This is a genomic window from Pseudomonas triclosanedens (genome assembly GCF_026686735.1).
Lineage (GTDB): Bacteria > Pseudomonadota > Gammaproteobacteria > Pseudomonadales > Pseudomonadaceae > Pseudomonas > Pseudomonas triclosanedens.
Genome location: NZ_CP113432.1, coordinates 3,432,126 through 3,486,641, shown reverse-complemented (window position 1 = coordinate 3,486,641; position 54,516 = coordinate 3,432,126). Strand labels below are relative to the sequence as shown.

Here is a 54,516-nt window from a genome sequence, read left to right as displayed (position 1 = left end):
CATGGAAGTAGTTTTCGTCCAGCAGTTCGGCGCGGCAGTAGTTCAGCACCTCCGCATGGACGACGCGGCTTTCCAGCGCAGCCTTGAGTCGTCCCGCACGGGCGCGCGCGGCATCGAGCGTCGTGGCCTTGTCCGCGTGCCCGACCTTGCCGTCGTCGCGCACGTAGAAGCCGGAGAAGGCAAGGACGACATTGAGTTCGTCGCGCCGCCAGGAGAACGTCGCGGGATCGCGGGCATAGTTCACCGGGTTCATCGCGCGATTGATGAACATGATGAGATGGTTGCCGACCTGGTGCTGGTTCTGTGCGCCGGCCAGCGCATTGAACAATCGCTTCCACTTGGTCATGCCGGGCGACGTGTCGGCAATCCCGATTTCTTGCAGCAGGCGCTCGATCTGCGTGCCGCTTAGGCCGCGTTCGGTATCGGCAAGGACGCGGCAGGCGGCTTCAAGATGCTGTGAGCTGAAAGGGTCGATTCGCGTCGCCAATGCCTGTCTCCCTAACCAGGCATCAGATGATGGCCTGCAAGCCCTTGTCGGCGATGACGTTGAGCAGTTTGAGCGCTGGCCCCGTGGGATGTGTTTCGCCTTGCTCCCACTTGCGCACGGTCGAGGCCGACGTGTGCAAATGAAGGGCGAACACCGGCTGGCTGAACTTCAAGGCTTCGCGCAGGCGCTTGATGTCGGCAGCACTGAACTCCCGCACCGGGGGCGGGCAGATCGCGTCGAACTCGCGCATTGTCACCTTGCTGATCGCTCCCGCTTCGTGGAGCGCAGCCAGGTCGCCACGCAGGGATTCAATGATCTTGCTCACAATGCACCTCCAATAACACGCCCGAGTGCAACGCCTTCGACAAAGCCTCGGCGGACAGTTCCAGGAACACCTTACCGGCGAATTGCAGCGCCTTCTTCTCGTCCTGCGTGATATTCGCCTTGTCGCTCTTGGGGAACCCATGCAGGAATACGTAGCGGCTGCCGATCCGGGCCGACAGCAGGGTGCGGTAGCCGCCGCTCTTGCCGCCGCCGGATCGGGCAACCCGCTTCTTGTAGAGGAAGCCGCCCAAGTCCGCGTCAATCAGACCGCTTTCCATCTCCTGAACCGCCTTGCACAAGGCAGCATCAGGCAGCTTTTCGCCCGCCTGCCACCGTGCAAAGTCCTTCCGCTTGAGGACGCGGGTCATCTTGACCCCAAAACTATACCCGTAACGGGCATACTTTTCCAGCCCCCAGTGCGATGCGCGGGCGGGGAGGGCTGCTGAGCCGATTGGCGTAACGGCGACACGGCAATCAGGGCCGACATGCCGAGGCACTGGTCACCGATCATGCGGTCACCTCTTTGGGTTCTTGCCGCGTGCCGACGACCGACTTGCGCCGGCTGGCTACCAACTCGGCTGCCTTACGCACCGGGTCGTCCTCGGTGTGGACGTAGCGCATGAACATCGCCACGGTCTTGTGCGCGGTTAGCGCCATGCCGACCTTGACGGGGATGCCGGAATTGGCAATGTCGGTCGCTGAGCGGTGGCGGATGCCGTGGGTGCCAACCTTCGGCACGCCGGCGCGATCAAGGATTCGGCGCCACGCCTGATAGTAGGAATGGGGGCCGAGCGGCTTGTCATGGTCGAGGATGGCCGGGCATACGTAGGGCGAATTGCCGTAGCGAGGTGCATTCGTCAGCAACCGGCGGGCTTCCTCGCTCAACGGCTTGGACATATCGCCCGTTTTGCTGTCCGGCCAGACAACCCGGCCGTTGGGCAAGTCGAGCCAATTCCACTGCAACAGCAGGATTTCCGACATGCGGGCCGCGAACTCGAATTGCAGCCGGACGGCCAGCAGATAGATGGGATGTTCCAGGCCCTCGGCTTCGGCTTTGTCCAAGTAGGCGAACAGGCTGACCATCTGCTCGTCGGTGATAAGGCGGGTCGAACCTTTCTCCGGGTACTTGGGTACGTGACGGCAAGGATTGGAGCCATCGGGCCGGTAGCCCCACAGTTCGGCCAGGTTGAACATCTTGCGGACGAGCGACAGTACGCGGTTTGCCTGCGTGGGGGACCTCTCCATGCGCTTCATCAGCGCGGTGATGTCGTGGCGCGTGACCTCGTGAACCTTCTTGCTGCCGAAGGCTGGGATGACGAAGTTGTCGATCTGGTACTGGTAGCCGGCCTGGGTGCTGGGCTTGTTGTGCAGTTTGGAGTGGTCATCCATGAACCGGCCGCACAGTTCCTTGACCGTCGGCGCCTTGCGGGCTTCGGCCTTGTCGAGTCCGGGATCGCCCCCGCGCCGGACTTCGGCCAGCCAGTCTTGGGCCAGCGACCGGGCCTGTTCGACCGTCAGCTCGCCGAACTGGCCGAGTGCCGGCTTGCGCCGCACGCCGGAGTTCGTGCGGTATTGAACCATGAAGACCTTGCGGCCCGTTGGTGTTATCTTGCACAAGAAGCCCGGAACGAGCGTATCCCGGAGTTCCACATCGCAGGTTTGCGCCTGCGCCGTGTCAACGACGGACTTGGTGAGTTTGATCTTCGCCATGAGGTGCTCCTGAAAGGCCCCGATTCCAGGGGCCGGCTAGGAGCCAGGCGGAGGGGAACCGGAGCGGTTTGCATCGCGCACCGGGATATGATGGAAGGCACTGGCCTCGGGGAAAACCTGCTACAGCAAGCCTCATCCAAGTCCATCGTTAGCCCGGTGCGGATGCCATGCTCTGGCTTAAAATCTCTCGTCCGTAAGGGCGTGCCGGTTCGATCCCGGCTCCGGGCACCACCTCCAAATCCATGGTTTACGAATTTTATTGTGGGCTCAATAATTTCCGCAATCTGAAGATTTTTCCGCATTTCCTATCGAGTAAGCTTCTCACTTGTCCTTCCTGGCGCGAATGTACTTTCCGTCTGATCTCCCCGACATGACCGAGTTGGTCACGAGCCTGCCGAACTTCGCTGCTCGATTCCGCTTTGCCGGTACCAGCCTTCGCTCGAAAGTCACGGAGCTGCAAGGCTGACTTCTCGACTCCAGCAGCCTCCACGGCAGCGTCGAAACGCCCCCTTGCGTCGCGAAGCCGGATCTCTGTCACGTCATAGACAGCCTTGTATAGAGAATCCTCTATGCAGATGTGTCGCCCGCTCTCGGTGTTGCCCTTAGTACCTCATCGAGCCGGCACTGGCTGTTGGATGTGGTCCGCTTTCTCGAAGCCGCTCGTCGCTCTAAGGCAAGGGAGTCGCGGAAATGCGACCTGAGTTGGATGGCCGCGCTGCGGACGGCGGATAAAATTTGCGCCGCACACATCTGCGGTACATGCAATGATCAGGATCATTAAACTTCGAGAGCTACGCGTGGAAACTGAGCGCAGCCTTGCTCGCTCGCTCACCGACACTGAAGAACTGGCTCTGCATGAGCTCATCTATGGCGTCGCTGAAGAGAGAGCTGCTCCTTTCAGCGCACAAGACTCTTCGTTCGCCCGCCGGGCTTTATTGCGAGCTTGAATCCACTTGCTGCTGCGTAGTGGCGCAATGACATGGGGCTGGTCCAGGTCTGCGTCGTTGGTTGCATGAGTTAGTTGGCGGCCCACTGCGCTGGCATCGTCAGGATTGAGTTTGGCTTATAGACGGTGCGTTCCCTTTCTTTTGGTTGGGCGCATATCGAGCTTGCCGCTGTAATTGATATGGATCAAGCGACCTGGAGGGTGGCTGTACAAGGTAGGAAGCGGGCCAACAAGAACAACAGGAGACCCGCCCATGCCGACTACCCAAAACGTTCGTTCGGAATCGCTGCCTGAGGATTTCCGCCGTCTAATAGCGCCGCCCAAGGTGGCTTGGCCAACCCTGCTTTTGTTCGTCATGGCTGTCAGCGCTTATGTCTGCGGTTTCTGGGGCGGCAGCCAGGGCTGGTTACCTGCACCGTTAGCCATCCTGCTCAACGCCTTGGCGGTATTCTGGTTCTTCACGGTGATACACGATGCCTCGCACAATGCCTTGAGCCGCCATCGTTGGTTCAACGACCTGATTGGGCGTATCGCCCTCCTGACCTTCTCGTTTTTGCCGGTATACCGCGCGTTCCGCTTCATTCATATGCAGCATCACCGTTTCGCCAACCAGCCTGTGAACGATCCGGACAAGTGGTGCGGTAGTGGACCGAACTGGGCGCTGCCGTTGCGCTGGGCAACACTCGATGTCAACTACTACGTCTGGTACGTCAGGCGCATGGGTGATCGCCCGCGCAGCGAAATCATCGACACTTTGGCGACCGCGCTGTTCGCCTTACTGACCCTGGGCATCCTGATCGACCTGGGGTACGGCCGGCAGTTGTTGTTGTTCTGGTTTATCCCTTCGCGTATCACCATCACCTTTCTTGCTCTGGCCTTCGACTACTGGCCGCATTCACCGTATCTCGCTACCCAGAGTGAGAACCCCTACCAGGCGTCGAGCAACCGACTTGGTCTGGAGTGGTTGCTTACGCCGCTGTTGCTGTCGCAGAACTACCACTTGGTGCATCACCTCTATCCGCTCGCCCCCTTCTACCGCTACCGGCGCATCTGGAAGGCCCGCGAAGGTTTCCATCTTGCTCAGAGGCCGCTATTGGTCAGTCCGCTGGGGCGCAGGCTGATGGATGTGAATCGCCCTTAGCTCCCCAATACCTCCGGGCTTCATTCAAAATGGGGCTCATTGGGCGTGCCTTTGCGTCGCCCCTGAGGCTTGGGCTCTACACAAACCCCAGGAGCGGCGGCAAGAAGAGAGCGATCAGCAAGCTGGGCTGCGGAGGAACTGGCGCACGTCGCTGAGGCGATTACTAATTCATCGCGTTTCTGCGTTCGCTGGATTCTTCGTATTGCCGGCATTTCTCTTCTGCGCTAGCGAACGCCTGATCGGGTGTTTGATCGCCGTGGTAGCCGAAGCGGACGAAGTACCTGACTACGACCTGAGTATCTGTGTCGAGTTTGGCGCTGCCATCATGAAGGGCCGATATTGCCTGCTGTTCGGTCTTTCCCTGGTCTCTGTACATTGCGCCGGCACGGGCAAACAAACCGATACCAGTGCAGAAGTCAGATGCCTGGACGCTAGCGGCAAGAGTCATGAGCAGGAGCAACGCTGTGAGCTTCTTCATGCGCCCTCACTAAGCCTGCGGTTGCGTGCTTGCTATGAGTATGGAGCCTGTACCGGCCTTTTGCTCACTTCGTGGGGGAGCAATATGGGCCCAATCAAGTTTCGCTTCGACTATCTGGCTCACGGCTTTTGCACGCATCTTCTTGGTGTTGTTGGCACAAGGCCGGCAACGAGACTCCCTAGTCTGCGTAAGTTGCCTGAGGGGGCAGGTGCAGGGCTGAGCTCTGATTGTGCGGGTGAAGACCTTGTTGCCTTTTCCCCCGCTCGAATATCGACTCGTAATTCCCAGGTGGCTCGATACTGGGTTTCGGCTACCGCGACGTGATAGATTCCGCCCGGTCTATGACTGGAAGGGATGCCCATGTTTAAAGTTCTTGCAGCTCAGCTCGCGATTGTCGCGATGCTCTCCGGATGTGCTGGCACTGAATTTTCTTACGATCAGGCTCGGAGGGTTTCGGTAGGAATGACTGAGGCGGAGGTCGTGGCGATCATGGGGCCGCCTTACTCCGTCGTTTCGCGTGGGGATGGGCAGATGTGGGTGTGGAGCCACGCGAACGGGTTGACCGGGTCCAGTCGGGCTGTCTCGTTTAAGATGCAGGATGGGCGCGTTGCGGAAGTACCAAATATCCCGACCAGCTTCGAGTAATGTCTTGCTGAAAAAACCGTCTTCGGACGGTTTTTTTACGCCAGGAAGAAAGCGAATATTCGCCCAGGCTGGCTCTATTGGTCGAAGACTAGGACCGCCTCGACTTCGTCTCCGTAATGGTCGCCGGTAAGAACAAAGCCCAGGCGGTTGTAGAAGCGCTGGGGGCTACCGTCGCCCAGACCGTAGCTCGTGTATAGCTCACTAACACCTTGACCTTTTAGGTCATGGACAAGTTGTTCAATCGCCTGCTTGCCGAACCCCATGCCCTGGTACGGCCCGGCGATCATGAAGCGCCACAGGTAGTGGCCGGGACAATCGATGCCGTCGTCCCAGTCCGCGCCGATATGCAGCATGATGAAACCCACTAGCGCTTCGTCTGCATAAATGGCGCGAAACCAGGCGTTCTCGGAGAAGTGCGCCTCGGCAATTGAGGTGCCGTTGTCAGCGACCATGCCGCGCTGGGCGTGCGAGAGTGTTTCGCTAAGTTCGCAGACTTCGCAGACGGTGAGGGCGGAAATGCGGCGGAAAGTGATCTGCGCGCCACGAGTCGGAGCTGTTGCGTCCATGCTGGTTCCTTGGGCTGGTTCTTCGTGTCGGTTCAATCATGCCGTGGATTGAGCCTTCCAGCAGGGGGCAACTGTTACCGGATTGTGCCGCCGCCGACTAGAAATCGCCTAACGCTGCAAGCTCTCTGGTCGGCGGCTGTCGATTCGTCTCAGGCGCTCAGTTGAGCCTGCGCCTGCAGCTTCAAGCCTGCGCGCACGATGCGGCGCTTGCGCAGCGGTTCGGACGACTCATGGAAGTTCTGTAGCTGCACAGCATCCTTGAAGTGGTCAGCGTCCGTTTCCTGTAGCGGGCCGTATTCGGTGGCAAGATCTCTGCGAATTCGATTGATTAGGTTCTCCAGCATCCGAGCGTCGTACTGTTCCTGGGGGCGGATGACTCGGCATGTCATCTGTTCACCGGCTGGGTTGCTCAGAGTCATGATCAGGTTGCCGTCTGGCCGCGAACTGAACCCCACCTCGTACTCCGGGAATTGGCGGCGGAGGTATTGAGCGGCGGGAAGTCGTTCGATTTTCATGGAGGCATCCTCGGCGGTGAGTAGTGAATCCTTTCCTACTACTTGCAGAGTACGTACCAAAATGGTGGAAATTTAAATTCCTTTAATATCAGTTAGTTGCAGTATTTTTTTCGATACGGGTGCGATGCATCCTGCACGATGCGCCGAGTCCCGCCTTGCAATTTGCAAGACATTGCTCTCAATGGGTAATCGGCTCGTTGTGTTCTGTCGGGCCGGCCTTCGCCCTGGTTTTCTGTAGCCTCGCACGGCGCATTGGGACTCGCAGGATCGCCCAGAGAGTCACCAATGCCAGCAGCAACCAACCAAGAATCATGAGAGTCACAAAAGTACCCGGATTCATATCGAACATCCTCGCCCCTGGGTAAGGGTAGACCACCTGGTGTTGCACCGCGTCCTTCCGGTTGAGTGGAGGACGCGTCGAAGGTTCCTGGAAATAGCTTGAAAGCTGCCCGGCTACCTGTTATCTGTATGTATATACAGTATCGAGGTGGACCATGCACCAGGTAAACCAACAGCTATGTGGCGCCGCACTTGCTCACCCCCAGTGGATGCCCTCCCATACCTACATAGTTCGTGCAGATGGCGATGAAATGACGGGCTTGGGAATTTGGCGCAATGACTTGCTTCTGGTTGATCGCTCCGAACTGGCGGTTGAGGGGGAGGTCGTTGTTGCGGAGCTCAATGGCCGGGCCTTGATACGGCGGCTGGCGGTGCTCGACGGCACATACGTATTGTTGTCAGGGAGTGATCGTTTCCCGCCTATCAAGGTTGGCGATGGCGATGAGCTCACTATATGGGGAGTGGTGCGACGCCGCCTGGCGGGTGAGGGCATCGATATGCTGTCCGCCTGAGCGGCAGCGTGCTGACTTTTTGCCAGCAGTGGCGAACTCGGCGTTTCGGAGATTGTCAGATACGCTGTCGCTGGCCTATGTCGCTTTTTCGCAAACGTTCGTAGGAGTGTGGATCGCCCACAGGCCGGGGCATTGTAAGGAGGCTGCAGCCTGATTAGACTGCGCGCAACTCGCACCCCTGTCCCTCTCGAAGGACTCTCATGATCAAGAAATGTCTGTTCCCGGCCGCTGGCTACGGCACTCGCTTCCTCCCGGCCACCAAGGCCATGCCCAAGGAAATGCTGCCGGTGGTCAACAAACCACTGATCCAGTACGCGGTGGAAGAGGCGCTGGAAGCCGGCCTCTCCGAGATTGGCATCGTGACCGGCCGTGGTAAGCGTTCGCTGGAAGACCACTTCGACATCAGCTATGAGCTGGAACACCAGATTCGCAACACCGACAAGGAAAAGTACCTTGTCGGCATCCGTCGCCTGATCGACGAATGCACTTTCTCCTATACCCGCCAGATCGAGATGAAAGGTCTTGGCCACGCCATCCTGACCGGCCGCCCGTTGATCGGCGACGAGCCGTTCGCCGTGGTGCTGGCTGATGACCTGTGCCTCAACCTGGAAGGCGACAGCGTCCTGAAACAGATGGTCAAGCTGTACAACCAGTTCCGCTGCTCGATCGTGGCGATTCAGGAAGTGCCGCCGGAAGAGACCAACAAGTACGGCGTCATCGCCGGTGAGATGATCCGTGACGACATCTACCGCGTGAACACGATGGTCGAGAAGCCGAAGCCGGAAGAGGCTCCGTCGAACCTGGCGATCATTGGCCGCTACATCCTGACTCCCGATATCTTCGATCTGATCGAACAAACCGAGCCGGGCAAGGGTGGTGAGATCCAGATTACCGATGCTCTGATGAAGCAGGCTCAGGACGGTTGCGTACTGGCTTACAAATTCAAGGGCCAGCGCTTTGATTGCGGTAGCGCCGAGGGTTACATCGAAGCAACCAACTATTGCTACGAGCACCTCTACAAGACTGGCAAGGCCTGGTAACTCCAAGCCTAACCGGTTCCACGAAGAAGCCACCTGCGGGTGGCTTCTTCGTTTCCGGCAGCATAACGGCCATCTGGGTACCTGGTAGCGAGGTTTTCACGTGGATGGCGGGATCGGCATTGCCTCCGAGCCTGGCCCCAGTGGCTGGCCATAGCTGAATTCCACGTAGTTCCCTGCCGGGTCGCGTAAGCCGCAGTAATAGCCAACTGGATATGGCTCATCGCGCGGCGCCCAGACCAGGCATCCGATTGCACGCGCTTCCTGCGCGATGAGGTCGATTTCTTCGCGGCTGGAGACCGCGAAACCGAAGTGGCTGTAGTCGTCGTCGGCAAGGTGGCGTAGTTCGCCGCCGGGCATGATGACGAAAATGAAGCTGTGCTCCTTGCCTGGCTCGGCCATCCACACGATGCGTGACCCCTTGCCTTCGCGCTGGTGGATGATGCGCATGCCGCAGAAGCGTTCGTAGAAGGCAATGCAGGCATCCAGGTCGGGAACATGCAGGGCCAGATGGGTGAGGTTCGGTTGCATGGCAAATACCTCTTTCGATTCCTGGCGGGCTACGTTAGGCCGTATAAAGTATGCTGCCAGGTACATCTACGCGGAGAAACATGATGTCTTTCGATTTTGACCTGTTCGTAATCGGTGCCGGCTCCGGCGGTGTGCGCGCCGCCCGTTTTGCTGCAGGTTTCGGTGCGAAGGTCGGTATCGCGGAGAGCCGCTACCTGGGGGGTACCTGCGTCAACGTTGGCTGCGTACCCAAGAAGCTGCTGGTCTACGGTGCTCACTTCCATGAGGATTTCGAACAGTCGGCGGGGTTCGGTTGGACTTACGAGGACGTGAAGTTCGATTGGCCGACGCTGATCTCCAACAAGAATCGGGAAATTCACCGTCTCAATGGCATCTACCGCAATCTGCTGGTTAACAGCGGCGTCACGCTGCTGGAAGGCCATGCGCAACTGCGTGGTGCGCATGCGGTCGAGGTCGACGGACAGCGCTTCACGGCCAAGCATATTCTGATTGCCACTGGTGGTTGGCCGCAGTTGCCGGACATCCCCGGAAAGGAGCATGCCATCACTTCCAACGAGGCGTTCTTCCTCGATCAACTGCCACGCCGCGTGCTGGTGGTGGGTGGTGGCTACATTTCCGTCGAGTTCGCTTCGATCTTCCACGGGCTTGGGGCGGAAACGACCCTGCTGTATCGTCGCGAACTTTTTCTGCGTGGCTTCGACCGCAGCGTTCGTGAACACTTGCGTGGCGAGCTGTCCAGGAAGGGCGTGAACCTGCAGTTCAATGCCGACATTGCGCGTATCGACAAGCAGGCAGACGGCACTCTGTCCGCCACCCTCAGGGATGGCAGAGCGCTTGAGGCCGATTGTGTGTTCTACGCCACCGGTCGCCGCCCGATGCTGGATAATCTAGGGCTGGAGAGTGTTTCAGTGGAGCTGGATGAACGTGGCTTCATCAAGGTCGACGAAACGTATCGCACCAGCGAGCAGTCCATCCACGCCATCGGCGATGTTATCGGCAGGGTACAACTGACCCCGGTTGCCCTGGCCGAAGGCATGGCGCTGGCGCGGCACCTGTTCCGTCCGGACGAATACCGCCCGGTGGATTACAGGCTTATCCCCACTGCGGTATTCAGCCTGCCGAACATTGGCACCGTAGGGCTGAGCGAAGATGAGGCCCGTAGCGCCGGGCATAGGGTCAAGATATTCGAGAGCCGCTTCCGTCCGATGAAGTTGACTCTGACCGAGAGCCAGGAGCGGACGCTGATGAAGCTGGTTGTCGATGCCGACAGCGACAAGGTCCTGGGGTGTCACATGGTTGGTCCTGACGCCGGAGAGATTCTTCAGGGGATCGCCGTTGCGCTTAAGGCGGGAGCAACCAAGCAGGTATTCGACGAGACCATCGGCATCCACCCGACGGCCGCCGAAGAGTTCGTTACCCTGCGCACGCCGGTTGGCGCCTGACGCTTCTGGCTGGAATCAAAAAGCCGGTGCAATGCACCGGCTTTTTGATTCTGGGGGCCACTGTCAGTTGGCGCGCTCCAGACTGTTGTCCTGGGAGTCGTCGTTGCGCTGGGAATAACGCTGGGCGAGTACCGCGCAGACCATGAGCTGTATCTGGTGGAACAACATCAGTGGCAGCAGAATTACACCGACGGTGCTGGTGGCGAATAGTACGGAGGCCATAGGCACGCCGGTGGCCAGGCTCTTCTTCGAACCGCAGAAGACAATGGTGATGCGATCTTCCAGGGAAAAGCCCAGGTAGCGTCCGAGCAGATTGGTAGCCAGAAGCGCCAGCGCCAGCAGGATGCAGCAGGCGACTACCAGTCCGGCCAGGGCCGGCATTGGAATCTGGTGCCACAGCCCCTGAATGACTGCCGCGCTGAATGCGGTATATACCACCAGCAGAATCGAGCCCTGGTCCACGTAGCGCAGCACCGATTTGTTGCGCTCGACCCAGGCGCCGAGCCAAGAGCGCAGAAGTTGCCCCGCGATGAAGGGCACCAGCAGTTGCAGGGTGATCTTGCCGATCGCATCGAGGGTCGAGATGCCGGTATCTCCGTGGGTCCCAATCAGCAACTGGACCAGCAGAGGCGTCAGGAATACGCCGAGCAGGCTCGAAGCGGATGCGCTGCAGATCGCTGCTGGAACGTTGCCGCGTGCCAGTGAGGTGAACGCGATGGAGGACTGCACGGTGGCCGGCAGGGCGCAGAGGTAGAGCATGCCCAGGTACAGCTCCGGCGTGACGAGCGGCGATAGTACCGGCTTGAGCAGCAGGCCGAGGATCGGGAACAGCACGAAGGTGCAGGCGAACACCAGCAAGTGCAGGCGCCAGTGAGTCGCACCGGCGATGATGGCCTGACGCGACAGCTTGGCGCCGTGCAGGAAGAACAGCAGAGCGATGCCCAGGTTGGTGATCCAGCCAAAGATCACTGCGGTGGTTCCCTCGCAGGGCAGGAGACTGGCGACTGTCACGGTAGCAATCAGCGCCAGCGTGAAGTTGTCGGGGAGCAGGCGTGGGCGGGCCATGAGCATCTCTCGTCTTGTTGGAATGGGGGCCGTGATGGAAACCGGCACCTCGGCACTCTAACGGCGAGGTTGCTTTCCGGCTAACGAGAGAGAGCCAGCTTATGTCGCTGAACGGACAGTGTGCCGCTCGCTGACCTGCAATTCGACCGAGCAGACGTTGACCATCGAACGCATTCGCTCGGCGATCAGCTCTACACGATGCCTGGGCAGACTGGTGAGCCGAAGGTGAATCCGCAGACCGTCATTCTGGCGTTGCGCAAGAACCTCCGTGGGAATCTGGCCTTGCAAGGCGAACAGGTTGAGCATGCGGCAGAGCACATCGGCATCGGTTTCCGTGGTCACCTGATACCTGGCATCCACTGCCTGGGCGGCTGGCAGTGGACGGCAGCAAGCAGTGGCTTCTTCGGCGAGCGGAGCGACGCGGGCGGGGAGGGTCATGGGAGCGATTGCCTTCGGAGGGGAGTACGAAAAGTTTGCTCCGCAGGCGGGGAATTTATTTGCCTATCTGAAGGTGGAAAAAGGAATTTTGGGAATAGAATTTCCGTAAATGTTTTATTTGGAGCATAAATAATGCCCGTTCCCCTGGATTCTTATGATCGGCAAATCCTTGCCTTGCTGCAGGAGGAGGCGACGCTCTCCACGGCGGAGATCGCCGAACGTATCGGGCTTTCACAGTCGCCCTGTTGGCGACGGATACAGCGGCTGAAAGACGAGGGGGTGATCCGCAGGCAGGTGACGCTGCTGGATCGAAAGAAGATCGGCCTCAATACGCAGGTGTTCGCCCAGGTAAAGCTCAATGCCCACGGTCGAAATCATCTGACCGATTTTGCCCAGGCCATCGGCGAGTTTCCCGAAGTGTTGGAGTGCCATGTCCTCATGGGAGCGGTGGACTTCATGCTGCGCATCGTCACTGAGGACGTGGAGGCATATGAGCGTTTCTTCTTCGAGAAGCTGTCACAAGTGCCGGGCGTCCAGGAAATCAACTCGATCGTCGCACTCTCGGAGATAAAGTCTACGACGACCTTGCCGTTGCCCCGTGGTTGAGGGAGGGTGCCGGCATCAATCGGTGTGGCCGGCACCGCCAGCGGTCATACGCCGCCCAGGAAGTCCGTCTTGCCGACTTCGACGCCGTTGTGGCGGAGGATGTCGTAGGCCGTGGTGATGTGGAAGTAGAAGTTGGGATTGGCGAAACCGAGCAGGAAGTCGCTGCCCTTGAAGGTGACTTCGCGGCCGCGCAGTTGCAGTTCGATTGTGCGGTTCTCGGCCCCGGTGAATTGGTCTTCCTTGAGGCTCTTGAGGAACTCGATGGTCTTGGCGATGCGCGCCTGCAATTGCTCGAAGGTGGTTTCGTCATCCGGGAAGCCCGGTACGTCGACTCCCGCCAGGCGAGCACCACAGCCCTTGGCTGAGTCGCTGGCGATCTGCACCTGACGGGCCAGGGGGAACATGTCGGGGGCGAGGCGTGCGTTGATCAGGACAGAAGGATCGATGGACTTCGCTTCGGCGTGGGCGGCGGCCTTGGCGAGGATTGCCGACAGATTGCCAAGCATACGAATGAAGACCGGAATTGAAGCCTGGTAGATCGACAGGGACATGCTACGTACTCCAGATGAAAAGTGGGACGGCCTCGGCGGCCGTTGCCGGAGTCTAGTGCCAAGCCGCGTCGGCGTCGCCTGGCTTCAGCGCCCGACGACGGTGGGGCAACGCGACTTGTCCACTTCGCCGACGTGGGGGTTGCCCCAACCCATGACGCAGCCAACCATCTGGTTGCGCTGGCGCTCCCAGGCTTCCACCGGGTACTGCTTGCTCCAGGCGCTGAACAACTGTTGGTCCTGCTTCGACAGCTTCAGCCCGTAGCGTTCGCTCATGTAGAAGTAGGTGCGGGCGATCATCCCGCGAATCTGCGGGCGTGGCATCGCCTTGCGCGCCTTGAAGTCCACCACCATCGGACATGCGCCGTACTGCGACGGCGGCTGAGATAGCCAGCCGAAGCTGTAGTTCGCACGGTCGCCGTTAACCTCGCCGATGCTTGGTACCAGATTGTGCAAGTCCGCCTCCGCCTTCTGGTAAACGCGGTCGTTGCGCGAGCAATTGCTGCGGCCACCGCTCTGCCAGCATTGGCGCTGATGGCCGATCACCCAGGCCGGGACGATATGCTCCCACTCGATGCGGCTGGCGCGTTGGGCGTTCTTGCGCGGCGAGTAGCCACAACTGGCCAGGTCCACCTTGTTGCCGCTGTAGCGGCAACCGCAGTAGAACTCTACCGATTGGCGGGCATACAGTTTTCGGCCGATTTTCTTGGCTTCTTCGAAGGTACGGGGAGCTGCGGCGGAGGCCGACAGCGGTACGGAAAACAGCAGGAGCAGGGAAAGGCAACGTCTAAACATAAGAATTTACTTACGTGAAACGTTGCATCTTACTGATTGAAAAAGAGTTGCCAATCGTGGCAATCGAATGGCAATTCCAGGCTCCAGCGTTTCGGAGCGACTGGTATGCTGCCTGTAAGCCAGCCTTGGAGGTCCGGCCATGAAAAGGCCAAGCTGCCTGTTGGCAGCGTTATGCTGCGTGATCGCGGTGCCTGCCGGAGCGCAGAAGTTTTCCGCCCAGGAACAGCCGCGGCCGCAGCCGCAACAGTGGGAGACCCGGCAGTCGCCGCCGATGATCCAGCGGAACTATGTCAGCCCCGGTGCAAGCGGAAGCGTCGGCGGCTCGTCGAACTGGCAGCGTTATGACGGCTACGGCGGAACCCAGATCCAGCGCGGCTACGGCGAATCCCGTTCCGGAACGGTGATCATCGATCAGTCTGGCGGCGGCATTCGGCAAAGCACCGCGTACCCCAACGGCGCGGTATATCCACGAACGGGCCCGTAAGCCTTCAGTCGGTGCGGTCGCTTCGGGTCAGGCGGGATCTGCGCAATCCACCGTGGCTATAGAACAACCCGGTGTCGCCGCGCCAGTGGAAGAGGGTGGCGAGAAAGGCGGAACTGATACGACCGACATCCCAACTGCGCAACTTGCGGTATGCCCAGCGCCAACTGTCGGCATTCGATGAATCGCCCATGGAATCGTCCTTGATTCGGAAAGCGGAAGTGTCAGGGACATTAGTGCGCGAGCGGTGGCTCCGCAAGTCTCTGCTCCCGCGCACAGTGCGCGGGCGCGATCAATTGATTGCAGCTTCCTCGACGTACTCCTTGAGCCAGCGCAGTACCTCCACTGCATCCCAACGGCTGGGATCGAACATCGCATAGGCCTGCCCCTGGTAGCCAACCACGTCCAGCGGGCGGTGATAGCCGGCGCGCTGCATCAGCGCCTCAATCTCGGCGAAGCAGACATTGAAATGCGTACGGCTGAATGGCGTCTTGCCTTCGGTAACCAGCCCTTCGAGGAGCAGCTCATCGACGGCTTCGCGCACTTCTTCGGTGGCCATGTGATTCACGGTGTACTTCAGTTGGTGGATACTCACCATCGTTCTGCTCCTCAGATGGGATTCGTCCTCGGCGTCCTACAGTGCCTTTCGTCGCCATTGATCGAATCTTCTCAAAATACTGTATGTATGAACAGTGTTTCGTGATTACTATTGCTTCGCTGTCTGACCGAATCCATGAAGGCCCGCCAGACGCCTACACGGCGCCGGGCCTCGTCGACGAAGAGGAGCGTGAAGCGATGCTGGGGAAATTTATGGTGTGCGCGATGCTGGCGATGCTGGTGGGCTGTGCCGAGCCTCAGGCCGAGGTACCCAAGGCCAACGGCGCCTATCTGATCATCGAAGGAAACGAGGCTTGGGCGGTGCTGATCGCCGATGGCAAGCGCATCGAGGAGCGGGGCACGGTGCATGACGCAATCCGCCTGCCCAAGGCGCGTTCCAGCATTGCAGCCAGCTACGTTATCGATACGCCCAATTGCGGCCGTTTGCAGTGGCTGACCGAGGCGGAAGGCGACTCGATGGTGCGCCTGACATCGGGTGGCGACGACCAGGATATGTCGGCCTGCCGGATCAGCGATGGCCTCAGCCGAGCCTGGACAGCGCTGGATTATTCGAGCTGATCGTATACCGTTGAATGACGGAATTTGTTGCAATTGCTGACAGCTTTTTCACGTTTTTTTCACAAGATCGGAGGGAGTATGAATCCAGCTAAGGGATTAGCTCCCCAATGAAAAAGCCCGCATCGGAGCGGGCTTTTTTATGCCTCGAATTTGCCCGGACTCGCCTGAGTAGACGCTTGGGTCTATGGTGAAAGACTTGTCTGCGAGACCGTTCGGGGAGGAGGCATGCGAGCTCTGAGTGAAGCGATCTGGACGGCACTGGGTGGTGACGTGGATCGTCTGCAACATTTGGGCTTCCGTGGCGAAGGAAGCTTGCCATCGGCCTTCCGGGTGAGCGATCTGGCGGCGGCGAGTATCGCGTCGGCCGGGCTTGCGCTCAGCGAATGGCTTGAGTCCTCTGCAGCGCTCTCGCCACCCGTGGTGGTGGATCGACGCCTTGCATCCTTCTGGTTCTCTACCTCCCTGCGTGCGCAGGGATGGGCGCCCCCAGGAATGTGGGACACGATTGCCGGTGATTACCGAGCGAGCAATGGCTGGATTCGCCTGCATACCAATGCGCCGCATCATCGCGCGGCGGCATTGTCTATCCTGGGGGTGAGGGCCGAGCGGGACCTGGTTGCGGCTGCCGTCGCCGATTGGTCTGCCGATGCGCTGGAGCAGGCGGTGGTAGCAACTGGCGGGTGTGCTGCGCGCATGGTGTCGCAGGATGAATGGCTGCGGCACCCGCAAGGTATCGCCGTTGCGTCGGAGCCACTGGTATGGCGGGATGAGTTCCCCGGTGCGCCTTCGCCGAAGTGGCCGGTGCACCGCGAGCGGCCGCTGGCGGGTATTCGCGTGCTTGACCTGACGCGAGTACTGGCCGGCCCGGTCGCCACGCGTTTCCTGGCTGGCTTCGGTGCGGAAGTCCTGCGCATCGATCCTCCGGATTGGGACGAGCCCGGCGTGGTGCCGGAGGTAACCTTGGGCAAGCGCTGCGCGCGCCTGGATCTCAGGAGTCCCGATGACCGCGAGCGATTCCTGCTCTTGCTGGCATCCGCCGATGTACTGGTACATGGCTATCGCGCCGATGCGCTGGAGCGCCTGGGGTTTGGCTCAGACGTTCGCCGCGCGCTGGCGCCCGGCCTGGTCGATGTCAGCCTGAACGCTTACGGCTGGTCAGGCCCCTGGCAGGCGCGACGCGGCTTCGACAGCCTGGTGCAGATGAGCGTCGGCATTGCCGACGGCGGGCGGCACTGGCGCGGCGAAGATAAACCGATACCGTTGCCAGTGCAGGCGCTGGATCACGCCACCGGCTACCTGCTCGCCGCTGCAGCCTTGCGGGGGTTGGCGCTGCGTCGTCTGCGCGGCGCGGGAAGCCGCTGGCGTCTGTCGCTGGCGCGTACCGCGCGGTTGCTCGTGGATGCGGGCGGGCAAGCGCCCGACATGATCGATCTGGCGGCGGAGAGCACTGCCGATCTCGCGCCGGGCGTCGAGTCGACGCCCTGGGGCCCGGCGCGACGGCTGCAGCCGCCGCTCAGACTGGCCGGATCGCCGATGTACTGGGACCTGCCAGCGACGGAACTGGGCTCGTCACTGGCCTTGTGGTAGCAAGGCAGGTTCAGTCCCGCGCGACCTGGAACGCCTCGCCGGTGGCGAAGAATGCGCCGCCAGCCTGGTAGTGGATGGTGCGCAAGTCGTCGTTCGGGAAGTGCCAGCGGCCATTGGAGAAGGCGCGTTCGTCGGCATAGGCGGCCACGACTTCGGCGATGAAAAGGTCGTAGGACTGCTGGTTGTGAGGCTCCTCGACCACCCGGCACTCCAGATAGGCCACGCAGCCATCCACCACCGGCGCCTCGACATGGCGTGCGCGGGACGTGGCAATTCCGTAGCGCTCGAATTTGTCTGTTTCGCCGCCGTTGCACGAGCCGACCGCCAGGGTCAACTCCGCCTGCTGGCGCGATGGCAACTGGATGACGAAGGTGCCCGAACCTTCCACCAGATGGCGCGACCAGGTGTTGCGGTCGAGCACCAGCAGAAGCTTCGGCGGATCGAAGTCCAGCGGCATGACCCAGGCGGCGGCCATTACGTTCGCCACGCCGTCATGCTCGCAAGTAACTATGGTGCTTGGCCCGTGGTTGAGCAGCAGGTAGGCCTTGGCCAGCGGTACGTCTTTGAGGTGGTTCATCGAGGCTCCTTGCAGGTTCAGAGCAGCAGGCCATCGACCGGTTTCAGCGGTTCCGGCAATGGCGATTCACCGAGGATTTCCAGTACGGTGATCTCCATGCCGCGGCTCATGGCGTCCAGCGGCAAATCGTTGGGCTGGGTATCGAACGGGTCGGCGATCTGGTCACCCAGAGCGTCCAGACCGAAGAAGGTGTAGGCCAGCACGCATACCGCCAGCGGCGTGAACCAGCCAATGCTGTCGACCAGGCAGAACGGCAGCAGGAAGCAGTAGACATGGACGATGCGGTGCAGCATCAGAATGTAGGGGTAGGGGATCGGCGTGCCCTTGATACGCTCGCACCCGCCCAGCACGTAGGACAGCCGGGTCATCTGCTGGTCGATGCTGGACTGCAGGATGTCGCTCGCGCCGGCTTCTCGCGCCCGCTCGGCGAAGCGGCGGGCGAGCCTGGTCAGCAGCGCGTTCGGCGGATTGGGCGTGGATGCCAGGGCGGCGGCCTCGTCGGCGCCGACAAGTCGGCGCACATCCTCGCTCTGCGGCATGCCGCGCAACTGGTCGCGCAGGGCGTAGGGGAAGGCAATGAGCGAATCGCAGAGTTGGCGGCGTGCGTGCGGGTCCAGCGCCGGAAGTAGCGACTGTGTCTGTCGCGCCAGGTTGCGGGTGACGATCAGCAACTCACCCCACAGGGTGCGCGCCTCCCAGAAACGCTGGTAGGCGACGTTGTTGCGAAAGCCCAGGAAGATCGCCAGCGTCAGGCCCCAGAGAGTGAATGGCGTGGAGGTGATGACTACCTTGTAGTGGTAGAGCGTGCCGTGGGTGGCCACCACCAGCGAACTGAGCAGGACCGTATAGAGCACCTTGCGCCAGATGGCGGGGATGATCGACCCCTTGAGCGAGAACAGCAGGACCCAGAGTGTCGGGGTTTGCGGGCGAACGATCATGCGGGGGCTTCCGGTGGGGCGGAGCGCGCATGATAGCCGAGATGGACGGTCCCTGCCGTGGGCGTTCGACGGGGTGGCAGTGGATCCGCGGGGCGGATGCGCGATCCGCCCCTGTGGGTGTTCAGTCCTGCTGGTAGAGCTTCACGATGGCCGAGAAGTCCAGTTGTCCGTTGCCCTGATTGCTGAAGGTCTGGAACAGTTGCTGCGCCAGCGCACCGAGCAGTACCGGTTGGCGCACCTGGCGCGCGGCTTCGCTGGCCAGGCCAAGGTCCTTGAGCATCAGGTCGGTGCCGAAACCACCACTGTAGCCGCGTGCGGCGGGGGCGCCGGTGAGGGGGTTGTTCACCTCCGAGCTCCAGCAGCGGCCACTGGACGTGTTGATGATGCCGGCCAGCACTTCTGCATCCATGCCCAGCTTCACACCCAGCGACATGGCCTCCGCCACGCCGATCATCGAGATGCCCAGCAGCAGGTTGTTCGCCACCTTGGCCACTTGGCCATTGCCGGCGCCGCCACAGTGAACGATGTTCTTGCCCATCGCGGCCAGCACCGGGCGAGCACGGTCGAAATCGGCCTGCTCGCCACCAACCATGAAGGTCAGCGTGCCGGCTGCGGCGCCGGCGGTTCCGCCGGAAACCGGCGCGTCCAGCATCGGGTTGCCCTTGGCGTGGGCGACCGCCGAAACCTCTCGGGCGTTCAGCGGGTCGATGGTGGACGAGTCGATCAGCAGCACGCCGGGTTGCACGCTCGCCAGCAGGCCGTCGTCGCCGAGGTAGACCTGCTTCACGTGAGCCGCCGCCGGCAGCATGGTGATGATCGCTTCGACATCGTCGCGGGCGATTTCGGCGGGAGAGCCGACGGAGCGAGCGCCGAGGGCGGCCGCCGCCTCGACCGCCTTGGTGGAAAGGTCGAAGACGCTCAGGTCGAAGCCGGCCTTGAGCAGGTTGGCGGCCATTGGGCCACCCATGTTTCCGAGTCCGATGAAACCGATGCGCATGGGGTTGTCCTCTTCTTATTGTCCGCCTGAGTTCGGGGAAGGCCGGAAAGGGTGCCCGCCCGCGTGGCACCGCGTCCGGACTGCATCCATGCCAGGGTCCGGGGCGGCTTGGGGCGAACGGGCGGGCAGTTCTTACTTGAGGTTGATGGTGGTGTTCACGGCGCCGCCGACTTCGTTTTCGTCGAACCAGCGCTCGGTGACAGTCTTGGTCTGCGTATAGAACTGCACCACCTGTTTGCCGTACGGGCCGAGGTCGCCCAGCTTGGAGCCGCGCGAACCAGTGAAGGAGAACAGTGGCACCGGTACCGGAATCGGCACGTTGATCCCTACCTGGCCTACATCGATCTCTTCCTTGAAATGCCGCGCCGCGGCGCCGGAGCGGGTGAACAGCGCCGTACCGTTGCCATTGGGATTGGCGTTGATCAGCTCGATGGCTTCGTCGAAGGTCTTTACCGAGACGATGCAGAGCACCGGGCCGAAAATTTCCTCGCGGTAGATGGTCATGTCCGGGGTGACGCCGGAGAACACGGTCGGGCCGACGAAGTTACCCTTGTCGTAGCCGGGTACTTGCGGGTTGCGACCGTCCAGCTCCAGCGTGGCGCCTTCCTTGACGCCCCGTTCGATCAGGCCGCTGACGCGGTCCAGGGCGGCGCAGGAAACCAGCGGGCCGACATCGGTGCCGTTTTCGGTGCCGCCGCTGACCTTGAGCGTCCGCGCCTTGGCCACGAGGTCGGGAATCCAGCCGCTGGCTTCGCCCACCAGGACCGCCACCGATACCGCCATGCAGCGTTGTCCGGCAGCGCCGAAGGCCGCGCCGGCAAGTGCGTTGAGGGTCTGCTCCTTGTTGGCATCGGGCAGCACCACGGCGTGGTTCTTCGCGCCCATCATGCACTGCACGCGCTTGCCGGCCAGCGAGGCGCGGTTATAGACGTGGGTGCCCACGCGGGTCGAGCCGACGAACGAGACCGCCTTGATATCCGGGTGGTCGCAGATCGCATTCACCACATCCGGGCCGCCGTGGATCACGTTGAGCACGCCCGGCGGTACGCCCGCCTCATGGGCCAGTTCAACCAGGCGCATGGTAACCATCGGGTCCTGCTCGGACGGCTTGAGGACAAAGGTATTGCCGGTAGCGATGGCCATCGGGAACATCCACAGCGGGATCATCGCCGGGAAGTTGAAGGGGGTGATGCCGGCGCACACGCCGATGGGCTGCAGGATTGTGAAGGTATCGACACCGCCGGCCACGTTGTTGGCCAGCTCGCCCAGTTGCAGGTTGCCGATGCCCGCCGCGTGCTCGACCACTTCCAGGCCGCGGAACACGTCGCCTTCGGCGTCAGGCAGGGTCTTGCCCTGTTCGGCGGTGAGGATGGCCGCCAGTTCCTTCATGTTCTCCCGAATCAGTTGCTGGTACTTCAGGAAGATGCGTGCGCGGGCGCCGATGGGTGTTTTCTTCCAGCTCTTGAACGAAGCCTTGGCGCTGGCCACGGCTCGCTCGACTTCCTCGGGCGTCGCGAAGGGCACGCGGGCCAGGACTTCCTGGGTGGCGGGGTTGATCACATCGCGCCATTCGGTGGTGGTGGACTCGACGGGCTTGCCATCGAGAAACAGTTTGACGGTCGGGGCGGCAGTGGCGGTCATCGGGGGTCTCCCAGTCGGAGAGCGGGCTTACGCTCGACTGCGTACCGGCATCACTGGGGTGAAGCGACTCGGGAATACGATGGAGCGTTGCGCCCATGCCGCTTTCAACCCTGTTCTGCCCTGGCTCGCAGACCGTAAACAGGCTCTGTGGCTTTCTTGTTGTCCGGGTCGATCCTAGCAGTGCATTTTTGATGAACTCAATGCGGTGATGTGCAAGCATGGTCTGCAAATTTGCACACCAGGGAATACGCGAAGCAATCATGGACTGGGACAACCTGCGTTTCTTTCTCGAACTCTCCCGTGCCGGCAAGCTGACCGTCGCCGCCCGGCGCCTGGGGGTAGACCACACCACCGTCGCCCGCCGGTTGCAGGCGCTGGAAAAGAGCATCGGTGCGCAGTTGCTGGTACGCGAGCCGGGTGGCTACCGGCTGACCGAGGCGGGCCACGGTCTGCTGCCCCAGGCCGAGGCGATGGAAAGTGCCTGCAAGGTCATCGAGAAGCGCCTGGCTGGCGCGGAGGACAACCTCTCGGGCAAGGTGCGCATCGGTGCCACCGAGGGCTACGGCTCGACCTTGCTGACCTCGCAACTGGTAGAACTCAATCAGCGTCATCCACACCTGGGCCTGGACCTGCTGGCGGTGCCGCGCGCGCTGCAGTTGTCGCGTCATGAAGCGGACATCGTCATCACCCTGGAGAGGCCGGGTCGCGGCCCGTACCTCATCACCCGGCTGACCGACTATGTGCTGCGCCTGTACGCCGCCAAGGAATATCTGGCCGAGCGCGGGCCGATCCGTAATCGCGACGACCTGCGCGAGCACGCGCTGGTGGGGTACGTCGACGATCTGCTGTACAGCAAGGAGTTGCAATACCTCGACGAGATCGGCCGGCCGCTGCATATGGCGCTGCGCTGCACCAGCATCCTGGCCCAGCAGCGCGCGGTGGCGGAGGGGGCCGGGCTGGCGATCCTGCCGGCGTTCGCCGCCGCCGAAGACCCATCGCTGCAGCCGGTGCTGGCGGGTGAGATCGAGTTCGTGCGGACTTTCTGGATGTTGATGCCGACGGAGCTGAAGGACATCGCGCGGATGCGCACCACCTGGGACTTCCTGCGGGAGAAGGCGGAGGCTAGCCAGGATGTATTGATGGGCAGGAACGCATAGCGCGCATGAATCGACATGACTCATCCGGCAAAGCAGCTCTGCGGAAGCTGAGGCGTACGAGTGGGAGAGCCCGGGCGCTGGCCGCGTTACGCTGCATCGTCTGGAGGGGCGCCCGCTCGCCGGTCACTTGCAAGGCCCGCTCCTGCGGCGCCCGGCGCTTCGGGCATTCGCTGGAGCGGTTTTTTCGCAAAGACGGACGAAGTCCATCCCTTCTCGTTACGCCAGGCCGACGTAAAGGTTCTGCACGTCGTCGTTGCCATCCAGCGCGTCGAGGAAGGCCTCGACTTCCTCCAGCTCGGCACCGGACAGGCTGACCGGGTTCTTTGCCTTGTAGCCCAGCTTCGCCGAGGCCACGGTGAAACCGTGCTCCGGCAGGGCGCGGCAGACAGCGTCGAGGTCGGTGGAGTCGGTGAGGAACAGGGTGTCGCCATCTTCCTCGCCGGCTTCGAAGTCCTGGGCGCCCGCTTCGATGGCAGCCAGCTCCGGATCGGCATCCGCACTGGCCGGAGTGGCCTCGATCATGCCCAGGTAATCGAAGTCCCAGGCGACCGAGCCGGATGCGCCGAGCTGGCCCTTGCGGAACAGCACACGGATCTCCGCGACGGTACGGTTCACGTTGTCGGTCAGGCATTCGACGATCACCGGCACGCGGTGCGGGGCGAAACCTTCATAGACGACACGCTCGAAGCTCGCGCCGCCGTCCAGCAGGCCGGCGCCTTTCTTGATCGCGCGCTCCAGGGTGTCGCGAGGCATCGAGGCCTTTTTGGCCTGCTCGACGACCAGACGCAGCTTCGGGTTCATGTCGGGGTCGGCGCCAGCGCGCGCGGCGATCATGATTTCCTTCGACAGCTTGCCGAACACGCGGCCCTTGGCATTGGCTGCGGCTTCTTTATGTTTGGCTTTCCACTGGGCGCCCATAGTGATCTCTTGGCTGGCGGTTACTGATGGGCGGCAAGTCTACGGCCTCGGGCGGCGGCTGGCGATATCTGGCGGACCGCCGAGGCATCAGGCCGACGTTTCACCCTGCCGGCCAAGGAAGGCGTACAGGCGCTCATCCAGCGAGTGGGCGACGTTGAAACGCATCCACGGGACGCTGCGTCCATCGGGCATGAACAACTGACCGGGAAACAGCAGGATCTTCGCTTCCTTGGCCCGGCTGGCGAGCAGGGTGGCGTCGTCCACCGCGCGGTGGCGGGCCCAGAGGAACAGGCCGGCACGCGGTTCATGGAAAACCTCCATTCCGACGGCCTCGAGGCGTCGCGCCACACTGTCATGGGCTTCGCTCAACTGGTCGCGCAACTGGCGCACATGCTTGCGGTGACGTCCTTGCAGGAGGATGTCCAGGGCCAGGGTTTCGGTCAGTTCGGAGCTGGTCAGGCCGCTTACCATCTTCAGCGGCACCAGTTCCTCGATCAGTTCCGGATGTGCGGCGATAAAGCCGGTGCGCAGCGCCGGAGCGATGACCTTGGACAGGCTGCCGATATAGATCACCCGGGATAGCTGGTCGAGGTTGGCCAACAGCAGTTGCCCAGCGGGGTCGAGGTCGGCGTAGATGTCATTCTCGACGATCAGGAAATCGTATTTCTCAGCCAGTTGCAGCAGGCGGTGGCTGGCTGCCAGCGACAGGCTGCCGCCCGTTGGACTCTGCAACCGCGCCTGGGTGAAGTAAACCTTGGGCCGATGTTCGCGGGCCAGTTGCTCCAGGCGATCCAGGTCCAGCCCATCGGAGCTGCGCGGCACACCGAGCAACTGTGCGCCTTGCAGGCGCAGGTTGAGGAACAGGTTGTGGTAGCCCGGTTCGTCTACCAGCACAGGGTCGCCGCGTTGGACGAGATAGCGGCTGACCAGATCCAGCGCCTGGCTGGCGCCGCTGGTCAGCAGAACCTGTTCAGGGCTGGCGCTGACGCCCGCATCGGCCAGGCGGTCGGCGAGCTTGCCGCGCAGGCGGGGGTTGCCCTTGCTGTGGCCGTAGTTGCCAAACTGGCTCGGTTCTTCCCGCGCCAGGCTGCGCAGCCCACGCAGCAGGCCTTCGCCATCGAGCCAGTGCTCCGGCAACAGGCCGACGCCGGGGCGCAGTTCCATGCCCAGCGGCTGGAACACCTTGTGCAACAGCAGGTGCGCGTCGAAGTCGAACTCCGGCGGCGCTTGATCGCCGAGGCTGTCATCGAGTACCTGGCCGCGCACGAAGAACCCGGCGTTGGGTACGGCGTTCAGGCAACCGCGCGCCACCAGGCGGTCGTAGGCTTCGACGGCGGTGAAGTGGCTGACACCGTGGGTCTGCGCGAACTTGCGGATCGATGGCAGCTTGGCACCGGGGCGCAGGCGCTGTTCGTCGATGGCATGGGCGATGCCATCGACTATCTGGGTGACCAGGGGAATGTTCGAAGTGGGGTCGAGCAACAGCATCCGAAGGTCCGGCAACAGGAAAGTGGGAACTGTACTGGCCTTGCGACCATAACAGCATTGCAGGCAGTCCATCGCCACTGTGCATGGCGCGGGACGCGGCCCGCACGCAGTATCGGTCGCCAGGTGCGGTGTTCAGCCGCACGAGCCTGATTACAAGGAACTGCCATGCGCGACACAGCTTACAACATCGATCCTTCCCGTATTTCCGCTCAGGAGTGGCAGGCGCGTTGCGACCTGGCCGCGTTGTATCGGCTTATCGCGCATTTCCGCTGGACCGACCACATCGACACGCACATCTCCGCCCGCGTGCCGGGCGAGCCGGGCCACTACCTGATCAACCGCTATGGTGTGCTGTTCCACGAAATGCGTGCCTCCGATCTGGTGAAGGTCGACCATGCGGGTGATGTCATCGACCCGCGCTTCGGTCCCGACAGCGTCAACCGCGCCGGCTTCAACATCCACTCGGCCGTACATGCGGCACGCCCGGACGTTGCCTGCGTGATCCATACCCATACCGCCGCCGGCATCGCCGTGTCAGCCCAGGAAGACGGTCTTCTGCCGATCAGCCAGCACGCGCTGAAGTTCTACAACCGCCTTAGCTACCACGACTACGAAGGCATCGCCCTGGACCCGGACGAGCGCTCGCGCCTGGTCCGCGACCTGGGCACGAACATGGCAATGATCCTGCGTAACCACGGCCTGCTGGCCGCCGGCGGTTGCATCGCCGAAGCCTTCAACCAGATCTACTTCCTGGAGCGTGCCTGCCAGGCGCAGGTTCACGCCCTGGCTGGCGGTCGCCAACTGCGCTACCCGCCGCAAGCGGTATGCGAGCGGGTTGCCGTGCAGGAAGAGGAAGCGCTCGCCGGCGGCCTGCATCTGCTGGCCTGGGAGTCTGCGCTGCGCCTGATCGCCGAGGGCGAGGCCGACTACCGCAGCTGATCTTCCGTCATCGTGCTCCGGCCCGCAGAGGCCGGGCGCCTGCGTGCTTGAACAATCTGCCAACAACAAAGCCAAGAGGTGGAAATGAAGAACCCTATTCTGGGCGCGCTGCTCATGGGCATCGCATCCGGCGTCATGGCCGCCGACCTGACCGTGATCTCCTTCGGCGGCACCAGCAAGGATGTGCAGACCGAAGCTTTCTACAAACCCTTCGAAAAAATATCGGGTAACCGGGTAATCGCCGGCGAGTACAACGGAGAGATGGGCAAGATCAAGGCGATGGTCGATACCGGCAGCGTCAGTTGGGACGTGGTGCAGGTGGAGGGGCCGGAGTTGCTGCGTGGCTGCGAGGACGGCCTGTTCGAACCACTCGACAGCAGCCGCCTGGGCAAGGCCGAGAACTATGTGCCGGGCACGCTTTCCGATTGTGGCGCGGGCTTGCTGGTATGGTCGATGGCGATGGCCTACGACGCCAGGCGTCTGTCCAGCGCGCCGACTGGCTGGGCCGATTTCTGGGATACGCAGAAATTTCCCGGCAAGCGCTCGCTGCGCAAGGGCGCCAAGTACACGCTGGAGATCGCGTTGTTGGCCGACGGCGTGAACAAGCAAGACCTGTACAAGGTTCTGGCGACCCCGGAGGGCGTGGATCGCGCGTTTCGCAAGCTCGACCAGATCAAGTCGTCGATCCAGTGGTGGGAGTCCGGCGCGCAGCCCATGCAGTTCCTCGCCAGTGGCGATGTGGTGATGAGCACCGCCTACAACGGCCGAGTGTTCGCCGCGCAGGAGGAGGGTGCGCCGATGAAGGTTGTGTGGAGCGACAGTCTCTACGCCATCGACTCCTGGGCGATCCCCAGGGGTAGCCGCAACAAACAGGCTGCGGAAGACTTCATCGCTTTCTCGCTCAAGCCGGGGCAGCAGAAGATTCATACCGTGAAGCTAGGCTACGGCTCGGTCAACCTGGGCACCACCGAACTGCTCGACCCGGCGCTGGTGGAGCGCCTGAACACCGCGCCAGCGAACCTTCGGCAGGCCGTGCCGGTGGACTTCTCGTTCTGGGTCGACCACGGCGAAGACCTGGAACAGCGCTTCAATGCCTGGGCGGCGAAGAGCTGATCCTGCGCCACGGTGCGGGCGATTCCGCTCGTACCGGGCTTGATCGAGACTCGTGGACGAAGCCAGTTCCTCCTAGGTTAGGCCGGTACAAGCCAGACTCGCCGGGGTGCCGGAGTGGCAGGTTCGTGGGGGTGGGTGAGAGGCATTCACCGGTGTTGATGGGGTATCGCACCGGAAGGCGAGTCCGTACAGACGATTCCGCGTTGCGCCGGCACCGGGCTTCCCTGCGATACACCAGCCAGACCGGCGCGATCAGGCCTTGCGCCAGACGCTCGCCAGCCACGGCTGCTGCTCGCGGGGGAGCCCGGCGGGGCGGTAGTAGTGTTCCAGTGCCTCGAAGCCGGCGGTTTCCAGCAGTTGCTTCCAGTGCTCCCAGTCGTGGTATGCCCCATAGCGTGGGCCGTTCCAGCCTTCGGAGTTTTCGCCCCGTGGGTTGGAGGCGAACAGCACGCCTCCGGGCCTGAGTGCCAGGTGCAACTGCGCCAGCACCCGGGGCAGCTCCTGGCGTGGGATGTGGAACAGGCTGGCATTGGCATAAATGCCATCGAAGCGCGCCGTAGGCAGCTCCAGCGCCAGGAAGTCCTGTTGCAGTACCTCGCAGCCGCTGGCCTGGCGGGCCATCGCGACGAAGTTCGGGCAACCGTCCAGGCCGACCGGCTGGTGCCCCATCGATTTGAAGACGCAGAGGTCTCGCCCCGGACCGCAGCCGAAATCGAGCAACGCATGGGGCGGGGGCGTTTGAATATGCCGCAGCAGGGCGTCGATGTTCTGGCTCACGTCATGTTCCCAGGTGCCTTCGCGGAAGGCATCGGCGGTGGCCTGGTAGTGCTCCAGGGTCAGCCGGGAAATGTCGCGCAGGGTCTGGTCGTCGAGGCTCATGGTGGGTCCGCAGATCGATCCGGTCCCGCCATTCTACGACGCAGCGCCCCGATAGCAGGGCAAAAAAAAGCGGCGCAGCCCGGGTTGGGCTGGCCGCGCAGTCACACTCAACAGGAATCAGAACTGATCGGCGCGAAGCTCGAACAGACTATCGCTACCCGCACGGATTGCACTTGCCAGCGACTCGATGCGCGGCAGCAGGCGTGCGAAGTAGAAGCGGGCGGTAGCCAGTTTCCCGGCGTGGAAATCGTCGTCCTTGCCCAGGCTGGCCCGCGCCATGCGCGCCCACAGATAGGCATAGGCGGTGTAACCGAACAGATGCAGGTACTCCACCGATGCCGCTCCGATTTCCTGCGGACTGCTGGCGGCCTGTTCGCGAACCTGCGCGGTGACCGATTCGAGCAGATCGAGCGCATTCAGCAGCGGCTCGCGGAAGGGCTGCATGGCTGCGTCGTCGACGCTGGCGGCGAACGCGCGGATTTCGCCGGCGAACAGGCGCAGGGACGCGCCGCCGTTGGCGACTACCTTGCGCCCCAGCAGGTCCAGGGCCTGGATGCCATTGGTGCCTTCGTAGATCTGCGCGATGCGCACGTCGCGCACCAGTTGCTCCTGGCCCCATTCGCGGATGAAGCCGTGTCCGCCGAATACCTGCTGGCCATGCACGCAGCTTTCCAGGCCGGTATCGGTGAAGAATGCCTTGGCGATGGGCGTCAGCAACGCCACCAGAGCCTGCGCGGCATCACGCTCGGCCGGGTCGTCGGCGTACTTGGCGAGATCGAGCTGCTGGCCCACGTACGTGGAAAATGCCCGGCCGCCTTCGGTCAGAGCTTTGATGGTCAGCAGCATGCGGCGCACGTCGGGGTGCACGATGATCGGATCGGCCGGCTTGTCCTTCGCTTGCGGGCCGGTCGCTGAGCGGCTTTGCAGGCGCTCACGAGCGTAGCCCACGGCACTCTGGTAGGACATCTCGGCGCAGCCGATGCCCTGGATGCCGATGGACAGGCGCTCGTAGTTCATCATGGTGAACATCGCCGCCAGTCCCTTGTTCAGCTCGCCGACCAGCCAGCCGGTGGCGCCGTCGAAGTTCATCACGCAGGTGGCCGACGCCTTGATCCCCATCTTGTGCTCGACCGAACCGCAGGCCACGGCGTTGCGTGCGCCGAGCGATCCATCGGCAGCGACCAGGTACTTGGGCACCAGAAACAGCGAGATGCCGCGCGAGCCGGATGGTGCGTCGGGCAGCTTGGCCAGCACCAGGTGGATGATGTTGTCGGTGAGGTCCTGCTCGCCGCCGGTGATGAAGATCTTGGTGCCGGTGATGCGGTAGCTGCCATCGGCATGTGGCTCGGCGCGTGTGCGGATCAGCCCGAGGTCCGTGCCCGCGTGGGGTTCGGTCAGGCACATCGAACCGGCCCATTCCCCCGCATACATTTTCGGCAGGTAGGCGGACTTGAGCGCTTCGCTGGCGTGGGCGTCGAGCGCGAGGCAGGCGCCGGCGGAGAGGGTGGAGTAGAGGCTGAAGCTGGCATTGGCGCCGTACATCATTTCCTCGAACTGCACCGAGAGCATTTTCGGCATACCCATGCCGCCATATTCCGGGTTGCCTGCCAGGCCGACCCAGCCGCCTTCGGCGTAGGTCGCATAGGCTTCGCGGAAACCGGCTGGCGTGCGCACTTCGCCGTCGCTGAAGTGAACGCCTTCTTCGTCGCCGCTGCGGTTGAGCGGGGCAAGCAGGCTGCCGGTGATCTTCGCCGCTTCTTCCAGGATGGCGTCGGCGGTCTCGGCGTCGATGCGCTCGGCCAGCGCCGGCAGCCGCGCCCACAGGGCGGGAGCGTCGAACACTTCGGTGAGCAGGAAGCGCATGTCGCGCAGGGGAGCGTTGTATTCAGGCATGTGGAACTCCGGCGCTCTCCCTCGCGAGAGAGCGCCTGGCAAGGGGCGGTAGGGCGTTAGAGGGCGTTGGCCCACTCGCGCAGGACGAACTTCTGGATCTTCCCGGTTGAGGTCTTGGGCAGGTCGGTGAACACTACCGTGCGCGGCACCTTGAAGCCGGCCAGGTGTTCGCGGCAGAAGCCGATGATGTCCTGTGCCTCTACGGCGGCATGCTCGCCCTTGAGGGTGACGAAGGCGCAGGGCGTTTCACCCCAGCGTTCGTCGGCGCGTGCCACCACGGCGGCTTCCAGTACGGCAGGATGGCGGTACAGCACGCCCTCCACCTCGATGGTCGAGATGTTCTCGCCGCCGGAAATGATGATGTCCTTCAGGCGGTCACGAATTTCCATGTAGCCGTCCGGATGCCATACGGCCAGGTCGCCGGTGTGGAACCAGCCGCCGGCGAAGGCTTCTTCGGTCGCCGTGGGGTTCTTCAGGTAGCCCTTCATCACGGTGTTGCCGCGCATGAATATCTCGCCGACGGTCAGGCCGTCGCGCGGTACCGGTTCGAGGGTCTTCGGATCGGCCACCATCACGCCTTCCAGCGTCGGGTAGCGCACTCCCTGGCGCGACTTGATGCGCGCACGGTCGTCCAGCGACAGCTCGTTCCATTCATCGTGCCAGGCGCAGACTGTCACCGGCCCGTACACCTCGGTCAGGCCATAGACGTGGGTGACATGGATGCCCATTTCTTCCACCGCGCCGATCACCTTGGCCGGTGGCGCCGCGCCGGCGACCATCGCGTGTACCGGGTGGTCGATGGCGGCCTTGGCCGACTCGGGCATGTTGATCAGCGCGTTGAGCACAATGGGGGCGCCGCACATGTGTGTGACCCGCTGCTCGCGGATCAGCGTGAGGATTTTCTGCGGGTCGACCCGACGCAGACAGACATGGGTGCCGGCCAGCGCGGTGACGATCCACGGGTAGCACCAGCCGTTGCAATGGAACATCGGCAGCGTCCACAGGTACACAGGGTGCTGGCCCATCGACCAGACCATCTGGTTGCCCAGCGAGTTCAGGTAGGCGCCACGGTGGTGGTAGACCACGCCCTTGGGGTTGCCGGTAGTGCCGGAGGTATAGTTGAGCGCGATCGCGTCCCACTCGTCCTGCGGCCACTGCCAGTCGTATTCCGGATCGCCTTCGGCGAGCAGCGCCTCATAGTCCAGGTCGCTGACGGCGTTGCCTTCGCCGTACTCGGGGTCGTCGACATCCACCACCAGCAACTGGCGGCCAAGCATGCCCAGGGCGGCATGGATCACATCCGAGAACTCGCGGTCGGTGATCAGCGCCTTCGCTTCGCCATGCTGGAGCATGAATGCGATAGCTTCGGCGTCCAGGCGCACGTTGAGGGTATTGAGCACTGCGCCGATCATCGGCACGCCGAAGTGAGCTTCGACCATCTGCGGAGTATTGGGCAGCATCACCGCAACCGTGTCGCCACGGCCGATGCCGCGGGCGGCGAGGGCGGAAGCCAGGCGGCGGCAGCGCTGATAGGTTTCTTTCCAGGTACGGCGGAGGTTGCCGTGGATGATGGCGGTACGCTCGGGATAGACGTGGGCGGTGCGTTCGATGAAGCTCAACGGCGACAGCGCCATGTGGTTGACGGCTGCGCGCGGCAGACCCTGTTCGAAGATCGACATGAGGACACCCTGTGGCTGATTGTTAGCTCATTGTTCTGGTCTGACCCGTGAATCGCTCGGCAGCAGGCGGGTCGTGACCGGTGCGGCAGGTTGTCCGCCCGGTCGTTGGGCCGTTTTATAGCAATGTCGTACCGGATATGGAAGTACAACCTAAGACGTATGGTATAAATACTATATTCAACAAAAAGACCGTCGAGCCTTTGCCCATGTCTCTCCTGAATACCCTGGTGCGCCTGGTGCGCGAGCAGGCGCCCGTTGCGGTGCAGGCGGACGCCTTGCAGCGGCTGTGCCTCGAACGCGAAGGCGTGGAACGCGCGCTGTATGTCGGCTGGCAGCCGCGCAGCCACAGCTATGAAGCGCTGGCCGGAGTCTCGCGCCTGCCGCCGGGAAGCGGCGATCCTCTTCAGGCCAACGACCAGGCCCTGATGGAGCGTCTGCGGGGGCTGACCGTGCTGCCGCTCGCCGAGCTGATGGGGGTCTCCTGCTGGCTCGGCGGGCGCTTGCGGCGCGCGGGCTGGAGCGAGGGGCTGGCGCTGGTCCTGCCGCTGGGCGCTGGTGGCCACGGCCTGTTGCTGGTCGAATGCCACAATCGCGATGCGGATATCTGGCTGGGCTGGGTCGGCGAGCTGCTTGGGGAGGTCTTCGCCCTTGCTCATCGGGCGAAGCGCACCGCGCCGCTGCTGAGTGCCGATCCCGAGCCAGCGCTAATGCTGAACGAGGCAGGCGTGCTGGACGACTGCAATCACGCACTGCGCCAATTGCTCGCCGAGTTCCCTGCCGCGCAGGCCAGCGACCTGCTGCCCAGCAACCACGCGCAACTGGTGCGTACTTGCCTGGAGCAGGCGCGTTCGGTACGCGAAGTGACCGGGGAACGGGAAGGGCGGCAGTTCCTCTGGAGCTTCATTCCCGATCCGTCCGAACGGCAGGTGCTGGTGCGCGGCCGCGAAATTACCGCGCAGTTGCGCGAACAGCGAGAAGCCGCCAGGGCGAGCCGCCTGTATCGGCAGATCATCGAGAACACCACCGACCTGATTTCCCGGCGCACCCTCGATGGTCTCCTGCTGGATGTTTCCCCCGCATCCTGGACGCTACTCGGCTACTGGCCGGAGGAGCTGCGCGGCAAGGAGCTGGCGCCGATGCTTCATCAGCAGGACCGCCAGCGTGTCGCCGAGCGGACCCGCGACGCTCTGATACAAGATGGCTACGCGACCCTGACCTACCGCCTGCGCCATCGTGACGGCCACTACCTGTGGTTCGAAACAGCCAGCCGTGCGATCCGCGAGACTTATACCGGCAGTGTCATGGAGGTGGTCAGCGTGTCCCGCGATATCACTGCGCGGGTCGAGGCCGAGGAAAACCTGCGACGAGTCGCCGAGGTGGTGGAGGCGAATACCGATCTGGTGCTGTTCGTCGATCCGGCCGGCCGCGTCACCTATCTCAATCCCTCGGCGCGGTGCGCTCTTGGTCTGGGCGAGGAAGCGCTGCCGGAGTCCCTAGCCGGGGTGCTCGACGATGGCCTGCTGGCATCCCTGCAGCGTGATGGCTGGGACATCGCCCGGCGCGATGGTGTGTGGAGCGCGGACGGTCGGCTGCGGGCCGGCGAAGGGCGGCGACCACTGCCGGTTTCCCTGGTATTGCTGGCCCATCGTGGCGTCGGCGGAGAGCGCTACTACTCGCTGGTGGCCCGCGACATGACCGAGCACGAACTGCGTGAGAACCAGCAGCGCCGGCACCAGGACGAACTGGCCCATACCGCGCGCCTGGTCACCCTGGGCGAACTGGCCTCGGGTATCGCCCACGAGATGAACCAGCCGCTGGCCGCCGTGATGAACTACGCCAGCGCCAGCCTGCGCTACCTGCAATCTCTCGACACCCAGCCGGATGCCGCGCAGCGTGTGGAGCGCGGGCTGCAGCAGATCGTCGAACATACCTCCCGTGCCTCGGAAGTCATCCGCCGCCTGCGGGCCTTCCTGCGCAAGGGCCAGCGGCGCATGCAGGCGCTGGATCTCAATGAACTGGTGCGCACCTCGCAAGGCCTGTGCGCCTGGGAAGCGGCGAGCGGCAAGGTAGCCATCGTCGAGGCGTTGACGGAGAATCTGCCGCCGATCTATGCCGACCGGGTGTTGCTGGAGCAGGTGCTCCTGAACCTTCTGCGCAACGCCATCGAGGCCAACCGCGAGCGCCATGCCGGCGAGCCTTCGCGCATCCTCATCGGTAGCCGCCTGGAGGATGACGGGCAGCTTTGCGTGTGGGTCGAGGACGAAGGGCCGGGTGCCAGTGGCGATGCGCTGCAACAGATGTTCACGCCGTTCTTCACCAGCAAGCCGGATGGCCTGGGGTTGGGACTTTCGATGAGCCGCGGCATTGTCGAGGGGTTCGGCGGAACGCTGGATGCCCGCGCGGCGGACACCGGCGGCCTGTGCCTGGAGTGCCGGCTGCCGGCGGGGGGCAAAGGGTAATGACGGAGACTGCGATGGAACGGGCGTTGGTGTACGTGGTGGACGATGATCAGGGCATGCTCGATTCGACGCTCTGGCTGCTGGAGTCGGTCGGGCTGAAGGCACTGCCGTTCACCAGTGGCCGCGAATTCCTCGATGCCTGTCCGGCGGACGGCCATGCCTGCGTGCTGCTCGACGTGCGCATGCCGGGCCTGGGCGGATTGGCCGTGCAGGAAGAGATGCGCCGGCGCGGCATCGAGCTGCCGGTGATCTTCGTCAGCGGCCATGCGGACGTGCCGATCGTGATTCGCGCGTTCAAGGCCGGCGCGGTGGATTTCATCGAGAAGCCCTACAACGAACAATTGCTGCTCGACAGTGTGCAGCAGGCGCTCAGCTCCCGCGAGCGCCAGCATGCCTCGCGCGCCAGCCTCGGCGAGCTGAAGGAGCGCCTGGACGCACTCACGCCACGGGAGCGCGACGTGTTCCTGCCGCTGGTGCGCGGCTACACCAACCGGGAAGTCGCCGAACAACTGGACATCAGCGTGAAGACCGTCGACCTGTACCGCGCCCGGGTAATGAAGCGCATGCAGGCCGGTACGCTGTCCGACCTGGTCGGTATGGCCATTGCCGCCGGGCTGGTCGATCCGCTGCAATTGCGCCCGGAGCAGATGCCCGCGGCCGCGCCCTGAAGCATCCCGGTTGCGTGCCACCGGCTGATCCAGGGCAAGGAGTCCGATATGCACTACCGAGTCATTCATTCGCACCGCAGCGAGTTTCCCCAGCCGATCACCTTCGCCAGGGGCGCGCCGCTGGCTGTCGGCGAGCGCTACACGGGCGCCGAGGCATGGGACGACTGGTACTTCTGCACCACGCCAGGGCAGGCGGGCGGCTGGGTGCCGTCGCAGGTCTTCAGGCTGACCGGAGACGGCGTCGGCGAGGCCCTGGAGGACTACACTGCCCGCGAGCTGGACGTGGACATTGGCGAGCGCCTGCTCGGCACCCGCCAGTTCGGCGGCTGGGTATGGTGCAGCCGGGTGGAAGGCGAGGAGTCCGGATGGGTTCCCCTGGAGTGCCTGCGGGCTGATGCCTGATCAGGCTACCCGTCCCAGCCTGATGGTCAGCGGCCAGCTCACTGCCTGGGTTTCCGCTTGGCCCCAGGCAGCGTGGAGTTCGTCGCGCATTGCCAGCACCGGGTCTTTGCCGGTGGCCTGGCGGTAGCTGGCCACAGCCGACCAGCTGTACAGGTAATCCACCAGCCGCTGGAAACCCCACTGCGCTTCGAGGGCGAACGGCGGCGTGGCGACCGTCTCGAACGGGAATGGCAGCGTGGCGTAGCCGGTCTCGACGTGCTTGCGCTCCGCTGCCCAGTAAGGTCCGACGATGTCGTGGTAGAGGCGGCGGATCAGCGTGTCCAGCGCCGGTTCGATGTTCAGCAGGTTGTAGGAGATCACCGCCAGCAGCGCGCCGGGGCGCGAAACGCGTCGGACCTCGGCATAGAAGCGCTCGACATCGAACCAGTGCAGTGCCTGGGCGACCAGGGTGAGATCGACGCTAGCGGTCGCGATGGATGTGGTTTCCGCCGGCTCGCAGCGATAGTCGATATTCGATTCACGCGGCGCGTGTGCCAGTTGACTGGCATTGATATCGGTGGCCACCACCTGGCGGAAATGCCGCGCCAGGTCGGTGCTGGCCTGCCCGGAGCCGCAGCCGCAATCCCATGCCAGGCCAGCGTCTGGCGTAGCCTGGGCGAGCCAGGCGAAGAGCGCCGGGTCGTAGGTCGGACGGCCGGCGCGGTAGGCGTCGGACTGGGCGGTGAACAGCGAGCGGGTATCGGTCATGGCTGGCCTCGTCACGGCAGGAGGGGTTGTATCTTGGGCTGTCCGCCGTGGCTTGCGCCAGTCAACTCAAGTCTTGTAGCGGCGCCCGGCATGCTGCCTGAGCCAGGCCATCAACCCGCGTTGCGGTACCGTGGCGGGCTGCTCCACCAGCAATGCGGCGCTGGCCTTCTGGCGAAAGTCGAGCAGGTGGCTCATGGCTTCGGCGATTTCCTGGCGAGCTTCCAGGCAGGGCGCAAGTACCGTCTTGTCGAGTCGATAGACCGCGCCATCGCTGAGCGCGGTGAACTGCGCCTGCCACGCCGAACCACTGAGCACGCCGGCTTCGCCGATCACCTCGCCGGGGCCCATGCGGCCGGCTTCGATGGTCTGGCCGGCGTGTGGCAGCGTCACGCTGACCACGCCGGTATCGATGATCAGCAACTGGTCGCTGACATCGCCGGCCGCCAGCAACACCTCGCCCGACCTGAATGGCCGGCGCTGCATGGTTGCCGCCAGCTCGTCGCGCTCGTTGTCGGTGAGCGCGTCGAACAGGCCGGAGCGCACCAGTAGTGCGCGGGCGCGGGAGGCGTGTTCGCGTGCCGGCAGGTCGGCATCGCTGAGCAGTTCGATGCCGGCGGCTTGCAGATGGCGAAAGGCCAGGTCGTAGAGCTGGTTGCGCGCCTCGCGCTTCTCGCCCATCGCGGCGACGAAGCCACTGAGCTCGTACTCCACGCCATTGGGACCGGCCTGGCGCACGCTCACCGTCGGCGCCGGGCTGCCCAGCAACGGACGGCAGCCGCCGAGGGCTCGCTCCAGCGCCTCGATGACTTTGCGCGGGCGTACCCGCGGGCTGACGGTCAGACTCAGGCTGAGCCCGTAGAGATTGGCCGGGCGGCTGAGATTGAGCACCTTGGCCTTGGCCGCCAGTGAGTTGGGCACCACTGCCAGCGTGCCCTGGGCGGTTTGCAGGTAGGTGGAGCGCCAGTCGATCTCCACCACCTTGCCTTCGATGCCGTCGATGGAGACCCAGTCTTCCAACTGGTAGGGCTTGGTGGTGTTGAGCACGATGCCGGAGAACACGTCGCTCAGGGTGCTCTGCAACGCCAGACCGAGGACGATGGCGACGACTCCGGAAGTGGCCAGCAGCCCCTTCACCGGCAGCTCCAGTACGTAGCCGGCGGAGGCGATGATGGCGACCAGGAAGATCAGCGCGCCGACCACATCCTGCAGGAGCCGGCCAGCGTGTCCGACGCGCTGCACCAGGAGGAAGCCCAGCACCACGGTCAGGCAGCGCGCGGCGAACAGCCACCAGGCGATCTGCACCGCGGTGGCGATCATGTGGCTGGGAAGGTCATCCGGCCAGGGCGCGGCTCGCAGAGGATTCATCCCGGCATTGAACAGCAGCAGGCTGAACAGCAGGAAGCAGGTGACGCGTGCCGCCAGCCGCCAGTGTGGATGGCCGATGCCGATGAGCCGCCAGAGCAGCAGGTCCACCAGCAGCAGGGCGGGCGCGAAGTACAGCGGGTGCTGGATGAGCAGGGCGGGCATCGTGCCTCTCCTTGGAGCGATGCAAAAAAGATGGCACACAAATGCCGCCCTGGCAGCTCGCTCAGCTCGCGTTCGGCTTGTGCCGGAGTTCCGCCCAGTCGTGGGTCCCGATCTCGCCGGCAATGTGCGGCGCGCGGGCCTCGTTGTCGAACAGCACCAGCGTTTCGCCGTACTCGGGTGTCTCGCCCTCATCCTGGTGGAGATTCTGCAACAGACGGTCGAAGCACTCGCTGTGAGTCACCAGCACCAGGTTGCGGTGTTCGGCCTTGTGTTGGCGGATGTGGCTCAGCATGTCGTCGTCCTTGCACGAGTACAGCCAGTCCTGACGGGTGACAGTGTGGTCGAACATCAGGTCGGCGGTCTGTGCGGTGCGGGTCAGCGGGCTGCTGTAGATGTCGGTGGATGTCAGCCCGTAGCCGGCGATGGTATCGCCCAGCACCCGGGCGATTTCCCCGGCGCGCGCGGTAATGCCATCGGCCGCGCCCAGGCACGGAGCGTTGGAGCGGTCGCAGCGCTCCATGTGGCGGACCAGCAGGATCACCTTGCCCTGTGTCCAGCGCTGCTGAAAGGCGGATGGGTTAGGGGGGGCCTGCGATTCGGGCTGGACGAAGCGCCAGGCGATCAGCGTCAGTGCGGTGCATAGCAGGAGCATCGCCAGGGTCGGGCGTCTGGCGAGGTGGGGCAGGGAAGGCATGTCAGTCACATCGATTCCGCGGAGCAGGTTCCGGGCGCGGGGGCGTCCGGGGTGGAGGCATGCTGCATCACGCTAATGACAAACACGCGAACGATTGATGACCGATGGCGGGGGAAGTTCCCTCGTCCGGGTGTCAGCGGTCGGACTCCACCACGCTCACCGTCGCGGTGGTGCCGGCGCGCAGTCGGTCACGCCCGGCGTAGCCCGGATCGATGCCGATGCGTACCGGAATGCGCTGGGCCAGCTTCACCCAGGTGTAGGTCGGGTTGATATTGGCCAGCAGTCGGCTGCCGGGCAGGTTCTCGCGGTCGGTGATGGCGAAGGCGATGCTCTCGACGGTGCCGTCGAAACGCTCCCCGCTCATCAGCTCTACACGCACCCGGTCACCCTCGTGAATGCGTGGCAGCTTGGTTTCCTCGAAGTAGCCACTGACGTGGAACGAGTCGCTGTCCACTACTGCGACCAGCGCGCTGCCGGCGATGGCGTAGTCGCCGGCGCGGGTCAGCAGGTTGGTCACGTAGCCGTTCACCGGCGCCAGCACGCGGGTGCGCTCCAGGTCCAGGTGAGCCTGGCGCAGTGCCGTATCGGCGAGGTTGACGTTGGCCTGGGCCAGCCCCAGGTTGGCCTGCTCGCGCAGCAACTGCGCCTCGGCCACGGTGACATCGGTGTGGGCCTTCTCCCATTCCTCGTTGGAGATCGCCGAGCGTGCCTTGAGCTCCCGCCGGCGGGTTTCCTCGCTCTGCCGCTGGCGCAGCAACGCCTGGTTGGCGGCGATGGCGGCCTGCGACTGGCCCAGGGCGGCCTGCGCCACTTCCACCGCGCGCTCGGCGTGCAACACGGCCAGTTCGTAGCGGGCGGGGTCGATCTGCAACAGCAGGTCGCCCTTGCTGACATGCTGGTTGTCGCGCACCCGCAGGTCGATGATGCGTCCGGAAACGTCTGCCGACAGCGTGACCACGTCTGCCCGCACCCGAGCATCCCGCGTCCACGGCGCGCGGGTGTAATAGATCCAGGCGTAGCTGCCGAGAATCAGGGCGAGAGCGACCACCGCGAGGGTGATCAGTGGCGGCATGGCTTTACGCAAGTCGGGCATCTCAGTGCAGCGCCCCCATCAGCAGGATCAGGCTGGAGCAGATGCAGGCGTACAGCGCGCCCTCGAACAGAGCCTCGTGCCACACCAGCCGCAACACGCCGAGGCGGCGCAAGGCCCAGTCCAGCAGCAGGAAGATCGGCAACGCCAGCAGCAGCGCCTGGGCCAGCGGCGGCAGGTAGACGCCGCCGATCTCGATATCAACGGGCATGGAGCGCTTGTCCTCGCGGTGAGTCGTTGACCTGGCGCGGTTCGGTGAACAGGTCGCGGAAGCGCTCCAGCAGGTCGGCAGCGACCAGCAGCGCGACGCCGCTGACGAACACCGGGCGCATCGCCTCGCCGGTGACGGGGTTGTCGTGACTGTGCAGGTCGTCCAGCTCCACGCCCAGTTCGCGCATCGCCGACAGTACGCGTTCCAGGCGTGCCGCCGGTGGCTGGTCAAGGCAGGCGGCCAACTCGTCGAGCACCAGCGAAAGACGCTCGCGCAGCGCATCGGGCAGACCCTCGGCATTCAGGCTCTCGCGCCGCAACTGATGCAGCACCACGCCGAGGGTCATGCTCGCCAGGCTGCACTGGAAACGTTCGACGGACTGGCCGTCGCGCGCGGCCGGCAGCAGGCCGAGCATGATCGCCAGGCGGTCGACCATACGGCTCTCGAACAGGAAGCGGCGTGCCTCGCTGGGTCTCGACAGCAGCACCGCGCGCACCTCCGCGCGGGTACGGCGCGACTGGCGGCGCAGGCGCGCGTCGGCGTCGAAGGGGAACACCCAGGCATACACCAGCAGCGCCAGCACGCCGGCGCAGATATAGCCGCCGGCAAACTCGAACCACTGCAGTGCGCTGTTGGTCCAGCTACCCTGGTTCTGCGGCCCTACCAGCAGGAAGGTCGACAGCCCCAGGCCGATGCCGATCCCGGCGGTCTGCGGGTTGGCCAGGCCGACAGCAATGACGTAGAGCAGTGGCGTGAGATACAGCGCCAGCATCTCGAAGTCGGAAACGCCCGGCAGCAGGAGGAACTGCAGCAGCGCCGCTGCCACCAGTGCCAGGGCCAGCCCGCGCAGGTACGCCTGGCTGGCCAGGAGCGGGCGCGGGAAGGTTGCCAGCATCGAGCAGAGGATGCCGATCAGGATCATCCCGGCGCGGGCGCCGTCCCATGCCGTTTCCACCCAGATCCAGCCGGCGCAGCACAGCGCGATGAAGGCGCGGGAGGCGTTCATGGCCGCGAGGTGGAAGTCCAGGTGCAACGCATGGGCCTGGCTCTGCTTGAAGGTGCAACTGCCGGGGCGGCCGTCCTGGATCGCCTCGCTCAGCTCGATCATTTCGTCCAGTTGCTGCATCAGCCGCGCCTGTTCGAAGCGCAGCGCCCAGGCCAGCGAGCGCAGCGAGGCCGGCAGACCGTCGGCCAGTTCCTCGGCCTGCCGGGCGGCGGCGTCGAAGCGCTGGCGCAGGCGGGTGATGCGCTTGCGCACTGGTGTCGGCAGGGCGCGGCCGTACTCGGCCAGTTCTTCCAGGCAGGCCAGCTCGTCCTCGCGCAAGCGCTGCACTGACTCCGGCAGCGGGCCGCTCATGCGTGCCTCGATCAGCTTGCGCTGGCGCCGCAGGATGGCCAGCCGCGAGGTCATCAGCACCATCTGATTGGCCAGCAACTGCACCAGCTCGTCCGCGCCGCGCAGCCTGGGGGCATCGAAATACAGGTGGCGGCGGAGCATCTCCAGCGCCGATATTTCCCCCAGCAACTGCATCTGCCGTTGCTGGAAGTCCTCCTCCGGCTCCTCGCCGCGGATCACCGCCGCGGCGTGCACCGCGATCAGCCGGATCAACTGATCGACCTTGGCGAAGTAGCCCCGCGCCACGCTCTGCGGACGGGCGAAGAACAGGCTGACGAGGGTGACACAGGCGACCCCCAGCAGTGTTTCGGTCACCCGGGTGATGGCCAGCGTATAGGTGGATTCGGGGTCCGGCTGGGCCAGCAGCGCGACGATCACCGCAGTGAACCCGCTGAGCACGAAGGCATGGGCATGGGTGAAGCGCAGCAGGGTACCGCCAGCAGTGCAGATCGCCAGCCATAGCGCCAGGGTGATGATGAAAGGCAGCGGTGCCTGCGGGAAAAGCGCCATCACCGCCACCGCCACGATTGCGCCGATGGTGGTGCCGATTACCTGGGCGAAACTCTTCTGCAGCGTCATGCCCGCCAGCGGCGTGCTGATGATCACCACCGTCATGGTCGCCCACTTGGGCTGCTCGAGATCCAGCAGGAATGCCAGGTAGAGCGTCAGCAACCCGGCCAGCACAGTGCGCAGAGCGAACAGCAGAGTGTCCCTGCCAGGATGGATGACAGCGCGCAGATACAGCAGCAGCGATGGCATGCCGGCCCCCTCGATGTCGGCCTGACGAAAACCCCGGCGCACGGCCGGGGCTGGTCAGGACAGTGTGGTCGAGGATTGCCGGGGCTGCGGGATTTCTTCGCGGCTCAGCCGGTGGCGTGCAGCGATTGCGCCAGGCGTTCCTGGATGAAGTCGAGGAAGCACTGGATGCGCAACGCCAGTTGCGAGTTGCGGTAGTACACCGCGTGGATCGGTTGGCGGCGTTCGCTGGTCAGCTCCGGCAGCACCCGTACCAGGCCCCCGGTCTGGATGTCGGCGCAGGTCATGAAGCTCGCCAGGCAGGCGATGCCCTGGCCGCTCAGGGCGAGCTGGCGCAGGGTTTCGCCGCTGGAAGCGGAGAGCGACGGCGTGATCGCCAGGGTATCGCCGCCGGCATGGCGGATCGGCCAGACGTTAAGCGCTTCGGGCTGGGTAAAGCCCAGCAGCGAGTGGCCGAGCAGCGCCTCCAGGTTGGCCGGGGTGCCGTGGCGCTCCAGGTATTCGGGAGCGGCCAGCAGGTTCAGCCGGCTGCTGCCCAGCGGGCGGGCGTGCAGGCTGGAGTCGGCCAGGTGGCCGATGCGGATGGCGATGTCGGTGCTCTGTTCCAGCAGGTCGATGTTCAGGTCGTTGGTGTTGAGTTGCAGCTCGATGTCCGGATAGCGCTCGCGAAAGGCGCCGATATGCGGAACCACCGCGTGCAGCATGAACGGCGAGGCGGCGTTGATGCGCAGGCGGCCGGCGGGTGACTGCTGGCGCAGCGCCAGGCGCTCTTCCAGGGCATCCATCTGTTCGAGGATGTGCCGCGCGTGTTCGAGGAAGAACTCGCCTTCCTCGGTCAGCTTCATGCGCCGCGTGGTGCGGTTGAGCAGCGTGGTGCCGAGCTTTTCCTCCAGCTTCGACAGCGCCCGGCTGACCGCCGAAGGCGTCAGCCCCAGTTGCTCGGCGGCGGCGGTGATGGAGCCGCAGTCGATCACCGTGGCGAAGGTCTTTAGTTCGTCGGAATGCGCTTTCATCGGCGGGCCTGTTCGGGAGCTGCGGGGGTGATTGTAGGGGCGGCGTGACCAGGTTGTCTTGACGCCTGGACGTTGCTTGCGGGCCGGCACCGGCACTGAAGCCAGCCGCAGGATGGGTGCCGCGAAGCGATACTCTCGGACAACGCCGCGCTTTAATCGCTGCCTCGGCCATGCAGCCGGAAGCGTATCGCGTGCTGGCACTGAAGCCAGCCGTAGGATGGGTGGAGCGATGCGATACCCATCGACAACGCCACGCGGCGCTCGACGCGATCGCTCCACACCTGCCAGACAGTCGCTCATGTAGCGCCGGGTCAGAACGTCCCCGGATACGCGCCGCCGTCCAGCAGCAGGTTCTGCCCGGTGAGGTAGCCCGCATGCACGCTGCAGAGAAACGCACAGAACGCGCCGAACTCCTCGGCGCTGCCGAAACGCCCGGCGGGGATTTCCCGCTTGCCGGCATCCACCAGTTCGCCTTCGTCGCGCCCGCTGAGCCCTGCGGCGCGGCGGAAGCCGCTGCGCAGGCGGTCGGTATCGAAAGAGCCGGGCAGCAGGCCGTTGATCGTGACGTTGCTGCCGGCCACGCGCGGCTGGCGGGCGAGGCCGGCGACGAAGCCAGTCAGGCCGCTTCGCGCGCCGTTGGACAGGCCGAGTACGTCGATCGGCGCTTTCACCGTGCCAGATGTGATGTTGACGATGCGTCCGAAGCCGCGCTCGGCCATGCCGTCCACGGTGGCTTTGATCAGCTCGATGGGGGTGAGCATGTTCAGGTCGAGGGCGCGCAGCCAGTCCTCGCGCTCCCAGTCGCGGAAGTCACCTGGCGGCGGGCCGCCAGCGTTGTTGACCAGGATGTCCACCTGCGGGCAGGCGGCCAGCAGGGCGGCACGAACCTCCGGTGCGCTGATGTCGCCGGCCACCTCGCGCACTTCCACGCCCAACTGGCGCAGCTCGGCGGCTGTGGCGGCGAGGGTGTCGACGTCGCGGGCGTTGATTGCCAGGTTCACGCCCTCGCGGGCCAGCGCCTGTGCGCACCCCTTGCCCAGACCTTTGCTGGCGGCGCAGACCACGGCCCAGCGGCCCTTGATGCCCAGATCCATGATGTTCTCCTGTTTGCTCTGCCGATTTGTCCGGGGAGCGCTTTTGTAGGATGGGTGGAGCGCAGCGATACCCATGCGGCGGGTACACGGCATCGATGGATATCACTGCGCTCCACGCCATCCTACGACGTGTTCGTCCTGCGAAATGGGGGCCTGCCGGTCAGGCAACGACCATCGGTGCCGGCAGGCGACTGATCCATTTACCGCCACCGTCGCCGGACTTCAAGCGGCGCAGTGCATCGGGCAGTTCGGCGAAGTCGAAGAACTGTCTGGCCGGCGCCTGCAATTGTCCGTCGGCGACAGCCTGCATCAGGCTCGCGGCGGCGTGGCGCAGCGTCTGCCAGTCCAGCGTGTCGCCGTGGGCGTGAATGCTGTTGAGCGCCACTTCGTGCAACGAGATGGCGGTACTGAAGGCCGGCAGCGGGGCGTTTTCCTGGCGATCCTGAATGCACACCAGATGGCCGTTGTAGCCCAGCAACGGCGCGAGGCTGGCAGCGTGCGCGCCGCTGACGGTATCGAACGCCGCGAACAGGCGGCGTGGGCCGAGGACGTCGCGCAGCCGTTGCGGCCATTGCGTATCGCGGTAATCGAAGACGCCAGCGATGCCCAGCCGCAACAGCGCGTCACGATGCCGTGGCGATGCCGTCACCCAGACCCGCAGGCCGCGCTGCACTGCCAGTTGTGCCAGGAGCAAGCCCACGGCGCCGCCGGCACCGGTGACCAGCACGTCTTGGTTGCCGCTGGCGGGGAGTTTTTCCAGTGCCTGCCAGGCGGTCAGGCCGGGGCACGGCAGGCTGGCGGCCACCGCGTCATCCAGCGAATCGGGCAGCGGATACACCGCATGGGCCGGCAGCAGGGTGCACTCGGCGAAGCTGCCGCCAGCGGAAAGCGCCTGGTGATAGGCAACCCGGGTGCCGACGCGCAGGCCGCTGGCGCTGCCGGCTGCGACCACGATGCCGGCGCCGTCGACGCCAGGCACCTGGCCCTCGCGCCAATCGTCGCGGCCCCAGTCGATCATCTTCCAGTCCACCGGGTTGAGGGCGATGGCCGTGTTGGCCACCAGCACTTCGTGCGTACCGGGGGCAGGCCGTGGCAGGCGGGCGAGGCGCAGGCCGTCGAGGCTGGCGCCGGGAGTCCAGGTCCAGGCGGCGTAATCGGTTGCGTTCATCATGGCTCCTTGAAAACACGGAGCCGCCCACGAGGGGCGGCTGTCGTATGGCGGTGGTTCAGTCCCAGGCCGGTGCCAGGCCATCCGGGCTGGTGATGCGTTCGTTGCGATCGAGCGCGGCGATGGCAGCCAGGTCGGCCTCGGTCAGGCGCAGGTCCACGGCACGCAGGTTGCCTTCGAGGTTCTCGCGGCGGGTGGACGAGGGGATCACCGAGTAGCCCAACTGCATCGCCCAGGCCAGCGCCACCTGTGCCGGGCTGGCGTTGTGGCGGCGGGCGATCTCGCCGATAACCGGGTCATTGAGCACCTTGCCGTAGCCCAGGGTCATGTAAGAGGTGATGTGGATGCCCTGGCTCCTGGCGAACTCGGCGACCTTGCGGTTTTGCAGGTAGGGGTGCAATTCCACCTGGTTGGTGGCGATCTGCCCGGCGCCGACGGCGGCGATGGCTTCCTGCATCAACGCGATGGTGAAGTTGGAAACGCCGATTTCGCCGGTCAGGCCCTGGGCCTTGGCTTCGGCCAGCGCTCCCATGAACTCGGCTACCGGCACTTCGCCGTTAGGCGACGGCCAGTGGATCAGGGTCAGCTCCACACGGTCGGTGCGCAGTTTGTGCAGGCTGTCCTTGAGGCTGGGGATCAGCTTGTCGGCGGCGTAGTTCGCGGTCCAGATCTTGGTGGTCAGGTACAGCTCGTCGCGCTTCACCCTGGCGCCAGCGATGGCTTCGCCGACATCGGCCTCGTTGCCGTAGATCTGGGCGGTGTCGATGGCGCGGTAGCCCAGGTCGAGGGCGGTGCGAATCGAGTCGATGACGGTCTGGCCCTTGAGGCGGAAAGTGCCGAGGCCGAAAGCGGGAACACTCATGGGAATCTCCTTGTGGTCGGTCAGTGTGTGGGAACCGCGCCATTGGCGGCGGGTTCCACGGAGTTGCGTCGATCCAGGCGACCGCTCAGGGCGGTCAGGCCGAATGCGGCGAGGGTCACCAGCGCGGCGATCCAGGGGGTGTGAGCCAGGCCCAGGTGACTCACCACCAGGCCGCCGGCCCAGGAGCCGCCGGCCACGCCGAGGTTGAACGCGGCGATGTTGAAGCCGGCGGCGACATCCACCGCATCCGCTGCTACCTGCTCGGCCTGCTGCACCACGTACACCTGCAGGCCAGGCACATTGCCGAAAGCCACGGCGCCCCAGGCCAGCACGGTCAGCACCACCAGCCACGGATTGCCGGCGGTGAAGGTCAGCACCAGCAGCACCGCTGCCAGCAGGCCGAAGATGATCTTCAGCGCCGATACCGGGCCGCGCTTGTCGGCGAGACGGCCGCCCCAGATATTGCCGATGGCCACCGAGATACCGTAGGCCAGGAGTACCGCGCCGACCATGTTGGGGCTGAAACCTGCGAGTTCCTGCAGGATCGGTGCGAGGAAGGTGAACGCGATCAACGAGCCGCCGTAGCCCACCGCAGTCATTGCGTAGACCAGCAGCAGGCGCGGCTGCAGCAGCACGCGGGCCTGGCGCAGCAGCGGTGCCGGTGGGGTGTGCTGGATGTTCTTCGGCACGAACAGCAGGCTGCCGAGCAGGGCGACCACGCCGAAGGCGGCGACGACCAGGAAGGTCACGCGCCAGCCCAGGTGCTGGCCAATGAAGGTGCCCAGCGGGATGCCGGTGACGAAGGCCACGGTCATGCCGCTGAACATGGTGGCGATGGCGCTGGCTGCCTTGTCCTTGCTCACCAGGTTGGTGGCGATGATCGAGCCGACCGAGAAGAACACACCGTGGGCCAGGCCGGTGAGAATGCGCGCGATGATCAGCGACTCATAGCCTGGCGCCTGCCAGGCCACCAGGTTGCCGAGGGTGAACAGCGCCATCAGCCCGACCAGCAGTGCCTTGCGCGGCACGCGACCGGTCAGCGCGGTGAGCAGCGGCGCACCGATGGCCACGCTCAGGGCGTAGAGGCTGACCAGCAGGCCGGCGGAGGGCAGGGCGACGCCAAGATCGCTGGCGATGGTGGGGATCAGGCCGACGATGACGAACTCCGTCGTTCCGATGGCGAAGGCGCTCAGGGTCAGCGCCAGGAGTGCGAGAGGCATGTGGGATGCTCCGGTCCGAATGCAATGCGATGGGCACATTGTCCCGGGATAGTCCCTTGTGAAAAACGCGGTGAACGGCAAAGGATAGTTGATCTGGATTCACGAATTGATAGGCCGGCTATGCTGGAACGAGCCGAACGGAGGGCTTCCCCATGCACTACACCGGCACCTGCCACTGCGGCGCGGTGGCCTTTGCCTTCGAGGCGCAGCTCGATGAACTGGTGCGCTGCGACTGCTCGCTCTGCGGCAAGCGCAATGCACTGATGGCCACCGTGGCGAAGGACCGCTTCCGTATCGTCCGGGGTGAGCAGGCTCTGCGCCTGTACCGCTGGAACAGCGGCGTGGCGCTGCATTACTTTTGCGCAACGTGCGGCATCTACGTTTACCACCAGCGGCGCAGCAACCCGGCGCTGCTGAGCGTGAACGCCTGCTGCATCGACGGCTTCGATACCGAGGCGCTGCCGTTGCGGCGGGTAGACGGCAAGAGCATGAGCGTCGTCGCGGGGGCTGTTCCGTAAGCTAGCCGTCGGGCACAAAAAAGCCCCGCATTGCGCGGGGCTTTTTCATTCGGCGCTCAAGCGTGCTTGCGCAGCTCGGTGCTGAGGCCGGCCTGGGCGATCGTTGCAATCGCCTGGTCACGTGCGGCCTCGGAGTCGTACAGCTTGCTTTTCAGCAGTTCTGCACCGGTGCTATCGCGGAGCACGAAGAAATTCTTGCCACCCGGTGCCATCTGGCGCTTGTAGCGCTCGATGGCGCCACAGGAGCTGCGGAGGCTGTTGATGGCCTGCTCGGCTGCCTCCTGTGTCGGGTAGGCGAGACTTTCCAGCAGGGTGCCGTGGGCGGTGTTCTTGAGAAGAAAACGGCGGTTGCCGCTGCTGAGTTCCTTGATTTCATACCAACCGGGCATGTGTTGCTCCATATAACCGGTGTCAACGACCTGGGGGTGTTCCCGCAGGGTGACAGTCCAGTTTATGGCCTTGGGGGGCCTGGTTGTATAGAAAAGACATATTAATCAGAGGGTTACTGTATCAAATTGTCTCAGGGCGCCCGGATGTATCGCTGGCGAGGCGTTTCAGGCCGGCGAAGGTGCCGGCCATGCCTTGCGCCGAGAGCGCGCCGTGGTCGGTAATGACGACGAGAAAGCGGAGCATGTTGCGCAGGGCCAGGGGGCTGGCGGCGTCGAGCACGGCCTGGCGGCTTGCGGTGCCGGCCGGGGGAGCAGGGTGGGTGGACCGTACAGGCTGGCATACCGGCTGCCAGCGGCCGGCGCATCCGAAGATGCCCTGCACGGCCCCCATAGAGCGGGCACTGCCATGCGAGGAGCCCTGCTGGGCCAATCCCGAACTGCCCGCGTTGGGCTGCGTGGCCACGTCAGGGGCTTGCGGCAGGATGCCAACCGAAGGGCCGGCAGTGGGAGCAGCCTCCGCAGGAGCGGACCTACAACAGCAAATATCCCTGCGGCGCCTTCGCTCCCGGTGGGTCGGCGATGAACTTCAGCCGTTCCGGCTGCCACCATCCCGGTAGCAAGCGGCGTACGGCCGGCTGGTTGAAACGGTCGTCAAGCAGGTAGATCACCCCCTGGTCGGTTGGCGTGCGGATCACCCGTCCGGCCGCCTGGACGACCTTCTGCAGGCCGGGGAACAGGTAGGTGTAGTCGTAGCCGTCGCCGAACATCGCCTGCATGCGTTGCTTGATCTCCTCGTTGACCTCGTTCACCTGCGGCAGCCCGAGCGTGGCGATGAAGGCGCCGATCAGGCGGTCGCCGGGCAGGTCGATGCCTTCGCCGAAGGCGCCGCCGAGCACGGCGAAACCGATGCCGCGCGAGTTCGGGGTGAAGCGGTCGAGGAAAGCCTGGCGCTCCAGTTCGTTCATGCTGCGCGACTGCGCCCAGTGCGGGATGTCCGGGTGCTCGGCGAGGAAACGCTCCAGCGCCTGCTGCAGGTAGGCGTAGCTGCTGAAGAAGGCCAGGTAGTTGCCGGGGCGGGCGCGGAACTGCCGGGCCATGAGGGTGCTGATCGGTGTGAGGCTGGCTTCCCGGTGCTGGTAGCGGGTGGACAGGTTGCTCAGCGCGTGGACGTTCAGTTGCTCGGCGTGGAACGGTGACTCCACCTCGCGCCAGGCTGTGCCTTCCGGCAGGCCGAGCAGGTCGGCGTAGTAGTGTGCCGGAGTCAGGGTGGCGGAGAACAGCGTGGTGCTGTGCGCCACCTTGAAGCGCTCGGCGAGGAACGGCGCTGGCACCACGTTGCGCAGGCACAGGGTCGAGAGTACGCGACGCGCGCTGACGTCGTGGCGGGTGATGTCGAACAGCGAGTGCGGCCCGTAGGCCTCGGCCAGCCGGCAGAACAGCATGGCGTCGAGGTAGAAGCGCAGCAACTCGGCCTCGTTGCCGGTGGGCTGGTCGGTGAGGTGGTCGGTGATGGCGCTGACGGCCTTCTGCAATGCGGCGATGAACAGGTCTGGAATGGTCGGGTAGATCTGGTACTGCGTGTCCTGGTCCTGGTGCAGTTGGTTCCAGTGGCGGCCGACGCGTTCCAGCGCGCTTTTCAGCTTGGCCGGGGCGACCTTGCGCAGCGCGTTGAACTCGCCCTGGTCCAGCTCGGCGCTGTACATGCCACGGGCTCGCTCGATGAGGTTGTGCGCTTCGTCCACCAGCAGTGTGACCTTCCAGTCGTTGAGCACGGTGAGTCCGTAGAGCAGGGCGGTCATGTCGAAGTAGTAGTTGTAGTCGCCCACCACCACATCGGCCCAGCGGCACAGTTCCTGGCTCAGGTAGTAAGGGCAGACCTGGTGCTCCAGCGCCACGTTGCGCACCGCTTCCTGGGTCAGCCAGCGCTGCTTGAGCGCGGCCTCGCGGGCGGCGGGCAGGCGGTCGTAGAAGCCCTTGGCGAGAGGGCAGGATTCGCCGTGGCAGGCTTTGTCGGGGTGTTCGCAGGCCTTGTCGCGGGCGACGTGCTCCAGCACCCGCAGAGGCTGGGCGGCGTGCTGCTGGCGCAGGGTCGCCAAGGCGTCCAGGGCCAGGCGCCGGCCAGGCGTCTTGGCGGTGAGGAAGAACAATCGGTCCAGGCCCTGGCTGGGGAAGGCCTTGAGTTGCGGAAACAGGGTGCCGAGGGTCTTGCCGATGCCGGTGGTGGCCTGGGCCATCAGTGTCTGCCCGTCGCGGGCGGCGCGGTACACCGACTCGGCGAGCATGCGCTGGCCCTGGCGGAAATCGGCATAGGGGAAGCGCAGTGCTTCCAGGCCCTGGTCGCGCTCGACGCGATGGGCGCTTTCCTGCTCGGCCCACTGCACGAAGCGCTGGCATTGCAGCTCGAAGAAGGCCCGCAACTCATCGGCGGCGAAACGCTCGCGGAACGCGGTTTCCTTCTGGGTGATGACGTTGAAGTAGACGACGGCCAGGTCGATGGCGTCGATCTCCAGGGTCTGGCACAGCAGCCAGCCGTATACCTTCACCTGCGCCCAGTGCAGCAGTCGGTGGTTCTGCGGGATGCGCGCGACGTCGCCGCGGTGGGTCTTGATCTCTTCCAGCAGGTTGGCGTTCGGGTCGTAGCCGTCGGCGCGGCCGCTGACCACCAGCCCGGGATACTCGCCACGCAGCGGCAGTTCGGCGATGTAGCCCAGACCACGACGGGAGACCACGGTGGCGTGCCCGGCCATGCCCTCCTGGGCGGTGGGCGCGGGGGTGAAGCGCAGGTCGAGGTCACCTTCCTTGGCGGTGAATTCGCATAGCGCGCGCACGGCGATGGCGTAGCTCAAGCGGGCTCCTCCTGCCAGCGCACGTAGCAGACTTCCACGGGCATGCCGTGCTTGGCGCAGAAGTCCAGCCAGCGCTTCTGGTTGTCCTGCAGGCGGTCGCCGGGGCCTTTCACCTCGATCATCCGGTAACGCGCCTCATCGGGCCAGAACTGGATCAGGTCGGGCATGCCGGCGCGGTTGGCCTTCGGGTCGGCCAGAAGGCGTTCGAACCACAGTTTCAGGTGCGCTGCCGGCAGGCACTGCAGGGCCTGCTCCAGCAGGTTCTCATCGAGCAGTTCCCAGTGCACGAAGGGCGAGAGAATGCCGGACTTGGCGGTATAGGTGTCACGGATCGCCGCGCGATAGGTGTTGCCGTCGAGCAGGGCTAGGCGCGCGGCGAAGCCTTCCGCGCGGCGGGTGACGAAGTCGGCACGGTTGAGGTCGCTCGGCCCGGCCTGGAAGGGGTGGAAGAAGGCGCCGGGAAGCGGGGCGAAGATCACTTCCCAGCAGAGCAGCCCGAACAGGCTGCAGATGAGCGCGTTCTCCACGTAGTAGACCGGCGCGGCGTCTTCATGGAGCACGGCCTGCACCGCGAACTCCACGTTGAAGTCCGGGCGGGGCAGTTCCAGGTCGATGCGCAGTGGTGGTGTGGGCTTGCCGGGTTTGTCCTTTGGCAAGCCGAGCTGGCGGACCAGCCGGGTACGCGCGCGTTCCACCAGTTGCAGCTCGCCGTCGCTTTCCGGTGCGGCCAGCGCGGCCAGCACCAGCGCGTGGGCTTCGTCGAAGCGTTGCAGGCGTTCCAGTACGCGAATCTGCCGCTGCCGCGAGCCCTCGGCGGCAGTGCGTCGATACAGAGCCAGCGCGGCGTCCAGCTCGCCCTCACGTTCCAACTGGTAGGCCATGCGGTACAGCAGACGGCCGTGGCGGGCTTGCAGGTAGGGGTTGTCGGTACGCAAGTCGCCCAGCTCGGCCAGCAGTTCGGCGATGGGTTCGCCCGCTTCGAAGCGCACGGCGCCATTCCACAGATGGATGTAGGTTTCCAGGTCGTCGCGGCAGCGGAAGGCGCGGGAGTCGGCAGTGAAGGGCACGCTTTCGTAACGGAAGATGCCGAGATCGGCGAGGACGAATTCGGACCAGTCCTGCTGCAGGTTGCCGAAGAACAGCAGGCGTAGGCGGTCGCACAGTGGTGTCGCCATCAGGGTGTAGAGACGGTCGAGGTCCGGGTACCAGCCGGCGAAGGTCTTTACCTGATCGTGATAGGCGTGCAGGTGTTCATAGAGCTCGGCCTTTTTCAGCGAGGCGCGCGGCAGGTCATCGTGGAAGCGGGCGATGAGTTCGTCCTTGAGCAGCAGCGGCAGCAGTTCGTCCAGGGCCAGCGGATAAGAGTCGCTCAGCCAGCCCAGCTCCAGCAGTGGCGCGGCAGCTTCGGATATGTCGCCGATTTCGGCATAGCTCAGCTTGCCGGCGCGAAAGTGCGGCCCCTTGCGCATCGCCAGGCGCACCAGCAGCGCCTGCGACGGCAGCGGCAGTTCGCGGAAGCCGGCGATGAAGGCTGCCTCTTCGGCGTCGAGCAGGTCGGCGTAGCGTTCGTCGATCCAGTCGAGGGCGCGGTGGAAGTTGCTCAGGTAGTAGAGGCTGGGGGCAAGCGGCGCGGGCATTGGCAGGTACTGGTTTTACATACAGTGCCTAGGATGGCAAGCGGGAGGCCTGGCCGCAAGGGTTCTGCCGGCCTTTCATCGGGCAGGCCCTGCATTGGCCTGGGCGTTCCGGCTTGCGATCCCCGATCTGGTCTGTCGGCGGCTCGCACCACGGCATTTCAGCCGGTCAATCCAGCCGGAATACCAGCGCCTTCAAGCCGCTGTCCGCATCGATGTCGGCGAACTCCGGCGGGTTGGCCAAGCGCTCGACGAAGCGCAGTTGCGGCGCCTCGGTGGCCATACCCTGGATGAGGAAGTCGGCACCGACGGCCGGATCGTTCACGCAGGCCAGCACGGTGCCGCGCCCCTCAAGTAACTCCGGCAGGCGGCGGAGGACGCGGGCATAGTCCTTGTCGAGGACGAAGCTGCCCTTCTGGAAACTCGGCGGGTCGATGATGATCAGGTCGTAGGGACCGTGCTTCTTCACCTTCCCCCAGGACTTGAACAGGTCGTGGTCGAGGAAGCTCACCCGAGACAGGTCGTGACCATTTAGACGGTGGTTGTCGCGGCCACGGCTAAGGGCGGCGCGGGCCATGTCGAGGTTGACGACTTTCTGCGCGCCGCCGGCGATGGCCGCCACCGAGAAGCCGCAGGTGTAGGCGAACAGGTTGAGCACCCGCAGGCCACCGGCGTTGGCCTGCACCCACTGGCGGCCGTAGCGCATGTCGAGGAACAGCCCGCTGTTCTGCTTGCGGCCCAGGTCCAGTTGGTAGCGCAGGTCGTGTTCGCTGATCTGCCAGCCGTCCAGCTCTTCGCCGTGCAGCACTTCCAGGGTGCTTTCCAGTACGTAGCGGTGCTGCAACATCAGGCTGCGGGCGCCAGCGGCGCGCCAGGTTTCGCTGTCGGTCAGCCCGGTCAGCATGGCCTTGAGCGCGGCCAGCTCGTCCGCCGCCGGTTCGCGGAACAACGATACCAGCAACACCCCTTGCAGCCAGTCGGCGGTCAACTGCTCCAGCCCTGGCCAGCGGCGCCCGCGGCCGTGGAACAGGCGGCGGGCTTCCGCGGGAGCGGGGTTGAGAGCGTCGATCAGTTGCTGGCGCAAGGTGGCGATGGCGTCGGTATTCATGCTTCGGGTCTTTCCGGTCGGGGCGGCGATTCTACGCGTATCAGGCGCAATGGCGCTGCACCTGGAGTCTTTCCTCGGGCCGGGGGGCGACGAAGTAGCGATTGAGCGCTTCGTAGCCCGCCGGGTCCAGCGTCGCCGCCAGTGGTGCCAGGGCATGTCGTGCCAGCAGGCGATTGCGGCAGGTGGCGGCGTCGATATCGAGGAAATGCAGGCAATGCGGGGCACCTGCCTGTTCCGCCAGGTCGATCAGCCAACGGCGGTCGGCCAGGGTGTTGGCGGGGATGTCCAGTACCACGCTGGTGCCGGCGCGCAGCAGGCCCACCACATGGGGGCCCATCACCTTGCGCACGCGGCGGGCATAGAGCAGGTAGTCGTCCGCTGTGCTGATGCCCCAGGGGAACAGCTCCACCAGCCATTGCTCCTCGGCCAGCAGCACCGTGCCCGGCGCTTCCGCCAGCGTCTTCGCCAGGCAGGACTTGCCCGATGCCGCCTTGCCGCACAGCAGGTGCAGCGTGCCTGTGTGTGTCGTCATGTCGTCGCTTCCAGCAGGTCGGTGCCATAGGAATTGTCCACTGCGCAGCGCCAGGCGCCATCGGCCTCGCGGCGGAAGACGTAGGTGGCGCGGCGGGTCAGCTTGCCGTGGGTGGTGTCCAGCAGGGTCTGGGCGACCACCAGGGCGGTGTCGCCGGATTCGAGGATCTCCAGGCGGCCCTGGCGCACCCGCAGGGCGTGGCCGAAGTGTTCGGCGATGGCGATGAATGCCTGGCGGATCTGCGCCTTGCCACGCGCCAGCAGGCCGGGCTTGACCACCAGCAGGGCGTCGTCGCTATAGAAGTCGATTAGCGCGTCGAAGTCCTCGCGGCCGATAGCCTCGTCGGCGGCCTGGATGAGCGCTTGCAACGGGTGGATTGCCTGGTCCATCGATGTCTCCTCACGGGAAGGCCTCGGACGGCGGGCATTAAAAAACCCGCCGGGAGGCGGGTTTGGTTGTTCGCGGAAATGCGCTAACCCACCATCGGCGTGATGGTGGTAATAATCTGCTGGAAGGTGCGATTGGCGGCATTCATGGGCCACACGCTAGCAGAAACTTCCTGCCGGGTGCCAGTACTCTTTTTTTCCGGCGGCA

Annotated in this window: 56 protein-coding genes (1 of these 56 cut by a window edge); 15 read left to right on the top strand and 41 right to left on the bottom strand. The window is 64.3% G+C overall.

Annotated features, from left to right (window positions below; all coding sequences use genetic code 11):
- From OU419_RS15965 to OU419_RS15950, 4 genes are all read right to left on the bottom strand, one after another.
- Positions 1-487 carry the 5' portion of a TIGR02391 family protein gene (locus tag OU419_RS15965; RefSeq protein ID WP_041105696.1) on the bottom strand. The gene continues 332 nt to the left of window position 1, outside the view, so only the first 487 of its 819 coding nucleotides appear in the window; its start codon is at positions 485-487; its stop codon lies off the left edge, out of view.
- Between the two features lie 22 nt (positions 488-509).
- Entirely contained in the window at positions 510-812 is a 303-nt protein-coding gene (locus tag OU419_RS15960; protein WP_031656719.1) for a helix-turn-helix domain-containing protein, read from the bottom strand.
- Positions 796-1,179 (bottom strand): type II toxin-antitoxin system RelE/ParE family toxin, encoded by a 384-nt coding sequence (locus OU419_RS15955; protein WP_031656720.1) that lies wholly within the window; start codon positions 1,177-1,179, stop codon positions 796-798. Before OU419_RS15955 ends, OU419_RS15960 begins: the two co-directional genes overlap by 17 nt.
- 139 nt (positions 1,180-1,318) lie before the next feature.
- On the bottom strand, positions 1,319-2,521 hold the full coding sequence (locus OU419_RS15950; protein ID WP_041105695.1) for a tyrosine-type recombinase/integrase: 1,203 nt from the start codon (positions 2,519-2,521) through the stop codon (positions 1,319-1,321).
- Positions 2,522-3,720: 1,199 nt separating this feature from the next.
- Here OU419_RS15950 and OU419_RS15940 point away from each other — a divergent pair.
- Positions 3,721-4,608 carry a fatty acid desaturase gene (locus OU419_RS15940; protein ID WP_254473843.1) on the top strand — a complete coding sequence of 296 codons (888 nt, stop codon included), beginning with the start codon at positions 3,721-3,723 and terminating at the stop codon, positions 4,606-4,608.
- A 163-nt stretch (positions 4,609-4,771) separates the two neighbouring features.
- Here the strand turns inward: OU419_RS15940 and OU419_RS15935 are convergent, their stop codons facing one another.
- The 3 genes from OU419_RS15935 to OU419_RS15925 all read right to left on the bottom strand — a co-directional run bounded on the left by OU419_RS15935 (position 4,772) and on the right by OU419_RS15925 (position 6,812).
- Positions 4,772-5,086, bottom strand: a complete 315-nt coding sequence (locus OU419_RS15935) for a hypothetical protein (protein ID WP_254473845.1) — start codon at positions 5,084-5,086, stop codon at positions 4,772-4,774.
- A 719-nt stretch (positions 5,087-5,805) separates the two neighbouring features.
- Positions 5,806-6,297, bottom strand: coding sequence for a GNAT family N-acetyltransferase (locus tag OU419_RS15930; RefSeq protein ID WP_254473847.1), 492 nt, complete (start codon positions 6,295-6,297; stop codon positions 5,806-5,808).
- A 149-nt stretch (positions 6,298-6,446) separates the two neighbouring features.
- Positions 6,447-6,812: a DUF3509 domain-containing protein gene (locus OU419_RS15925; protein ID WP_254473849.1), complete on the bottom strand. Its 366-nt coding sequence runs from the start codon at positions 6,810-6,812 to the stop codon at positions 6,447-6,449.
- A gap of 494 nt (positions 6,813-7,306) precedes the next feature.
- On the opposite strand from OU419_RS15925, the gene OU419_RS15920 reads away from it, so the two are divergent.
- Together OU419_RS15920 and galU are read left to right on the top strand one after the other, a co-directional pair.
- Complete coding sequence (locus OU419_RS15920) at positions 7,307-7,663, top strand: LexA family protein (RefSeq protein ID WP_254473851.1); 357 nt, start codon at positions 7,307-7,309, stop codon at positions 7,661-7,663.
- A gap of 200 nt (positions 7,664-7,863) precedes the next feature.
- Positions 7,864-8,703, top strand: a complete 840-nt coding sequence (galU, locus tag OU419_RS15915) for a UTP--glucose-1-phosphate uridylyltransferase GalU (protein WP_254473853.1) — start codon at positions 7,864-7,866, stop codon at positions 8,701-8,703.
- A 96-nt stretch (positions 8,704-8,799) separates the two neighbouring features.
- Here galU and OU419_RS15910 read toward each other — a convergent pair whose 3' ends face one another.
- Entirely contained in the window at positions 8,800-9,231 is a 432-nt protein-coding gene (locus tag OU419_RS15910; RefSeq protein WP_254473855.1) for a VOC family protein, read from the bottom strand.
- Between the two features lie 83 nt (positions 9,232-9,314).
- On the opposite strand from OU419_RS15910, the gene gorA reads away from it, so the two are divergent.
- Entirely contained in the window at positions 9,315-10,673 is a 1,359-nt protein-coding gene (gene gorA, locus OU419_RS15905) for a glutathione-disulfide reductase (protein ID WP_254473857.1), read from the top strand.
- A 63-nt stretch (positions 10,674-10,736) separates the two neighbouring features.
- Here the strand turns inward: gorA and OU419_RS15900 are convergent, their stop codons facing one another.
- Together OU419_RS15900 and OU419_RS15895 are read right to left on the bottom strand one after the other, a co-directional pair.
- Positions 10,737-11,738, bottom strand: coding sequence for a bile acid:sodium symporter family protein (locus tag OU419_RS15900; protein WP_254473859.1), 1,002 nt, complete (start codon positions 11,736-11,738; stop codon positions 10,737-10,739).
- Positions 11,739-11,837: 99 nt separating this feature from the next.
- Positions 11,838-12,176, bottom strand: coding sequence for a hypothetical protein (locus OU419_RS15895; RefSeq protein WP_254473861.1), 339 nt, complete (start codon positions 12,174-12,176; stop codon positions 11,838-11,840).
- Between the two features lie 132 nt (positions 12,177-12,308).
- On the opposite strand from OU419_RS15895, the gene OU419_RS15890 reads away from it, so the two are divergent.
- Positions 12,309-12,782, top strand: coding sequence for an Lrp/AsnC family transcriptional regulator (locus OU419_RS15890; RefSeq protein ID WP_254473863.1), 474 nt, complete (start codon positions 12,309-12,311; stop codon positions 12,780-12,782).
- Between the two features lie 44 nt (positions 12,783-12,826).
- Here OU419_RS15890 and OU419_RS15885 read toward each other — a convergent pair whose 3' ends face one another.
- Both OU419_RS15885 and OU419_RS15880 read right to left on the bottom strand, forming a co-directional pair.
- Entirely contained in the window at positions 12,827-13,333 is a 507-nt protein-coding gene (locus tag OU419_RS15885) for a DUF1993 domain-containing protein (protein ID WP_254473866.1), read from the bottom strand.
- Between the two features lie 84 nt (positions 13,334-13,417).
- Positions 13,418-14,125: an endonuclease I family protein gene (locus OU419_RS15880; protein ID WP_302329029.1), complete on the bottom strand. Its 708-nt coding sequence runs from the start codon at positions 14,123-14,125 to the stop codon at positions 13,418-13,420.
- Positions 14,126-14,264: 139 nt separating this feature from the next.
- On the opposite strand from OU419_RS15880, the gene OU419_RS15875 reads away from it, so the two are divergent.
- A complete protein-coding gene (locus OU419_RS15875; protein ID WP_254473868.1) occupies positions 14,265-14,609 on the top strand; it encodes a hypothetical protein in 345 nt (114 codons plus the stop codon).
- A gap of 4 nt (positions 14,610-14,613) precedes the next feature.
- On the opposite strand, the gene OU419_RS15870 is transcribed toward OU419_RS15875, so the two are convergent.
- Complete coding sequence (locus OU419_RS15870; protein ID WP_254473870.1) at positions 14,614-14,799, bottom strand: hypothetical protein; 186 nt, start codon at positions 14,797-14,799, stop codon at positions 14,614-14,616.
- Positions 14,800-14,898: 99 nt separating this feature from the next.
- Positions 14,899-15,204, bottom strand: a complete 306-nt coding sequence (locus OU419_RS15865) for a transcriptional regulator (RefSeq protein ID WP_254473872.1) — start codon at positions 15,202-15,204, stop codon at positions 14,899-14,901.
- Positions 15,205-15,245: 41 nt separating this feature from the next.
- Here OU419_RS15865 and OU419_RS15860 point away from each other — a divergent pair, with 41 nt between their 5' ends.
- Entirely contained in the window at positions 15,246-15,782 is a 537-nt protein-coding gene (locus OU419_RS15860) for a hypothetical protein (protein ID WP_254473874.1), read from the top strand.
- A gap of 225 nt (positions 15,783-16,007) precedes the next feature.
- Positions 16,008-17,369 (top strand): CoA transferase, encoded by a 1,362-nt coding sequence (locus OU419_RS15855; RefSeq protein WP_254473876.1) that lies wholly within the window; start codon positions 16,008-16,010, stop codon positions 17,367-17,369.
- A 10-nt stretch (positions 17,370-17,379) separates the two neighbouring features.
- Here OU419_RS15855 and OU419_RS15850 read toward each other — a convergent pair whose 3' ends face one another.
- From OU419_RS15850 to OU419_RS15835, 4 genes are all read right to left on the bottom strand, one after another.
- On the bottom strand, positions 17,380-17,946 hold the full coding sequence (locus OU419_RS15850) for a flavin reductase family protein (protein ID WP_254473878.1): 567 nt from the start codon (positions 17,944-17,946) through the stop codon (positions 17,380-17,382).
- Between the two features lie 17 nt (positions 17,947-17,963).
- Positions 17,964-18,884 carry a bestrophin family protein gene (locus OU419_RS15845; protein WP_254473880.1) on the bottom strand — a complete coding sequence of 307 codons (921 nt, stop codon included), beginning with the start codon at positions 18,882-18,884 and terminating at the stop codon, positions 17,964-17,966.
- Positions 18,885-19,005: 121 nt separating this feature from the next.
- Complete coding sequence (mmsB, locus tag OU419_RS15840) at positions 19,006-19,881, bottom strand: 3-hydroxyisobutyrate dehydrogenase (RefSeq protein WP_254473882.1); 876 nt, start codon at positions 19,879-19,881, stop codon at positions 19,006-19,008.
- 132 nt (positions 19,882-20,013) lie between these two features.
- Positions 20,014-21,522, bottom strand: a complete 1,509-nt coding sequence (locus OU419_RS15835; protein WP_254473883.1) for a CoA-acylating methylmalonate-semialdehyde dehydrogenase — start codon at positions 21,520-21,522, stop codon at positions 20,014-20,016.
- Between the two features lie 260 nt (positions 21,523-21,782).
- Between OU419_RS15835 and OU419_RS15830 the strand changes: the two genes are divergently transcribed.
- On the top strand, positions 21,783-22,679 hold the full coding sequence (locus OU419_RS15830) for a LysR family transcriptional regulator (protein ID WP_254473884.1): 897 nt from the start codon (positions 21,783-21,785) through the stop codon (positions 22,677-22,679).
- 216 nt (positions 22,680-22,895) lie between these two features.
- On the opposite strand, the gene OU419_RS15825 is transcribed toward OU419_RS15830, so the two are convergent.
- Entirely contained in the window at positions 22,896-23,597 is a 702-nt protein-coding gene (locus OU419_RS15825) for a YebC/PmpR family DNA-binding transcriptional regulator (protein WP_254473885.1), read from the bottom strand.
- 87 nt (positions 23,598-23,684) lie between these two features.
- The gene (locus tag OU419_RS15820; protein ID WP_254473886.1) at positions 23,685-25,085 is read right to left on the bottom strand and encodes an aminotransferase-like domain-containing protein; all 1,401 of its coding nucleotides are present in this window, start codon (positions 25,083-25,085) and stop codon (positions 23,685-23,687) included.
- Positions 25,086-25,250: 165 nt separating this feature from the next.
- Between OU419_RS15820 and OU419_RS15815 the strand changes: the two genes are divergently transcribed.
- Positions 25,251-26,024 carry a class II aldolase/adducin family protein gene (locus OU419_RS15815; protein WP_254473887.1) on the top strand — a complete coding sequence of 258 codons (774 nt, stop codon included), beginning with the start codon at positions 25,251-25,253 and terminating at the stop codon, positions 26,022-26,024.
- An 84-nt stretch (positions 26,025-26,108) separates the two neighbouring features.
- Positions 26,109-27,137, top strand: coding sequence for an ABC transporter substrate-binding protein (locus tag OU419_RS15810; RefSeq protein ID WP_254473888.1), 1,029 nt, complete (start codon positions 26,109-26,111; stop codon positions 27,135-27,137).
- Between the two features lie 252 nt (positions 27,138-27,389).
- Here OU419_RS15810 and OU419_RS15805 read toward each other — a convergent pair whose 3' ends face one another.
- The 3 genes from OU419_RS15805 to OU419_RS15795 form a co-directional block, all read right to left on the bottom strand.
- Positions 27,390-28,016: a class I SAM-dependent DNA methyltransferase gene (locus tag OU419_RS15805; RefSeq protein ID WP_254473889.1), complete on the bottom strand. Its 627-nt coding sequence runs from the start codon at positions 28,014-28,016 to the stop codon at positions 27,390-27,392.
- Between the two features lie 117 nt (positions 28,017-28,133).
- Positions 28,134-29,909, bottom strand: a complete 1,776-nt coding sequence (locus OU419_RS15800) for an acyl-CoA dehydrogenase C-terminal domain-containing protein (protein ID WP_254473891.1) — start codon at positions 29,907-29,909, stop codon at positions 28,134-28,136.
- 56 nt (positions 29,910-29,965) lie between these two features.
- Positions 29,966-31,588, bottom strand: coding sequence for an acyl-CoA synthetase (locus OU419_RS15795; RefSeq protein ID WP_254473892.1), 1,623 nt, complete (start codon positions 31,586-31,588; stop codon positions 29,966-29,968).
- Positions 31,589-31,794: 206 nt separating this feature from the next.
- Between OU419_RS15795 and OU419_RS15790 the strand changes: the two genes are divergently transcribed.
- The 3 genes from OU419_RS15790 to OU419_RS15780 are packed head-to-tail and all read left to right on the top strand — an operon-like array spanning position 31,795 to position 35,117.
- Positions 31,795-34,047, top strand: a complete 2,253-nt coding sequence (locus OU419_RS15790) for a PAS domain S-box protein (RefSeq protein WP_254473894.1) — start codon at positions 31,795-31,797, stop codon at positions 34,045-34,047.
- 14 nt (positions 34,048-34,061) lie between these two features.
- Complete coding sequence (locus OU419_RS15785; protein WP_408004899.1) at positions 34,062-34,715, top strand: response regulator transcription factor; 654 nt, start codon at positions 34,062-34,064, stop codon at positions 34,713-34,715.
- Positions 34,716-34,763: 48 nt separating this feature from the next.
- Positions 34,764-35,117 carry an SH3 domain-containing protein gene (locus OU419_RS15780; protein ID WP_254473899.1) on the top strand — a complete coding sequence of 118 codons (354 nt, stop codon included), beginning with the start codon at positions 34,764-34,766 and terminating at the stop codon, positions 35,115-35,117.
- On the opposite strand, the gene OU419_RS15775 is transcribed toward OU419_RS15780, so the two are convergent.
- From OU419_RS15775 to OU419_RS15725, 11 genes are all read right to left on the bottom strand, one after another.
- A complete protein-coding gene (locus tag OU419_RS15775) occupies positions 35,118-35,864 on the bottom strand; it encodes a class I SAM-dependent methyltransferase (RefSeq protein WP_254473901.1) in 747 nt (248 codons plus the stop codon).
- Positions 35,865-35,930: 66 nt separating this feature from the next.
- Positions 35,931-37,391, bottom strand: a complete 1,461-nt coding sequence (locus OU419_RS15770) for a mechanosensitive ion channel domain-containing protein (protein WP_254473903.1) — start codon at positions 37,389-37,391, stop codon at positions 35,931-35,933.
- A 61-nt stretch (positions 37,392-37,452) separates the two neighbouring features.
- Positions 37,453-38,085 carry a lipopolysaccharide core heptose(II)-phosphate phosphatase PmrG gene (gene pmrG / locus OU419_RS15765; protein ID WP_254473905.1) on the bottom strand — a complete coding sequence of 211 codons (633 nt, stop codon included), beginning with the start codon at positions 38,083-38,085 and terminating at the stop codon, positions 37,453-37,455.
- A 133-nt stretch (positions 38,086-38,218) separates the two neighbouring features.
- The gene (locus OU419_RS15760) at positions 38,219-39,178 is read right to left on the bottom strand and encodes an HlyD family efflux transporter periplasmic adaptor subunit (protein WP_408004898.1); all 960 of its coding nucleotides are present in this window, start codon (positions 39,176-39,178) and stop codon (positions 38,219-38,221) included.
- 1 nt (position 39,179) lies between these two features.
- A complete protein-coding gene (locus OU419_RS15755; RefSeq protein ID WP_254473907.1) occupies positions 39,180-39,386 on the bottom strand; it encodes a DUF1656 domain-containing protein in 207 nt (68 codons plus the stop codon).
- Positions 39,376-41,541, bottom strand: coding sequence for an FUSC family protein (locus OU419_RS15750; protein WP_254473908.1), 2,166 nt, complete (start codon positions 41,539-41,541; stop codon positions 39,376-39,378). Before OU419_RS15750 ends, OU419_RS15755 begins: the two co-directional genes overlap by 11 nt.
- 104 nt (positions 41,542-41,645) lie before the next feature.
- Positions 41,646-42,551, bottom strand: coding sequence for a LysR family transcriptional regulator (locus OU419_RS15745; protein ID WP_254473909.1), 906 nt, complete (start codon positions 42,549-42,551; stop codon positions 41,646-41,648).
- A gap of 311 nt (positions 42,552-42,862) precedes the next feature.
- The gene (locus tag OU419_RS15740; protein ID WP_254473910.1) at positions 42,863-43,645 is read right to left on the bottom strand and encodes an SDR family oxidoreductase; all 783 of its coding nucleotides are present in this window, start codon (positions 43,643-43,645) and stop codon (positions 42,863-42,865) included.
- A 160-nt stretch (positions 43,646-43,805) separates the two neighbouring features.
- Positions 43,806-44,813 carry a zinc-binding dehydrogenase gene (locus tag OU419_RS15735; RefSeq protein WP_254473911.1) on the bottom strand — a complete coding sequence of 336 codons (1,008 nt, stop codon included), beginning with the start codon at positions 44,811-44,813 and terminating at the stop codon, positions 43,806-43,808.
- 58 nt (positions 44,814-44,871) lie between these two features.
- On the bottom strand, positions 44,872-45,675 hold the full coding sequence (gene dkgB / locus OU419_RS15730) for a 2,5-didehydrogluconate reductase DkgB (protein WP_254473912.1): 804 nt from the start codon (positions 45,673-45,675) through the stop codon (positions 44,872-44,874).
- Between the two features lie 20 nt (positions 45,676-45,695).
- Complete coding sequence (locus OU419_RS15725) at positions 45,696-46,895, bottom strand: MFS transporter (protein ID WP_254473913.1); 1,200 nt, start codon at positions 46,893-46,895, stop codon at positions 45,696-45,698.
- 152 nt (positions 46,896-47,047) lie between these two features.
- Here OU419_RS15725 and OU419_RS15720 point away from each other — a divergent pair, with 152 nt between their 5' ends.
- Positions 47,048-47,413: a GFA family protein gene (locus tag OU419_RS15720; RefSeq protein WP_254473914.1), complete on the top strand. Its 366-nt coding sequence runs from the start codon at positions 47,048-47,050 to the stop codon at positions 47,411-47,413.
- A 56-nt stretch (positions 47,414-47,469) separates the two neighbouring features.
- Here the strand turns inward: OU419_RS15720 and OU419_RS15715 are convergent, their stop codons facing one another.
- The 7 genes from OU419_RS15715 to OU419_RS15685 form a co-directional block, all read right to left on the bottom strand.
- Positions 47,470-47,802, bottom strand: coding sequence for a DUF1508 domain-containing protein (locus tag OU419_RS15715; RefSeq protein ID WP_254473916.1), 333 nt, complete (start codon positions 47,800-47,802; stop codon positions 47,470-47,472).
- A 121-nt stretch (positions 47,803-47,923) separates the two neighbouring features.
- Positions 47,924-48,082, bottom strand: coding sequence for a hypothetical protein (locus OU419_RS15710; RefSeq protein ID WP_254473918.1), 159 nt, complete (start codon positions 48,080-48,082; stop codon positions 47,924-47,926).
- Positions 48,083-48,332: 250 nt separating this feature from the next.
- Positions 48,333-50,648, bottom strand: a complete 2,316-nt coding sequence (locus OU419_RS15705; RefSeq protein ID WP_254473920.1) for an ATP-dependent DNA helicase — start codon at positions 50,646-50,648, stop codon at positions 48,333-48,335.
- The gene (locus OU419_RS15700; protein ID WP_254473922.1) at positions 50,645-52,285 is read right to left on the bottom strand and encodes a VRR-NUC domain-containing protein; all 1,641 of its coding nucleotides are present in this window, start codon (positions 52,283-52,285) and stop codon (positions 50,645-50,647) included. The genes OU419_RS15705 and OU419_RS15700 overlap by 4 nt, the downstream gene beginning before the upstream one ends.
- 166 nt (positions 52,286-52,451) lie before the next feature.
- Positions 52,452-53,390, bottom strand: a complete 939-nt coding sequence (locus OU419_RS15695; protein ID WP_254473924.1) for a class I SAM-dependent methyltransferase — start codon at positions 53,388-53,390, stop codon at positions 52,452-52,454.
- A gap of 40 nt (positions 53,391-53,430) precedes the next feature.
- Positions 53,431-53,922 (bottom strand): AAA family ATPase, encoded by a 492-nt coding sequence (locus tag OU419_RS15690; protein ID WP_254473926.1) that lies wholly within the window; start codon positions 53,920-53,922, stop codon positions 53,431-53,433.
- A complete protein-coding gene (locus OU419_RS15685; protein ID WP_254473935.1) occupies positions 53,919-54,311 on the bottom strand; it encodes a YybH family protein in 393 nt (130 codons plus the stop codon). The genes OU419_RS15690 and OU419_RS15685 overlap by 4 nt, the downstream gene beginning before the upstream one ends.
- Positions 54,312-54,516: the final 205 nt, after the last annotated feature.

Bases quoted from the DNA above. Each gene is read 5' to 3' on its own strand.
- OU419_RS15955 (WP_031656720.1), bottom strand. From the start codon at position 1,179: ATGACCCGCGTCCTCAAGCGGAAGGACTTTGCACGGTGGCAGGCGGGC.
- OU419_RS15950 (WP_041105695.1), bottom strand. From the start codon at position 2,521: ATGGCGAAGATCAAACTCACCAAGTCCGTCGTTGACACGGCGCAGGCG.
- OU419_RS15940 (WP_254473843.1), top strand. From the start codon at position 3,721: ATGCCGACTACCCAAAACGTTCGTTCGGAATCGCTGCCTGAGGATTTC.
- OU419_RS15935 (WP_254473845.1), bottom strand. From the start codon at position 5,086: ATGAAGAAGCTCACAGCGTTGCTCCTGCTCATGACTCTTGCCGCTAGC.
- OU419_RS15930 (WP_254473847.1), bottom strand. From the start codon at position 6,297: ATGGACGCAACAGCTCCGACTCGTGGCGCGCAGATCACTTTCCGCCGC.
- OU419_RS15925 (WP_254473849.1), bottom strand. From the start codon at position 6,812: ATGAAAATCGAACGACTTCCCGCCGCTCAATACCTCCGCCGCCAATTC.
- OU419_RS15920 (WP_254473851.1), top strand. From the start codon at position 7,307: ATGCACCAGGTAAACCAACAGCTATGTGGCGCCGCACTTGCTCACCCC.
- galU (WP_254473853.1), top strand. From the start codon at position 7,864: ATGATCAAGAAATGTCTGTTCCCGGCCGCTGGCTACGGCACTCGCTTC.
- OU419_RS15910 (WP_254473855.1), bottom strand. From the start codon at position 9,231: ATGCAACCGAACCTCACCCATCTGGCCCTGCATGTTCCCGACCTGGAT.
- gorA (WP_254473857.1), top strand. From the start codon at position 9,315: ATGTCTTTCGATTTTGACCTGTTCGTAATCGGTGCCGGCTCCGGCGGT.
- OU419_RS15900 (WP_254473859.1), bottom strand. From the start codon at position 11,738: ATGGCCCGCCCACGCCTGCTCCCCGACAACTTCACGCTGGCGCTGATT.
- OU419_RS15895 (WP_254473861.1), bottom strand. From the start codon at position 12,176: ATGACCCTCCCCGCCCGCGTCGCTCCGCTCGCCGAAGAAGCCACTGCT.
- OU419_RS15890 (WP_254473863.1), top strand. From the start codon at position 12,309: ATGCCCGTTCCCCTGGATTCTTATGATCGGCAAATCCTTGCCTTGCTG.
- OU419_RS15885 (WP_254473866.1), bottom strand. From the start codon at position 13,333: ATGTCCCTGTCGATCTACCAGGCTTCAATTCCGGTCTTCATTCGTATG.
- OU419_RS15880 (WP_302329029.1), bottom strand. From the start codon at position 14,125: ATGTTTAGACGTTGCCTTTCCCTGCTCCTGCTGTTTTCCGTACCGCTG.
- OU419_RS15875 (WP_254473868.1), top strand. From the start codon at position 14,265: ATGAAAAGGCCAAGCTGCCTGTTGGCAGCGTTATGCTGCGTGATCGCG.
- OU419_RS15870 (WP_254473870.1), bottom strand. From the start codon at position 14,799: ATGGGCGATTCATCGAATGCCGACAGTTGGCGCTGGGCATACCGCAAG.
- OU419_RS15865 (WP_254473872.1), bottom strand. From the start codon at position 15,204: ATGGTGAGTATCCACCAACTGAAGTACACCGTGAATCACATGGCCACC.
- OU419_RS15855 (WP_254473876.1), top strand. From the start codon at position 16,008: ATGCGAGCTCTGAGTGAAGCGATCTGGACGGCACTGGGTGGTGACGTG.
- OU419_RS15850 (WP_254473878.1), bottom strand. From the start codon at position 17,946: ATGAACCACCTCAAAGACGTACCGCTGGCCAAGGCCTACCTGCTGCTC.
- OU419_RS15845 (WP_254473880.1), bottom strand. From the start codon at position 18,884: ATGATCGTTCGCCCGCAAACCCCGACACTCTGGGTCCTGCTGTTCTCG.
- mmsB (WP_254473882.1), bottom strand. From the start codon at position 19,881: ATGCGCATCGGTTTCATCGGACTCGGAAACATGGGTGGCCCAATGGCC.
- OU419_RS15835 (WP_254473883.1), bottom strand. From the start codon at position 21,522: ATGACCGCCACTGCCGCCCCGACCGTCAAACTGTTTCTCGATGGCAAG.
- OU419_RS15830 (WP_254473884.1), top strand. From the start codon at position 21,783: ATGGACTGGGACAACCTGCGTTTCTTTCTCGAACTCTCCCGTGCCGGC.
- OU419_RS15825 (WP_254473885.1), bottom strand. From the start codon at position 23,597: ATGGGCGCCCAGTGGAAAGCCAAACATAAAGAAGCCGCAGCCAATGCC.
- OU419_RS15820 (WP_254473886.1), bottom strand. From the start codon at position 25,085: ATGCTGTTGCTCGACCCCACTTCGAACATTCCCCTGGTCACCCAGATA.
- OU419_RS15815 (WP_254473887.1), top strand. From the start codon at position 25,251: ATGCGCGACACAGCTTACAACATCGATCCTTCCCGTATTTCCGCTCAG.
- OU419_RS15810 (WP_254473888.1), top strand. From the start codon at position 26,109: ATGAAGAACCCTATTCTGGGCGCGCTGCTCATGGGCATCGCATCCGGC.
- OU419_RS15805 (WP_254473889.1), bottom strand. From the start codon at position 28,016: ATGAGCCTCGACGACCAGACCCTGCGCGACATTTCCCGGCTGACCCTG.
- OU419_RS15800 (WP_254473891.1), bottom strand. From the start codon at position 29,909: ATGCCTGAATACAACGCTCCCCTGCGCGACATGCGCTTCCTGCTCACC.
- OU419_RS15795 (WP_254473892.1), bottom strand. From the start codon at position 31,588: ATGTCGATCTTCGAACAGGGTCTGCCGCGCGCAGCCGTCAACCACATG.
- OU419_RS15790 (WP_254473894.1), top strand. From the start codon at position 31,795: ATGTCTCTCCTGAATACCCTGGTGCGCCTGGTGCGCGAGCAGGCGCCC.
- OU419_RS15785 (WP_408004899.1), top strand. From the start codon at position 34,062: ATGGAACGGGCGTTGGTGTACGTGGTGGACGATGATCAGGGCATGCTC.
- OU419_RS15780 (WP_254473899.1), top strand. From the start codon at position 34,764: ATGCACTACCGAGTCATTCATTCGCACCGCAGCGAGTTTCCCCAGCCG.
- OU419_RS15775 (WP_254473901.1), bottom strand. From the start codon at position 35,864: ATGACCGATACCCGCTCGCTGTTCACCGCCCAGTCCGACGCCTACCGC.
- OU419_RS15770 (WP_254473903.1), bottom strand. From the start codon at position 37,391: ATGCCCGCCCTGCTCATCCAGCACCCGCTGTACTTCGCGCCCGCCCTG.
- pmrG (WP_254473905.1), bottom strand. From the start codon at position 38,085: ATGCCTTCCCTGCCCCACCTCGCCAGACGCCCGACCCTGGCGATGCTC.
- OU419_RS15760 (WP_408004898.1), bottom strand. From the start codon at position 39,178: ATGCCCGACTTGCGTAAAGCCATGCCGCCACTGATCACCCTCGCGGTG.
- OU419_RS15755 (WP_254473907.1), bottom strand. From the start codon at position 39,386: ATGCCCGTTGATATCGAGATCGGCGGCGTCTACCTGCCGCCGCTGGCC.
- OU419_RS15750 (WP_254473908.1), bottom strand. From the start codon at position 41,541: ATGCCATCGCTGCTGCTGTATCTGCGCGCTGTCATCCATCCTGGCAGG.
- OU419_RS15745 (WP_254473909.1), bottom strand. From the start codon at position 42,551: ATGAAAGCGCATTCCGACGAACTAAAGACCTTCGCCACGGTGATCGAC.
- OU419_RS15740 (WP_254473910.1), bottom strand. From the start codon at position 43,645: ATGGATCTGGGCATCAAGGGCCGCTGGGCCGTGGTCTGCGCCGCCAGC.
- OU419_RS15735 (WP_254473911.1), bottom strand. From the start codon at position 44,813: ATGAACGCAACCGATTACGCCGCCTGGACCTGGACTCCCGGCGCCAGC.
- dkgB (WP_254473912.1), bottom strand. From the start codon at position 45,675: ATGAGTGTTCCCGCTTTCGGCCTCGGCACTTTCCGCCTCAAGGGCCAG.
- OU419_RS15725 (WP_254473913.1), bottom strand. From the start codon at position 46,895: ATGCCTCTCGCACTCCTGGCGCTGACCCTGAGCGCCTTCGCCATCGGA.
- OU419_RS15720 (WP_254473914.1), top strand. From the start codon at position 47,048: ATGCACTACACCGGCACCTGCCACTGCGGCGCGGTGGCCTTTGCCTTC.
- OU419_RS15715 (WP_254473916.1), bottom strand. From the start codon at position 47,802: ATGCCCGGTTGGTATGAAATCAAGGAACTCAGCAGCGGCAACCGCCGT.
- OU419_RS15700 (WP_254473922.1), bottom strand. From the start codon at position 52,285: ATGCCCGCGCCGCTTGCCCCCAGCCTCTACTACCTGAGCAACTTCCAC.
- OU419_RS15695 (WP_254473924.1), bottom strand. From the start codon at position 53,390: ATGAATACCGACGCCATCGCCACCTTGCGCCAGCAACTGATCGACGCT.
- OU419_RS15690 (WP_254473926.1), bottom strand. From the start codon at position 53,922: ATGACGACACACACAGGCACGCTGCACCTGCTGTGCGGCAAGGCGGCA.
- OU419_RS15685 (WP_254473935.1), bottom strand. From the start codon at position 54,311: ATGGACCAGGCAATCCACCCGTTGCAAGCGCTCATCCAGGCCGCCGAC.